Raw genomic sequence first — 57671 nt, 5'->3', positions numbered from 1 at the left:
GCGCTGCTGATAAAAACCGGTTGCATCGACAACGGCAAAAAAATATGGTGGGACGTACGCCTGCATCCCTTCTTCGACACCATCGAATACCGCATTTGCGACATGATGATGCGCGCCGACGAAACCATTGCCGTGGCGGCCATCATGCAGGCCCTGGTGGCCAAAATCTACAAGCTCAAGGCGCAGAACCTCAATTTCCGCATCTACCGCAGCGCCCTCATCAAGGAGAATAAGTGGCGCGCCGCGCGCTACGGCCTCGACGGCGACATGATTGATTTCGGTATTCAGGAGGAGGTGCCCACCCGCAAGCTTATTCTGGAGCTGCTGGATTTTATCGATGACGTGGTGGACGACCTTGGAAGCCGCCACGAAGTAGAATACGTGCTGAAAATGCTGGAAATGGGCACCGGCGCCGACCGCCAGCTCCAGGTGTTCCGCGAAACCGGCGACTTGCACAAAGTAGTCGACTACATTCTGGCCGAAACCACGTACGGACTGTAAGTGAAGTATCTTTGCCTTTGCAACGCCAGCCTTCCGGTTGGCGTTGTTTCTTTTTTAAGCCGAGCTTGGGCTTGGATTTTGTTGGGTTCTGGGCTTCCGAGCCCTTTTAGTTAAGATTTTATGGAGGCTATTCGCATTGCTATTCTGGACATGTACGATAATGCGCGCAACGAAGGCATGCGCTGCATTCGGCAGTTGCTGGCCCGGAGTTCTGCCGAAAACGGCATCCCGTTTCAGGTCGATACGTTCAACGTACGCGCCGAAAACGAGCTTCCCGGCCTGGAGTACGACATCTACGTTTCGACCGGCGGCCCCGGCAGCCCCCTCCCCTCCGATGAGCCCTGGGAGGCGCACTACTTCCGTTTTATTGACTCGTTTTTGGCTTATAACCAGGCCAATGAGCAGAAAAAACACCTATTGCTGATTTGCCATTCGTTTCAGCTGGTGAGCCGGCATTTGGGCATCGGGCACGTCAGCCGGCGCAAGTCTACCTCGTTTGGGGTGCTGCCGGTGCACCTCACCCCGGCGGGGCTGGCCGAGCCGGTATTGCAAGGCCTACCCGACCCTTTTTACATCGTGGACTCGCGCGACTACCAATTGGCCGACCTCAACCTGGCGCGCATCGAAGAGTTGGGCGCTGAAATCCTCTGCCTGGAAAAGGAGCGTCCGCATGTGCCCCTGGCGCGCGCCATCATGGCCATTCGGTTTACGCCGGAGGTATTTGGCTCCCAGTTTCACCCCGAGGCCGACGGCGAAGGCATGCTCCGCTACATGCTCACCGAGGAGCGTAAGCAGCAGGTAATCACCGCCTACGGCGAAGCCAAATACGAAGAGATGGTGCGCCTGCTGGCCAACCCCGACACCATTGAGCACACCGAATCCATCATTGTCCCTACTTTTTTGCGCCGTGCGCTGGCCCAGTTGGGCCAGCTTGCCACCGCCTAAGCGCCGCTGGCCGCTGCCGCCAGTCCCTGCCCATGATTCCTGAGCACCGCCAGCGCTACAATGCCGCCTTCAGCCCGGCCCGCTACCACGAAATGCTCGCCGATATTGAGCGCCAGCTGCCGGGGCAGCTGGATTTTCGGGTTGCCGAGACACCTGTTTTTGTGCCCGCCGTGTTGCGCGATAAACTCATTGCGGCCGGCAAAAACATTATCGAAGTAATTCAACGGCCCGATTTTGCGGCGCTAACAGAAGCAGCCATTCCCGCCCACCAGCGGGTGCCCGGCCCCGAAGGCCGGCCCGAGTTCTTAACGTTTGATTTTGCGGTGTGCCGCCACGCCAACGGCGAGTTGGAGCCACAGCTAATTGAGATGCAAGGGTTTCCCTCCCTCTACGCGTTCCAATCCTGGCTGCCGGGCGAGTTTAGTCGGTTTTTTCCAATTGCTGATTCCGTGACGCCATTTCTGGAAGTCTCAGGTTTTGAGGCCTACCAGGAGCAGATGCGGCAGCTTATTTTGGGCAAGGAAGCCGCTGAAAACGTAATTTTATTAGAGCTTTTTCCCGAGAAGCAAAAAACGCGTATTGATTTCGCTTTATCTAAAAAATTCTGGGGAATTGGAGCCGTTTGCCTGACGAAAATTCAGAAAAAAGGACGCGAATTATTCTATGAGAAAGACGGAAAACAAATTCAAATTAAACGCATTTATAATCGAATTATATTCGATGAATTAGCCCGTTATCCTGACTTAAAAACCGAATTTACCCTTACTGATGATGTGGACGTTACCTGGGTAGGCCACCCCAATTGGTTTTTCCGCATCAGCAAATACACCCTACCGCTCTTGCACGGGCCTTTTGTGCCGCCAAGCTATTATTTGCACGAATTAGCTGAATATCCCGAAAACCTGGAAAATTATGTTCTCAAACCGCTGTTTTCGTTTGCCGGAGCGGGGGTACGCCTGCACGTGACAGCCGCCGATTTGGACGCCTTGACGGACAAACACAATTATTTATTGCAGCGCAAAGTCACGTACGAACCCGTTGTGCAATCGCCCGACGGCTTGGTGAAATGCGAGATTCGCCTGCTCTACATTTGGCCGGCTGGCGAGGCACAGCCCAAACTACTAACGGGCCTGAGCCGCTTGAGCCGCGGCGAAATGATTGGGGTTGACTTCAACAAGGACAAAGATTGGGTGGGCGGCACATCGCCCCTGTTTGAGCGGTAAGCCTTGCAAGCCAGCAGCAACGCGGGCCGGTGCTTGCGCGTAAAGCCCGCTTCATTCCACTTCAGCTTGCCACCATGTCATCACTCTCCGAAAAAGGGCTCAAATTATCCAAAAACGCCTTGTTCAATGTATTCATTGGCCGGGCCACCAAACTGTTGGGCAAGCCCTTCAAAGTCGTTACCATTCTGAATGAAACGGCCGATAAGCTGACAGACAAGAAAAGCAAAGACAACAAATTCCGGCAGCTGTTTGATGTTGGCCTCACGCTGGTGCGGCTGGTGCGCAGCTACATCAGCGGCGAATACCGCAACATTGCCACCAGCACTATTATTTCGGGCTTGGCCGTGCTGCTTTATGTACTTTCGCCCATCGACTTAATTCCCGATTTCATTCCGGTGGTTGGCTTTCTCGACGATTTAAGTTTGGTCAGCTGGTTTGTGGACAAATTTCAGAGCGAAATCACCAAGTTTCGGGAGTGGGAAGAAACCGGCCGCGGCCTGCAAACCAGTTCTGCAGCCGGGCCGGATGTTCGGGCCATCCCCGCCCGTAGCGACGGCGCCCAGCCCAGCATTGCCGAATTGGGCCACTCGTAGCCGTTGCGCCATTTTCGATGTACCGGTCACCGGACCTTTGGTTTATTCGCAGCACCGCCACTTGCGACCACAAAAGCGGCTTCCGGTCGGAAAAAGTGTGTAATATCGCATAACGCGCACTTTTCCAATGCCGCATTCGGTTCATACTTCATCCGCCCAAGAAGGGGGCTCAGCAGGTAGCCAAATGAAAAAGTGCCGTTTAACTACTGGTAGTAATTTCTGTGACGAGAGCCGATTTCGGCCAACCGTCTGACTTTGTATAGTATGCCCACGTTTGTTGTTTCCATGCGTTTGCCCGATGCCTTTGATGAGGAATTTATTGCCCTCATTCCGAGGCACCGCGATTTTATTAATCGGTTGCTGAACGAGAAAATAGTTGAAGTTTATGCCATCAGCAGCGACCGGAGCCGGGGCTGGGTCACCATTAACGGCGACGATGAAGCCGCTGTGCAAGCCGTGCTGGAGCAATTTCCGCTCTACCGTTTCCTGCACGGAGTGGAAATTAACGAACTCTTTATTTTCGACAGCGCAGCTTCCCGCTTTCCGCATATCAGCCTGAACTAGTGCCGCATAGCGCACTCAGTCGGTTCCAATTGGCCCCTTACATGCCCATTTTTCCTACGCATTCCCGCATTTTATTTCCGTTGCTTTCTCCTTTGGCGGCCTTGGGGTTGTTAGGAGCAGTTCCGGCTGCACCGCCCACCACCGAGCAGCTTACTTCGCGCATGAGCGCCGCCATTGAGGGGCTCAAATACCTGCGTTGCACCGTGAAGGCGCAGGAACGCATTGAAGGCAGCATCCACCAAGCGCGCAGCATTATGAAGCTGACGTATAAGCCCTTACGTATCTACATTAAAAACACGAAAGGGGTGGAAGTGCTTTGGGTGGCCGGCCAAAATGGTGGCGACGCCTGGGTGTATCCCGCCAGTTTCCCCTACGTCACCCTGAGCCTCGACCCCAACGGCAAGCTCATGCGAAGCAACCAGCACCATACTGCGCTGCAGGCAGGATTTGGCACCATTTCCGACCTCCTGCGCAATACTCCTCTGCGCCAGGACAATTCTTACAGCCGTTCGTTCCGCTATGCGGGCGACACCACGCTGCTAGGCCACCCGAATTATGTGCTGCGCTCCGATTTTCCGCAATACCGTTACGTGAGCTATAAAGCCGGCAAAAACGAAACCATAGCTACAGTAGCAGAGCGGTTTGGCTGCGGTGAATTTCGCGTCATTGAACGCAATGGCCTGACCATCGGCGAAAAAATACCGGAAGGCAAAGTGTTGCAAGTGCCCAACAGCTACGGGCGCAAAACCATCCTCTGCATCGACCCCAAGACCTATTTACCAACGTTGGTGCAGGTAAACGACGAGAAGGGATTGTTCGAGAAATTCGAATTTTCAGACGTAATTCCTAATCAACCCATTCCGCTGGAGGAATTCAGCAAAGATTACAAAGAATACAAATTGTAATTGCGGGTAATTGGGTTGTTAAATTGACTCCCCATACGCCAAATAAAAGCCATTGGCAAAGCTCACCGGAATTTTGCTCCCGACGTACTGCATCACGTTCCGACGGGCTTGCTGCAACCTTCAAACAGCTTCCGAATCTGGACAAACCCAAGGTGCTGAGCTTACGTGCTTACCTCCTACCGTCAAGCGGGTTCCCACAATTCAATTTTGTTGCCTTCGGCGTCCATGATATGGACAAACTTTCCATAGTCGTAGCTCGCAATGCTATCCAGTATGGTTACTCCATTTTCTGTGAGCTTGGCCACAAGTCCTTCGATATTCTGAACGCGGTAGTTAATCATGAACTCCTTTTTGGAAGGGGCAAAGTAGTCGCTTTCTTTTTTAAAAGCACTCCATTGAAGTTGATTTAACCCGTCTGGTCGGTCAGCATTTCTGAATTCAAACGTTGCGCCCCATTCGTTGACTTCGAACCCTAAATTCTTAGCATACCATTCGTTGGTTTTATGCGGGTTGTCCGACAAAAAGAAAATGCCGCCAATTCCGGTCACCTTAGGGGTTGTTTCGTTAGGTGAAAGGATGTTTGTTAGGTCTTTTTTCTGCTCTTCCATTTTTTATTTATTGAATTGCAAGAAGTATCACAAAGAATACGCCGGAAAGCCACGCCACCTGTATTATCTGGGCCAGCGTTAGGCGCTGCTGCAACCAGGTATCCCAATCCTCAACCATGCACCTAGCGGCGCATGGTTTTCTCGATTTGGTCCCACATTTCGGGCGTCAGAATTTCCAGTTTATTGAATTCACCCGCGCCATTGAGCCACTCGCCGCCATCAATGGTTACGACCTCGCCGTTGACATACGCCGAGAAATCGGACACCAAGTAGGCAGCCAGATTGGCCAGTTCCTGGTACTGGCCCACGCGTTTGAGGGGCACACTGGCGGCGGGGTCGAGCTTGCTGGCCAGCGGCTCGGGGAAAAGGCGGCTCCAGGCGCCTTCCGTGGGAAACGGGCCGGGGGCAATGGCGTTGGAACGGATGCCGTACTTGGCCCATTCCACGGCCAGTGAGCGGGTCAGGGCCAGCACGCCGGCTTTGGCCGTGGCCGAGGGCACCACGAAAGCCGAGCCCACGGAGGCATACGTAGTCACGATGTTGAGGATGGTGCCGGGCTTTTTATCGGCAATCCAGCGCTTGCCCACGGCCAGGGTGCAGTTGTAGGAACCGCGCAGCACGATGTCCACTATCACATCAAACGCCTTGTGGCTCAGCCGCTCGGTGGGACTAATGAAGTTGCCGGCCGCATTGTTGAGCAGCACATCCACCCCACCAAACTCCTGAATGGTCCGCTCGAGCATGGCTTCTACTTCGTCGTATTTGCGCACGTCGCAGGCCATGGCGAGCACCTTGCCGCCGGTTTGCTGCCGCAATTCTTCCGCGGTTTTTTCCAGCACGTCCAGCTTGCGGCTGCTGATGGTGACGTTTGCCCCCAGTTGCAAAAAGTAGGTGGTCATGGCCCGGCCCAGGCCGGTGCCGCCGCCGGTCACAATAATGGTTTTGCCCGCCAGGGCGTTGTCGCGCAGCATGGGCTGGGTGTAGGGAGCAGTCATTCAATAAGGACGTAAAGGGTGGGAAATGCGGCGTACTCCGCGCCCCGAAGGTACTATGCTGCTGCTGCGAATGTTAGCCCAGCAAGACGCATTGGCTCGATTAATTATTTCAAGTAGTTAATATAGCGTTTCGCTTTTTCTTCGCACCTTCGCTACGAGAAGGCGAAAATTGCGCTGATTTAGTTTAAAAATGACAACTTCCATTTCCGGGGGCTCCTCAAGTGCGACATCGGGAGCGGAGCCCCCAACCGTATTAGTGTTGGGCTGCGGATGGTTGGGCATGGCTTTGGCCCGTTCGCTGGCCGCGGGCGGCCACCGGGTGTTGGGCACCACCACTTCACCCGAGAATTTCCCGGCCATGCAGGGTGCGGGCATCGAACCCGCCTTGCTGCGCTTGGGAGCCGACTTTGGCGCGGCGGGCGAAGCCCTGTTGCACCGCCTGCTCAGCGCGGCCGATGTATTGGTGCTGAACGTGCCGCCCCGCGCCGCCGCCGCCGGCGCCTACCCCAATTTGCTGCGGCCCGTGCACCGGGCGGTGGCCACGGCTGGCACTCGGCATGTATTGTTTGTGAGTTCCACCGGCGTGTACCCCGACGAGCCCCGCCTGATGCGCGAAACAGATGCCATAAGCACCCGCGATGCGGCCTCTGATGTGCTACGCGCCGAAGGCCACTTCGTGCCCCGTTACGGGCAGTGGAAGAGCACTGTGGTGCGGCTGGGCGGCCTCATCGGGCCTGAGCGCGCGCCCGGTCGTTTCCTGGCGGGCCGCAGCAACCTGACGCAGGGCAACGCGCCCGTGAACCTGGTGCACCTCACCGACGTGGTGGGCGTGCTGGGCTGCATTATCGAACAAGGCGCTTGGGGGCACACCTTCAACGTATGTGCAGCCCAGCATCCCCTGCGGCGCGATTTTTATCCGGCTGCGGCCCGCCACCTCCAGCTACAGGAACCGACTTTTAAGGAGGAAGATGGCGAGAGTGGCAAAACCATCGACAGCCGCCTGGTGCGCAGCATCCTGCCCTACCAGTTCAAGCACGACGACTTGCTGGCCGCGCTGGCATACTGCTAAGCAAGTACAGCGCTTGGCCGCGCCGTATCTTTGTTGGGTGAAAAATGATGCCGCCCAAGCCCCCGTGGTTGTGCTCGGCGGCGGGGCCGCCGGCTTTTTTGGGGCCATCGCCTGCGCCGAGGCTACCCCCCACATACCGGTCATCCTGTTGGAAAAAACCGGCAAGCTGCTGGCCAAAGTCCGGATTTCGGGCGGCGGGCGCTGCAACGTGACCCACGCCTGCGATACCCCCGCGCAACTGGTGGCGCACTACCCGCGCGGCAGCAAGCAGCTGAAAGCCGCTTTCCAGCAATTTGGCGTGCCCGACACCATTGCCTGGTTTGCCAAGCGAGGCGTGGCGCTGAAGACGGAGGCCGACGGCCGCATGTTCCCCGCCACCGACTCGAGCGAAACCATTGCCCGGGCCCTGGAAGACGCTGCCCGCCATGCCGGCATTCGCATCGTTACCAACGTCGGGGCCGATGCTATTCGGCCGCTTCCAGCGGGTGGTTTTGAGCTGAAGCTAAGTGGGGCCGGCAGCGCCCAGTTGGGTACTACCCTCCGCGTTTCGCGTCTGCTCATTGCCACCGGTGGCAGCCCCAAAAGCGCCAATTACGACTGGTTGCGGGCCCTGGGCCACCGCGTGGCCGAGCCGGTGCCATCGCTGTTCACGTTCAACGTGCCCAATTCACCCCTGAATGAGCTAATGGGCGTGAGCGTGCCCCATGCCCGCGTGACACTGGCCGGCGAAAAGCTGCAATACGAAGGGCCACTGCTGGTTACGCACTGGGGCGTGAGCGGGCCGGCCGTGCTCAAGCTCTCGGCCTGGGGGGCCCGGCGCCTGAGCGAGTTGGGCTACGTCGGCACGGCGCTTGTCAACTGGATTCCTGCTTATACCGACGAAACGCTGCGGCCCTGGCTGCAGCAGTTCCGCCAGGAAAACGGTAAAAAAACTGTGGCCAGCAATCCACAATTCGGCTTGCCCCAACGGCTGTGGCGCAATCTGACGGCGCAAGCCGGCATCGGCCCGGAAACCCGTTGGAGCGACCTCCCCGCAAAATCTCAGAACCTTTTGATGGAGCTACTGCTCCGCTTGCCATTGGCGGTGCGCGGAAAAACAACGTATAAAGACGAATTCGTGACCTGCGGCGGCATTGCCCTCGATGAAGTCGACCTAAAAACCATGCAGAGTCGCCGCGTTCCCGGTCTCTATTTTGCCGGCGAAGTGCTGGATATCGACGGAATTACCGGCGGCTTCAACTTCCAGGCCGCCTGGACCACCGGCTTTCTGGCTGGCAGAGCGATGGCCAGCCTAACCCCTGCGCTAGTGTAACCTTACGAACGGCCAGCCAGTAAAGAAGGGAGTAATTTTTCAACTCAAAACAATTCCCTTTTCCAATGGAAGCCAAAGCAACCCAAGCCCTGCTCAACGAATTGGTTGAAACCCTCAAAGACGGCCAAAAAGGCTACGCCGAGGCCATGACCGACGTCGAAGATGCAGACCTGAAAGATACCTTCAAGCATTTTGCGGCCCAGCGCTCGAGCTACCTCAACGAAATCGAGGACCAGATGTTCAAGCTGGACCTCAAGCCCGACACCGACGAAGGCGCCAAAGGCTCCATCACCGGTGCCGTGCACCGCGCCTGGATTGACCTGAAATCGGCCGTAACCGGCAAAGACCGTCACAGCATCCTCGCCGAGTGCGAGCGCGGCGAAGACTACGCCAAGAAAGCCTACCAAACTGCCCTGAAAGCCGAAGGCCTGCCCTCCGCCCTGAAAGCCGTTATCGAAAAACAATACCAAGGCGTTGTGGAAGGCCACGACAAAATCAAAGCCCTGCGCGATTCCTCTAAGTAAGGACCGCAGATTTTAACGGATTTGACGGATAAGAACGGGTTCTAGTAAGCTTATTTTTCCTTGTAACTGAATTCGCTGAATTAGAATAAAAAAGGCCCCTCGATTAATCGAGGGGCCTTTTTTATAGCATTAACTTTAATAAATAGCTTTGCTAATTATTACCAACAAACAATAACTATACAATCGCCAATTAACTAAAATGATGCACTGTGAATACCGGCCAGTTTATAACAAGCCGACCGAATCCGTTCTTATCCGTCAAATCCGTTAAAATCTGCGGTCCTTATTCGTCGAAGCTCTCGTTGCGGGGAGCACGGGGCCCGGGACGTGTGTCGTACTCGCGGGGCGTACCGTAGCTGGGCTTGTTGCCATAGCTGGGCTTATCCCCGTAGCTCGGCCGGTTGCCGTAGCCCGACTTGCCGGTGCCGCCTTCGCGGTTGCCGTAGCTGGGCTTGTTGCCGTAGCCGCTACCGCCGTCGCGGTTGCCTTTGTAGCCGCCGCCGTAGCCGCCTTCGCGACGCTCGCCGCCACCAAAGCTGCTACCGCCGCGGTTGCCACCTTTGTAGCCGCCGCCGAAGCCGCCCTCACGACGCTCGCCGCCGTTGAACGGACGACGCTCACGGTCGCCGCCGAAGCCGCCCGGGCCACCACCGCCCATGCGGTTGAAGCCTTCTTCCTTGGCCGCCGCGTCCTGCACCGGCGTTGCGATGCTGAAGCTTACCGGCGTGCCCTGGATGCTGGTGCGGCCCAGCTTGCTCACAATCTCATCGGCAAATTCCGACGGTACTTCCACGAAGCTGAACTTGTCGTAGAGGGCGATGTCGCCCACTTTAGCGCCGGTCAGGTTGCTCGATTCCGAAATCAAATCCACGATGTCGCGGGGATGAATCCGGTCTTTCTTGCCCATGGTCACGAAGAGGCGGGTGTAGCCGGGGCGAGCCTGGCCGGCTGCCTTGCTGGCGTCGAGGCTCTGCTGAGCACTCTTGTCCTCCTTCATGGTCATTTTCAGCAGCGCAGCGGCGATGTCGAGCGAAGTGATTTCCTCACCCTGGTCGAGCAGGCGCTGCACGCGGCCCACGTATTTCTCGAGGTTGCCTTTCTCGATAATTTCCTTAATCTGATTCAGGAACAGCGTGGTTTTCACTTCCGATACATCGGCAAACGACGGCACTTGCTCCAGTTTAATCTGGGCCTTGGTGAAGCGCATGATGTCGCGCAGCTTATAAATGTCGCGGCCGCTCACGAACGTGAAGGCTTTGCCCGACTTGCCAGCGCGGCCCGTGCGGCCGATGCGGTGCACGTAGTATTCTTCGTCGGCGGGCAGGTCGTAGTTTACGACGGCTTCCACATTATCCACGTCGATGCCGCGGGCGGCTACGTCGGTGGCCACCAAGACTTCCAGCGTCGATTTGCGGAATTTATCCAGCGTGTTCTGGCGCTGCTGCTGGCCCATGTCGCCGTGCAGGCCTTCGGCGAAGTAGCCTTTAGCTTGCAGGTCGGCCACGATTTCGTCTACCATGCGCTTGGTGTTGGCGAAAACGATGGTCGACTTCAGGTTGAACATGTCGAGCAAACGGGTCAGCACGTCCTTTTTCTGGGGGCCGCGCACCTCGTAGTAGCTCTGCTCGATGTTGGTCACCGTCATCGTCTGGTGGTTCACCTTCACAATCTGCGGCTCGCGCTGATATTTCTTGGTGAGCTCCATGATGGGCTTGCTCATCGTAGCCGAGAAGAACACCGTCTGGCGCTCCTTCGGCATTTTGCTCAGAATGAACTCGATGTCGTCGCGGAAGCCCATATCGAGCATCTCGTCGGCTTCATCGAGAATGATTTTGGTGGTGTTTTCCAGCTTCAGCGTACCGCGCTCGATGTGGTCCATCACACGGCCGGGGGTGCCGATAACAATCTGCACGCCGCGCTCCAGGGCGCGGAGCTGACGGTCGTAGGGGCTGCCGCCGTAGATGGGCACCACCATCAGGCCGCGCTTGTACTTGCCCAGTTTCTGGATTTCGCCCGATACCTGCACCGCGAGTTCGCGGGTGGGGCAGAGCACCAATACCTGCACGTCTTTGCTCTCGGTATCGATGTTGTCGATGGCGGGAATGGAGAAGGCAGCGGTTTTGCCGGTACCCGTCTGGGCCTGGCCGATAACGTCTTTGCCGGCGAGCAGCACGGGAATGGCAGCGGCCTGAATGGCCGAAGCTTCCTCGTAGCCCATCTCGGTGATAGCGCGTTGTACTTCCTCGGAGAGGTTCAGTTCGTCGAAACGAACTACAATTTTTTCAGCTTCCATGAGTGGAGTTGATAAGGGGGAAAAGAGACATAGCTCTGAAAACAGCCGTACTCAGCGACGTTTCCCCTCCTACTACCTTGTCACAATCAGGCGGGAAAAAACAACCAAAAAACTACGCGGCCAATGCGTTAGCGCCTCTCTCAGGCTTGCGCGGGCTTGGGCCGTCCTCAAATGCGGGTGCAAAGGTAGGATTTTTATTTTGAAAAAGCTAATGTTGGTTGAACATGATTCTGGAAGAACGTCATGCAGAGCGCAGCGAAGCATCTTTACAGCTTCGTTGCTTTAACCATCCCACGTATCCAAATCAATCGTTTTCCATTCCGGATTGAACGCTGTAACCAGCGCGTCTTTCTTGGCTCGTGACCATCCTTTCAGCACTTTCTCGCGGGCTATGGCCTGCCCTGCGTCAGGCAACTGCTCAAAATAGACCAGCAAATCAGCTTGATACCGGCCGGTGAATTTGTTAGCATCACCCCGACCGGTGCTATGCTCATACAGGCGGCGGGTGAGGTCGTTGGTTACGCCGATGTAGAGGACAGTACGGCTGGTGTTGGTGAGGATGTAGACGTACATGTTGGTTGTGGACTTCTTTGACCGGTCATGCAGAGCGTAGCGAAGCATCTTTACCGCACAACGCGACCGCAACGATTGGTTTACTATTGAGGTAAAGATGCTTCGCTACGCTCTGCATGACGTTCTAATTTCCTTCTGACCTCTCCAAACGGCACAAAAAAAAGCCCGCCAGAGGCGGGCTTTCTTAGAGTTGCAAAGCTGCGGCTGAATTAAACCAGCGATACTTTTACGGCGTTCGGGCCTTTTTTGCCCTGAGCTACTTCGTATTGAACTTTGTCGTTTTCGCGAATCGAGCTAACCTGGAGGTCGCTGATGTGAACGAAGATGTCTTCGCCAGTTTCGTCGTTTTTGATGAAACCAAAGCCTTTGGTGTCATTAAAGAATTTTACCGTTCCGGTGGGCATGGTGGTTGGTTGTGGAGTTTCCCTAAGCGTTTGGGCCACCGTGGCTTGGTTTCTTAGGTTGCGTCAAAGATAGGCAGAAATTCCAAATGACCAAGTCGATAGATATTTTTTTCGATGGACGTAGGCGAGGTTATGAGTCCGTTCGCATGTCATGCAGAGCGCAGCGAAGCATCTCGCTCGCGTCGTTGAACGATTGGGTTACTACCACACGCGAGATGCTTCGGCTGCGCTCAGCATGACGTTCTTTTGTGCCTGGCTTTCTTAATTATGCACAACGCCTCCCCCATGCCCGACACGCCCGCCCACGCTTTTTCGCACGATTTTCAAGTTCCGGCCAGCGCCATTGATGCGCTGGGCCACGCCAACAACGTGGAATACGTGCGCTGGGTGCAGGACGTGGCGGGGGCGCACTGGATGAGCATCTGCCCAGCCGAGCTGCGCGACCAGATTATCTGGGTGGTGCGCGAGCACCGGATTCGCTACCTGCAATCGGCCTTCGCGGGCGAGACGCTGCGGGCCAGCACCTGGGTGGGCGAAACCAGCGGGGCCACGTCGCTTCGCTACACCCGCCTCACCCGCGCCGCCGATGGCGTGCTGCTGTGCGAGGCAGAAACGACCTGGGTGCTGCTCGACCCCAAAAGCGGCCGGCCGGTACGGGTGACGGCGGAGATGGTGAGTTGGCTGACAAATGGCTTGGATTTACTCAACCCGATTGAGTAGCGAGATAAGCATTTTAAGCCTACTCTCTTCAAATCCATCCCTTGTTTCAACTGCACAAACCGTATTGCCATTTTGCGCAATTTCCAGGATGGTATACTTGCCGCCCAAAATATCTTTTACCTCCGAAAGACGCCCTTGCAACTCTGCCAACTGAAACGATTTTATCTCCGTCTTCAAAGAACCACCAAAATATATATCCACTCTTTTGGCTTGAATCTTAATCTTGGTAACACGACGTTTACCAATAACCCTAATAAACATCAGAATAAAGGTCACGATGTAACACGATAAAAGCGCTATGAAATAATCGTAAAATATAAATGTTAGAGCAAGAAAAACGGCACCAATCAAAAGCGCATATTTTGTCAGTAAACTCTTCTCTACATCATGACTTTGTATTGTTAGCATTACGCAGATAGCATTACGCAGATTTAAAGTTAGACAAAACCTTCTCGTCAAATATTCATGCCTCCCTCCTTCCGCATCTACTCCTCTTCGGCTGGCTCGGGGAAGACGTACCAATTAACGAAAGAATACCTGCTGCTGGCGCTGGGGGCCGACGACCCGGCGTATTTTAAGCGGGTGCTGGCCATTACGTTTACTAACGATGCGGCGGGGGAAATGAAGCACCGCATTGTGGATGCGCTGCGGAATTTTGCCTACCCGGCGGCGGGCAAACCGGATGCGCTGCTGGCCGATATTGCGGCCGAGCTGAAGCTGCCGGCGGCGGAGGTGCGGCGGCGGGCAGCGGAGACATTTCGGCTGGTACTGTACCACTACGCTGATTTTGGGGTGAGCACGATTGATTCGTTTGTACAGCGAATTGTGACGGCCTTTACCCGGGAACTGGGCTTGCCGGCCACGTTTGAGGTGGAGTTGGATACCGATGCGGTGCTGCAAAGCGCCGTGGCCGCGCTGCTGGACAAGGTGAACCGCGACCCAAATAGCAAATTGCTGTCGCAGACGTTGGCGGAATATGCGCTAGGTCAGGCTGACGAAGGCAAGAGCTGGAGCCGCCTGCCGGAGGAGCTGGCGGGCTTCGGGCGGGTGCTGTTTAATGAGACGGTGCAGGAGGCGGTGGCGCAACTCGACAAGTTGAGTTTGGCCGATTTCCGGCGGCTGGACAAGGAAATCAGGGCCCGGCGGGCGGAGATTGAGGCGGCGTTTGCGCAGACGCGCGAGGTGGCGCTGGCGGTGCTGGACGCGGCAGAAGCTACAGAAGCCGACTTTTTCCAGGGTAAGCGCGGCATTTTTGGCTACGTGCAGAAGGGCGTGGATTTGCTGGCGCCCGACGCGGGGCCGAACAGCTACGTGCGCGCCACGCTGGCCGACGACAAATGGTACAGCGGCAAAATAAAAACCGCCGCCGACCGGGAGCGCGTGGATGCGGTGAAGGAGCCGCTCAGCCAATTAGTAGCGACACTAGATAAATTGCGCGCCGATTATTTGCCGAATTATGTATTGCTGGCGGCGATGCAGCCCTATTTATTTCACGCTTCGTTGTTGAGTGAATTAAATAAGATTGTTGAGCAAATTAGCCGCGAGCGCAACGTGGTGTTGATATCGGAATTCAACCGAAGAATTGCTAGCATTGTGCTTACCGAACCGGTGCCGTTTTTATACGAGCGGCTGGGCGAGAAATACGAGCACATTCTAATTGACGAGTTTCAGGACACCTCGGTATTGCAGTGGAATAATTTGCTGCCGCTGGTGGAAAATACGCTGGCGAATGGGCACTCAAGTCTGGCGGTGGGCGATGCCAAGCAGGCCATTTACCGTTGGCGCGGGGGCGAGATGGAGCAGATTCTCAGGCTGCACCAGGGCAACACGGAGGCGCTGGCTGCCCGCGCCCGCGAGCCGGAAATGCGCGAGCTGCTGCGGGGGCGCTACGAGGCGTTTCGCGGAAAGCTGGAGCCACGGGCGTTGCAGGTGAACTACCGGTCGGCGCGGGAGATTATTGATTTTAACAACTCGTTTTTTGAGGCGGTGAGTGCCCGGCACGAGGCGCTGGGGCTGGTGACGGGGATTTATGACGCGCATTTTGGGCAGCAGGTGCCCGAATGGCAGCGGGCCGACCAGCAGGGGCACGTGGAGTTGTTGTTCACCCAAAAGGATGCGCCGGCGCTGATTTTCGACCCCACCACCGGCACATACACCGCAGAGCCCCTCCCCGGCCACGCGGCCGAGGCGCTGCTGGGCTACGACGAAAGCACCTGCTACCTCACGCTGCAATTAATTGAGCAAGCCCTGCGCGACGGCTACGAATTACAGGACATCTCGGTGCTGTGCCGCACGCGCTACGCCAGTAAAATCATCGCCAAGTTCCTGAAAGAGCGCGGCTACGCCATTATTTCGGCCGACTCGCTGGCGCTGGAATTTGCGGAGGTGGTGAACTTGCTGGTGAGCATTTTGCGGGTGTTGCACCAGCCGGCTGATACACTGGCGCGGGCCGAAGCCCTGCTGCTCGTGGACAAGGTGGTGCGCGGGCTGGCCCCCACGCCGGCGCGGGCGCGGCACATTGCAACGGTGGCGAATGCGGCGGGCGGCACGTCGTTTTTTGATGAGTTGCGGGCGCTGGGTTACGATGTGAACGAGGCCGAAACCGGCAACCTGGGCCTGTATGAGCTGGCCGAGCGGCTGCTGAATCTGTTCGGGCTGCTGGGGCGGAATGGGGAGAGCGAGTACCTGTTCCGCTTCCTCGATTTGACGCTGGAATACAGCCTGAAATTTGGCAACAACTTGGGCAACTTCCTCACGCACTGGGAGGAGCGCAAGGGACGCATCAGCATCAACGCGCCGGGCGGGCGGGCGGCCATCACCATCACCACGGTGCACAAGGCCAAGGGCTTGGCCTATGGCGTGGTGATTGTGCCCTTTGCCGACTGGAGCCTGGAACCGCACCGGGGTACGCTGCTGTGGGGGCATTTGGAAGCCGGCCAGAAGCCCATCGAGCTGATGCCCGACGTGGCGGTGGTGAGTCTGAGCAAGGGCATTCAGCAGACGGTATTGGGCGGGCAGTACGACGAGGAGCGCGAGAAAACCTTCCTCGAAGGGCTGAACACGCTCTACGTGGCCTTCACCCGGCCGCGCCACCGCCTCTACGTCATCAGCAAACGGCCGGAGGACAAGAAGACCACCAAAACCGATGAGCTGGAAGTTTCGGCACCCACCACAGCCGCCCGTACCGTGGCCGATTTGCTCCACGGCTACCTGCTGGGCCGCGGCGAATGGCAGGAAGAACAGGTGTCTTTTGTAATATCAAAAGGCACCCCAGCCGCTAAGAAACCTGACAACAAACAACTAACAACTAACAACTACGAGCTAACCAATCTCGCCGCCGCGCCCTGGGAGGAGCGCCTGAAGCTACGCCGCCACGCCACCACGCTCTTCGATTTTGACGAGCAAAAGGCCCAGGGCGAGTGGAACCGCAAGCTACACTTCGCCCTGCGCCGCCTGCTCACGGCCGCCGACGTGGGCCGGATAGCCAGCCAGCTCGTGGCCGAAGGGATATTGAGCGCCAAGGAGCGGCCCGCGCTGGTCGAGAGCCTCGAAACGCTGGTAAGCGACCCGCGCCTGGCCCCCTACTTCGCCCCGCACTTGAGCGTGGAAACGGAGCGCGAAATCCTGGTGGGCGGCGTGAAGCTGCGCGACTACAAGCCCGACCGCGTGGTGCTCGAACCTTCCCTCGAAGAACACCACCGTCTGGGTGGCCGCGTCACGCTGATGGATTTCCGTCTGCCCCCGCCGCAGGAGAAACACAAGCGCCTGCTGCGGAATTACGCCACGCTATTTGAGCAGCTGGGGTACGCGGAGGTGCGCGGGCTTATTTATTATTTCGGGACGGGAGAAGTGGTGGAGGTGTGAGAAGTTAATTAGATTGCACACATGAAAGTGTTTTTGGCTCTTGCTCTATTCATTTGCGCTTCCTTTTCTTCTTTCGCGCAGACTGCTGAATGTCCTGTTCCGGAGCATTTTAGAAATGTGGTCGCGTTAATGAACAAGCCTATTGCAGATGTCCTTATTGGTTTTTCTCAATCTTCGTTGAAGTATCAAGCAATATTTCGAGGTGACAGTGATAATCCAGAATGGATTTTTATCAACTTCTTTGACGAGAAACAACAAGTCTGTTTTGTGTTCATAAACGGCAAGTCACAACTGGCACTGCTAAGTGGAAATCCTTGCTCTTGCATTGGAGAGTTTGAATATTTGATGAAAAATTGGGTACGTCAAGGCAATCAAGCTCGGTATATCAATAAGGAAGATACTATTGAAGCAATTATAGATGCTGATGGGGATGGAGGATGTATGAGCCTCAAGATGCTAAAATAATTTTCCTAACCTCACATAGTACCCAGCTTTTGACCTCACCAACCCCCGCAACTTTTCTCCGCAACTGCTTGTATATTTGGCGCAGCAAGAAAAAATAAAGGGCCAAGCTACCGGCCCGGCCCCTTACCGAAACTACCGGATTAATTGTGAGATGAGCAGCAGGCCTAAGCCTTTTGCCACACCTTTCAAGAACTCCAACAAGAGCGGCGAACCGACCTTGTGCACTAGCTTCTTCGCGCTGTCCTAGGCAGCTTGAGTCGCTGCTTCATTGAATATGAAGTAAGGGTTTTGCTGTAAATCCGCTTCCTGAACCCTCGACTACTCCAATAGCCGGGGGTTCGCCTTTTTAGGGGCAACCGCTGGCCGGGGACTACCTACGCGTGGGGGCGAAGATGGGCGGACGGGCCACCCGGTCCGAAAAAATGCGCGGGCGCCCTTGTCACCTTGAGTTTGGAGTTGTCGAGCGGCTTGGGGATGCGCAATATGCTGCAAGCCGTGGCGTACGCGCTGAAGGCCAATTATCCGGATACGTTCGAGGCCAAATTGCGGAGCTGGGGCTTCCGGAAGGAGAGCTTTTGATGTAGCGCGAACTTTGTAGTTCGCGTCCCTGCGCCGGTACAACGTTTGTCGTTCCGGGACGCGAACTACAAAGTTCGCGCTACACCTTTGCCCCTATGCACACCCTTGCCCAACTGCGCGCCGGCCAGCTCCACGGCCTCAAACGTCTCGACTTGAGCGCCGGCCTCACCGAGTTTCCCCAGGAAATTTTTGCCCTCGCCGATTCGCTGGAAATCCTCAACCTGTCCGGCAACGCCCTTTCCGCTCTGCCCGACGACCTAGGCCGCTTGCACCAATTGCGCGTGCTGTTCTGCTCCGATAACCAGTTTACCGAAGTGCCAGCCGTGCTGGGCCAGTGTCCCCAATTGAGCATGGTGGGCTTCAAGGCCAACCAGATACGAACGCTGCCGGCGGCGGCCCTCACCCCTGCCCTGCGCTGGCTCATCCTCACCGATAACCAACTCGAAGAATTGCCCACTGAAATTGGCCAGTGCCCCGAGTTGCAGAAGCTGATGCTCGCCGGTAACCGCCTCACGGCCCTGCCCGCCACCCTGGCCCTGTGCACCAAGCTGGAGCTGCTGCGCATTGCCGCCAACCAACTCACCGCGCTGCCCGCGTGGCTGCTGGCCCTGCCGCGCCTCTCGTGGCTGGCCTATGCCGGCAACCCCTTCTCGGCCCCGGCCGAGGCCGCCGCGGAGAAGCTGCACATCATCGGCGTCATTGCCTGGGACAAGCTGACCATTGCCCAGCAATTGGGCGAAGGCGCGTCGGGCGTGATTTACCGCGCCCTGTGGCAGCAGCCCAATGTGGCCGATGAGGACGTGGCTGTGAAGCTCTTCAAAGGGGCCGTGACCAGCGACGGCCTGCCCCACTGCGAGATGCTGGCCACCATCAAGGCCGGCGCTCACCCCAACCTGATTGCCGTGCTGGGCCGCGTGAGCCAGCACCCCGCCGGGGCCGAGGGCCTGGTACTGGAGCTGATTGACGAGGCCTTCGGCAACCTGGCCGGCCCGCCCAGCCTGGCCACCTGCACCCGCGACGTGTACAAGCCCGGCACCACTTTCAGTCTCGAAACGGCCCTGAACATTGCCCAGGGCATTGCCGCCGCCGCCGGGCATTTGCACGCGCAGGGCATTATGCACGGCGATTTATACGCCCACAACATTTTGAACACCATTGAAGGCAACGCCCTGCTGGGCGATTTTGGAGCCGCCTGTTTCTTTGACGCGGAAGATGCGGAGCTGGCCACCGCCCTGCAGCGCCTGGAAATCCGGGCCTTCGGCTGCCTGCTGGAAGAGCTGCTGACGCACTGCGACGAGGCCGACAAAGCGCCGGCGCTCTGGGAATTGCAGCGCCGTTGCGTGCAGCCGGAGGTATCGGCGCGGCCCCTGTTTGCGGAGGTGAGCGCAGCGCTGGCACTGTAGCGCGAACTTTGTAATTCGCGTCCCGGAGCGACAATCGTTGCACCGGCGCGGGAACGCGAACTGCAAAGTTCGCGCTACGGTGCTACTCTGCCAGCCGCTGGTAGCGGATGCGGGGCTGCCGGCTAATTGTGTCTACGTAAAAGGCAAAGGTGCTTTCGGCGCTGCTCACTTCTACCCGCACCTCGGCCAGGCGCTTGGGCGGCGTGAAGCGGGGCATGGTAGCGAAGCGCATCTCAACGGGCACGCCCACGCCGCTCAGCGGGAGCAGGTAAAGCCCTCGCTTCTCATCAAGCAGGTAATGGGTGGCCGTGGCCCGCAGCTGAAAGCCGGGAATGGTATATCCCATCTCCTCGTAATAGCCGTGGTAGCGGAAGCGGCGCAGCACGCGCCCGGTCCGGATGTGCCGCACAAAGGCATTCGGGGCTTGTTGCTGTTGCGCCGTGGGCGTGCGGCCGTAGCCATCCATGCCGTCGGCAAAGCGGATGGGGTGGGCTTTGCCGGGCGCATACACCACCAGCAGCGTGGAATCGGTGAGGAAAGAGGCGCCCACCAGTTCCGCATCGGGGCGGGCGAAGCGCAGGGGCGGGCGGCCGGCCCGTAACAGCTCCGAACCGGTGAGCAGGGCCGTGCCGTCGGCCGAGAGAGCGGGCTCGCACTCGGCCCCCACGCCGGGGCCCCGGCCGTCGCTGAGGCGCAGCACGTTGCCCGCCATATCGAGCAGCAGCACCACCTGGGCGCCCACGTCGCTGTCGGGCACCATAAAATCGAGGGTAAAGGCCAGCGCCCCGAGCGGCCGGCTATACCCCAAAAACTGCGGCTGATAGGCTTCGCTTTCGGTCACAATGTCGGCTCCCGCTTTTTTGAAGAACGCGGCCTTGTGCAACTGGCGGCGAAACACCTGCCGGCCCGTGTTGTCGCGCAGCGTCAGGGTGTAGCGCCCTTCAAAGCCGTGCACCCGTTCGGCGTGGCCGGGGGTGTCCTCGTAGGTAGCGCTGAGGCGGCGGGTCGAATCCGTTTCGGCCTCCATCCGCAGGTGGTGGGGCTGGCCGTTGAGCAGCACCAGCGTATCGGTGGCCACCGGCGGCGCCCAGCCGGGAATGTCCGGCGGCTTGGGCTGGGGCTTGGCTTGCGCTGGGGCGGCGGGCAGCGGCAATGGCACCGGGGCTACCGACACGCTGGGCAGGGCCGGCGTGTCGGAGGCGGTGGAATGCATTTTTTGGTCGCAGCCCGCCAGCGTCACTCCCAGCAGCCCCGCTACAATCTTTTTGCGCATTACTTCGTGAGCCAGCCGTTGGCGTCGAACCAGTTGCGCAGGCGGTCGGTCCAGAGGTCTTTCGTGGTTTTGTTGTTGAGGCCAAAGCCGTGGCCGCCCTTGGGGTAGAGGTGCATTTCGGCCGGCACGCCGTGGCGCAGGCAAGCTTGGTAAAACACGATGCTGTTGTTCACAGGTACGGTTTTGTCGTCCTGGGCGTGCACCAGGAACGTGGGCGGCGTTTGGGCCGACACCTGCAATTCGTTGGAGTAAAGCCGGACCTGGTCGGCCGGTGGCGTTTTGCCCAGCAGGTTATCGCGCGAGCCGCCGTGCTTGAGGCTGTCGCTGAAGCTGATGACCGGATACAGCAGCACCAGAAACGCGGGCCGCACCGACACCGGCCCCGGATTTGCCCCCACCGGCTGCGCGAAATGCGTGCCCGCCGTGGCCGCCAGGTGCCCGCCCGCCGAGAAGCCCATGAGGCCAATGCGCTCAGGGTTCACGCTGTACTTGGCGGCCTGCTGGCGCACCAGGCGCAGGGCCTGTTGGGCATCGAGCAGCGGCGCGGTGGTTTTGTCGGTCTGGGTTTGGTCGTTGGGGAGGCGGTATTTCAACACGAAAGCCGTCACCCCCATCTCGTTCAGGCGCTTGGCCACATCGTAGCCCTCGCTGTCGATGGACAGGCGGGTATAGCCGCCGCCGGGGCAGATAATGACCGCCGTACCATTGGCCGTGCCCGGCGCCGGCAGAAAGGCCGTGAGTGTAGGCTGCACCACGTTTGATATGCGCACGCCGGCGGGTATCGTGACGCTGGTTTCCTGCACCGCGCTGGGCTGCGAATTGGGAATGGTGCCGGCGTAGAGCGGAAACAACTGCTGGCTGGGCTGGGCCAGCACGCCCCCCGACGCAAGAAGGGAAAGGCCGAGGAGGCCCCAAATCAGAGATGCTTTCATAAGTTGAGCAATTGTACGCAAAGGTACGAAAAGCGGTTGCCAGGTGGTAGTATCTAGAAATAATATGGCATTTTTTGATGAAAATTACGCAAAACGCAACCTAAATTGAACGATGTCGTAGCGGCTTTGGTAGTATGGTCATGCGCAAGACCACTCTGCTGGCCGCCGCCGCCCTGATGGGCGTCCCCGGCCTCACCCTGGCCCAAAACACGCCGGAAGAAAACAACCCCAACGTGGACGCTCCTTTCGTGCGAAACATTCGCGCCGACCGTCCGGGACAAACCATCACCGCCCAGGTTCTTCAGCCCGGCCGCATCCAGCTGGAAAGCGGCTTCCAGCGCCAAACCGGTGGCGTGGGACTGGCCCAACGCATCAGCGCCGCCACGCTGCGCATCGGCTTCTTCAACAGCATGGAGCTGCGCGTGACCCAGCCGTTCCTGCACAACGGCCCCTCCTACCTCACCGAAACCGGCCGCGTCGATTCCAGCGGCTGGGCCCCGGCCGTGGTGGGCGCCAAGTTCATGCTCTCGCCCAACTACAACACCCGCACCCAGGTCGCCATTCTGGTGGAGTCGGCGGTGCCGGGCACGGGCAGCCAGGGCCTGCGGGCTACTACTTGGGGCCCCGGCGGCCGCCTGCTGGTGAGCGAGCAAATTGGCCAGCGCTTTGGCCTGGAGGCCAACTTTGGCTTCAGCCAGCGCGGCATCACCTTGAAAGACACCGACAACGGCCAGTTCATGGGTTCGCTGGCCCTGAATGGCCCCATCACCAACATGGCCGGCTTCTTTGTGGAAGCCTACGGCGTCGGCAATTCATCCTTCAACACGGGCACCACAGCCGGGCTCTACGTCCGTCCTGTGCCTGCCGTGCGGCTCGATGTAACCGCTGGTAAGGTACTGGGTGGCTTGGCCGCTGGCACTTCCACGGTAGGCGCCGGCCTCACGTTGAAAATAGGGCGGTAAGCTGGCATCAGGTTTTTGAAGTAAGCCTGTTATACTGAGCACCGGCGCAGCATTTTGCCCGCTCCGTCTGTCATCCTGAGCAAAGCGAAGGACCTTCTTACCGTTGAACTATTGATTCAGCGGCGAGAAGGTCCTTCGCTTTGTTCAGGATGACACATTAAATTACTTGCGCGGTAGAGATGCTTCGACAGGCTCAGCATGACCTTTTTTTAACACTTTTCCTATGCACCTCCACAGCTGCTAACGCTGGTTGTCGTCGGTGAGCGGGGGGATGCGCGTGGGCGTTTGGCGGCCGGCTACGATGCCGGTAGCGCTTTGGGCAATGGCCTGAATGACGGCCGTCATGTTGGTCAGGTCCAGGGTTTCCACTTCGTCGTCGACGGAATGATAGAGGCCGTCCGTAGGAATCTGGTCGGTGCTGATGGTGTGGGCGGGCACGCCGAGGCGGGCCAGCGTGGCATTATCGGAGCGATAAAAGAGGTTTTGTTCGGGGTAAGGGTCGGGCTCAAAATGGAACTTGCTGCCCGCTAGGTTGGCTTGCAGCAGCTTGCCAAAGTCGGACTTATCGAAGCCGGTAATAAACGCCGTGTTGGGGCCAAACTTGGCTTCCTTACCAATCATTTCAATGTTGAACATGGCCACCACTTGCTGCGGGTCGAGCTGTTTGGAGAAATATTGGGAGCCCAGGCCGCCCACTTCCTCGGCCGCGAAGGCTACAAAAATCAGCGGGCGGGCGTTGTCGTTTTTCTTATTGAAGTACTCCGCCAAGGCCACCACGGCCGTGGTGCCGCTGGCGTCGTCGTCGGCCCCGTTGGCAACGGAGTCGCCCTGCGCTGTGGGCTTGAGGTAGCCCAAATGGTCGTAATGGCCTGCGAAAACCACACTTTCTTTGGCACGCTTCGGGTTGTGGCCGGGCAGCAGGCCCACCACGTTGCGCTGCTCCAGCGGCAGCACGGCAGCGGTGGCCCCGATGCGGTACGTGAATTTTTCGGGAACCGAGGCCAGCGCGATTACGGTGGCAAAGGGCTGGGGCGCCTCGCCGCTCATGGTTCCCTGTCGCAGGTAATTGGCTAACCCAGCAAACTCGCGTGCGTGCGTCGTGTCCACAATGACCAGCGTGTTGGCCGTTGGGTGCAGTAGCCGACCCAGCTTGGCCTTTTCGCCGGGCCCAACGCGCACGACTTCCACCGGCTTGGCATCTTCGCTGCTCCAGTTCAGGGTGCTTAGGCCAGAAGCCATCATTACCTGCTGCGGGCCGAGGGCCTGCCCGTTGAGGACGGCCGTGATGGGACCGGGCTGGCTTTTGTACACGGTAAATGGTTGCTCGAAGCTGGCCAGACCGGGCAGCGGCTTCAGGCCGATGCGCTTGAATTCGGCGGCCAAAAACTGCGCGGCTTTCAGTCCGCCGGGCTGCCCGGTGCCGCGGCCCTGCATATCGTCGGCGGCCAGGGTGCGCACCACCCGCGTCACGGTAGCGGCCGAAACGCTGGCGGCTTTGGCCGCAGGCTTCGCGGCTTTTTTCTGGGCCACGACGGGCCCGGCCACCAGCAGGGCGGCCAGCAGGAACAGGAGTTTCATGGCGGCTTAGCTTAAGGTCAGCACTAGGTCGTCGGCGGCTACACGGGTGCCTTCGGGCAGCACCACGTCGGCCACGGTCAGGTCTTGCGGGGCGGTGATGGTGGTTTCCATTTTCATGGCTTCGATGACGAACAGCGGCGTATTTTTGGGTGCCGCCTGGCCGGGTTTTACCAGCACTTTGCTCAGCATTCCTTGCAGCGGGGCGCCCAGCTGGCGGGGGTTGGCTTTGTCGACTTTGGCGTTGCTGATTTTGGTCACTTCCACCGACTGGTCGCGCACCTGCAGGTTGCGGGTCTGGCCGTTGAGGGTGAAGAAAATGGTGCGCATGCCTTCCTCATTGAGCGTGCCGACGGACTCCAGACGCACAATGACCGACTTGCCGCGCGCAATTTCGATGATGGTTTCCTCGCCCGGTTTCAGGCCGTAGAAGAACACCGACGTAGGCACCTTGCTCACGTTGCCAAACTGCATGCGGAAGGCCCAATATTCATCAAATACCTTCGGGTAGAGCAGCGAAGAAAGCAGGTCGGTGAACTTCGCACGGGGATATTTCTCCTGAAATTTCGGCCATTCCTGGTCAAAATCGATGGGCGCGAGGTGCTCGTTGGGCCGGTCGGTAAACGGCGTTTCGTTTTTCAGAATCAGCTTTTGCAGCTCGGCTGGCCAGCCGCCTTCGGGCTGGCCAATGTCGCCGCGGAACAGCTCGCGCACCGATTCGGGGAAGTTCAGGGTTTCGCCGCGCTCCATCACGTCCTGGGGCGTGAGGTTGTTGCTCACCATGAACAAGGCCATGTCGCCGACCACTTTTGAGCTGGGCGTTACCTTCACAATGTCACCGAACAGCATGTTCACGTCGGCAAAACGCTGCTTCACTTCCTCAAATTTGTCGAGCAGGCCCAGCGAGGCCGCCTGCGGGCGCAGGTTGGAGTACTGCCCGCCCGGAATCTCGTGCTGGAACACCTCCGAAGTGCCCGCTTTCAGGCCCGACTCAAACGGGTAGTACATCTCGCGCACAGCTTCCCAGTAGTTGCTGAACTCGTTGAGCGAATGCTGGTTGAACTCGCGGTGGCGCGGCGTGCCCCGGAACATTTCCACCACCGAGTTGAAGTTGGGCTGCGAGGTGAGGCCCGACAGCGACCCGATGGCCACGTCAATCACATTCACGCCAGCCTCCACGGCCTTCGCGTAGGTGGCGGCTTGCAGCGAGGACGTGTCGTGGGTGTGCAGGTGGATGGGCAGCTTCACAGCATCGCGCAGGCCCTGAATCAGCTCGGTGGCGGCGTAAGGCTTGAGCAGGCCCGCCATGTCTTTGATGCAGAGGATGTGGGCACCGGCATCTTCCAGCTGCTTGGCCAGCCGCAAGTAGTAGTCGAGGGTGTATTTGGTGCGGCTGGGGTCCAGAATGTCGCCGGTGTAGCAGATGCTGGCTTCGGCCAAGCGCGTGGTTTTGTTGCGCACGAACCCGATGCAGGCCTCCATGCCCTTCATCCAGTTCAGCGAGTCGAAAATGCGGAACACGTCGACGCCGGTTTCGGCGGCCTGCTGCACAAAACGCTCCGTGAGGTTATCCGGATAAGCCTTATAGCCCACGCCGTTGGCCCCACGAATGAGCATTTGCAACAAGATATTCGGGATGGCTTCGCGGAGCTTGGCCAGGCGCTCCCAGGGGTCTTCGTGCAGGAAGCGCAGGGCCACGTCGAACGTGGCGCCGCCCCAGACTTCGAGCGAGAAGGTTTGGGGGTGCTGCTGGGCGTAGGCACGGGCCACTTTCAGCATGTCCCAGGTGCGCATGCGGGTGGCCAGCAGGCTCTGGTGGGCATCGCGCAGGGTGGTGTCGGTGTAGTGAATGAGTGGGTCGTTGCGCAGCCATTCCGCGAATTTCTCAGGGCCCAGCTCGTCCAGTTTCTGCTTGGTGCCGGGCGCGGGGGCGTGGTGGTCGGAGTGCGGCAGGTGGGGGCGGCGCGGGGTGGCGCGCGGGTCGAGGAGGTGGCGCACATCGGGGCTGCCGTTCACCACCGTTTCGCCGATGAAGCCCAGCAGGCGCGTGGCCCGGTCCAGCCGCGGCTTGAACTCGAACAGCTCGGGGTGGTCCTTGATGAAGTCGACGGTGGCATCGCCGGCCCGGAATTCGGGGTTGGCCACGATGTTGTCGAGGAAGGGAATATTGGTTTTCACACCCCGAATGCGGAATTCGGCCAGCGCCCGACGCATTTTCTGGGCCGCGCCCAGCAGCGTGGGCGCGTGGGTGGACACCTTCACCAGCAGCGAATCGAAAAACGGCGACACCACCGCCCCCTGGTACACCGAGCCCTCGTCGAGCCGGATGCCAAAGCCGCCCGCCGAACGGTAGGCCAGAATGGTGCCGTAGTCGGGCTTGAAGTCGTTGGTGGGGTCTTCGGTGGTGATGCGGCACTGCATGGCAAAGCCCGCCCGCAACGGCACCACGTCGGGGCCCAGGCCGATTTCGGGGTCGCTGAGCTGAAAGCCGGCCGCGATGTAAATCTGGGTTTTGATGAGGTCGACGCCCGTAATCATCTCCGTCACGGTGTGCTCCACTTGGATGCGGGGGTTCACTTCGATGAAGTAAATCCGGTCCTGCTCGGGGTTTACCAGAAACTCCACGGTGCCCACGTTGTCGTAGCCCACGGCCCGGCCAATGCGCAGGGCGTATTCGTACAAGAGGTGGCGCTGGTGGTCGGCCAGGTTCATGGCCGGGGCCACTTCCACTACTTTCTGGAAGCGGCGCTGCACCGAGCAGTCGCGCTCGTAGAGGTGCACCAGGTTGCCGTGGTGGTCGCCCACCAACTGCACCTCAATGTGCTTGGGCCGCTCCACAAACTTCTCCAAAAAAACAGTGTCGTCGCCGAAGGCATTCAGCGCCTCGTTGCGGGCCTCAAAAAAGCCCTTTTCCAACTGCTCATCGTCGCGGATGACGCGCATGCCGCGCCCGCCGCCGCCGCTGGCCGCTTTGAGCATCACGGGGTAGCCGATGCGGTTGGCCTCGGTTTTGGCGGTTTCAAAGTCGACCAGGTCGGCCGTGCTGCTTTCAATTTGGGGTACCTGGCACTGCTGGGCCACTTCCTTGGCGCGCACCTTGTCGCCGAGGGCTTCCATCACCTCGGGGCGGGGGCCCACGAAAATGATGCCCTCCTCGGCGCAGCGGCGCGAGAGCGTGGCGTTTTCGCTTAGGAAGCCGTAGCCGGGGTGAATGGCGTTGGCGCCGTTTTCCTTGGCGATGCGCAGCAGGCCTTCGATGTCGAGGTAGGGCTTGAGGGGCTCGTCGTCGCGGCCAATCTGGTAGGCCTCGTCGGCCTTGTAGCGGTGCAGCGAATACCGGTCCTCGAAGGTGTACACGGCCACCGTGGGAATGTTGAGCTCGGTGGCGGCGCGCATCACGCGGATGGCAATTTCGCCGCGGTTGGCGACCAGGAGTTTGGTGATGTTCATAGAAAACGGTGAGCGAATGGCGGGATGGGGCGAAAGTAGGCAAAAAGCTGCCAGTAAGGCATAAAAAAGGGCGAGCCACTGGCCCACCCCTTTTTTCACTTATATAACCTCGGCAGCGGCCCTACTCCACCGCCATGCGCCGGGCCGGCGCCGAGCAGCAGGTAGCAGCCGGCGGGCAGCCCGCGCAGGTCGAGGGTGGCCTCGGGGCCGGCCGGGGCGGGGTAGCGCCGCACGACGCGGCCCAGCGCGTCGGTCAGCGTCAGCGGGGCGGTGCCGGGGTGGCCCCCTGGCGGGCCGGGTTAGGATAGAGAGACGCCGGTTCGCGGAGGTCGGCGGGGGCCGTGGTCGTCAGGGTCGGGTCGGTCAGCGAGGCCAGGAAGCCGAGGGGTTTGTAGGGGTTCGGGTACGGGTTGGTGAGGCTAATGGTGCCGAAGTTGGTCGTGGGGCTATAAAAAGCCCCGGCCACGAACACACTGGTCCCGCTTATGGCCAGCGCGTAGGCTGCGTCGGAACTTGTGCCGCCGGCCCGTTGCGCCCAGGCGAAGCTGCCCATGCTGCCCACGTCGGTAAGTTTGGCCACGTACACGTCAGCCGAGCCCGCAGTGGACAGGACGGTGGGGCCGAAACCCGCCGTGGGACTGGTGAACTCCCCGGCCACGTACACGCTCGCACCGCTCACGGCCAGCGCCTGAGCATAGTCGTTGCCCGTGCCGCCGGCCCGCTGCGCCCACACGAAGCTGCCCGCGTCGGTGAGCTTGGCCACAAACACGTCATTCGTGCCATTCACGTTCGCGTTGGCCAGCACGGTGGGACCGAAACTCGCCGTAGGGCTGGTGAAATTCCCGGCCACGTACAAGCTCGTGCCGCTCACGGCCAGCCTAGAGGCCCCATCGGAGCCCGTGCCGCCGGCCCGCTGCGCCCACACGAACTGGTTGCTGGCAGGATTGAACTTGGCTACGAACACGTCATTTTCTCCAAGGCTTGTGAGCGTGGTACTGCCCAGCACCACCGTATTTGTGAAACGACCAGTTAGGTACACGTTGCCCGCCGCATCGACGGCCGTTGCCGTCACTTCCGAGGCATTGCTGGTTGCTACCGCCGTCGCCACCGCCACGGCCCGCGCCGACTGCCAGGCCGGGGCCTGCGCCGCCGCCGGCAGGCGCAGGGCTAGTAAGAGCAGGGCCAGCAGGCCCACGGGGTAGAAAGAGGAAAAAGATTTCATCAGGAAAAGGAAAAAGGTGTTGTTAAATATAGCGGCCCTACCCCACCGCCGGCCGCCCGGTGCGGGCGGTAGCTATAGCTAGCCCGGCCGCACCGGCATCTACTCCGTGCGCCACCCTTCCGGCCTGGCGCCTCTCTCCCGTGTGCTGCGTACCACCAAAAAAGGCCGCCCCGGTTTGGGGCGGCCTTTTTTGGTGGGTGGCATGGATGGGGCCGAGGGCCTCCTACTGCTTCTTATCCCTACTGCTTTTTGTTGTACATGACGCCCAGGAAATAGAACCGGTCGGGGTACAGGGTCGTTTTGGGGTCGTCGTAGGGGAAGGCTATGCCCTGGGTCGCCTGGCCTTGGCCATCGGTGAGGGTGAGGGTGTAGCCGGTGAGTTGCCAGCGCCCGCCGCCGCGGCTGCTGGCGCCGCCCGATACGTAGGTATCCTTGGTGGTGCTGCTCACCGAGCCGGCCCCGGATTGCGAGTACGTCCCGTCGGCCCGCAATTCAATAGTGCTCGACGAGGAGGCCCCCGAAATGGAGTTGCCGCCTTCGTAGCGGCCCACCAATGCGCCGGCGTTGGCAAACGACTTCACGGGCACAAAAATGCCGGCGTTCCAAGAGAACGAAGTGCTATTGGGCGTGAAGTCGGCCGCGTCCTTTTTGCCATCCGACCAGGCAATGGAGAGCTTGCCGCCGGACAGGCTGAACGTCCCTTTCTGCTCGGCACCGGCGGCCAACACGGCCGGGGCAAAGCCGCCGGTGGGGTTGTGGTACACGCGGCCGTCGGGCGAGAAATACCACACGGCCTTTTCCAGCGAACCACTCGAAATCCAAAACCGCGTCATGAAGTACAGCCCGGTGAGTTTGCCCCCGGTCCAGGAAGCGGGCGCCGGGTTGGTGAGTGGGCCCAGGGCCGCGGCGCGCACCGCTGGGGCGGCGGCCCGGCGCGTGGCCGCCACGGCTGGTGCTGCCGGCGCATACGCCCGAACGGGGGTAGCCGCTAGGCCGGCAGTGGCCGGGACTTCGCCGCGGTTGCGGGCCGCTAGTTGCACCATGCCGGCAAAGCGGGCGTCGGCGCGCACGGCGGCCAGGTCGGGGTCAGTGCGGAGCGAGTTGGGGTCGTTGAAGCCCCGGGCGGTGGCCTGGCTCAGGGCGGCAATGGCTTTGTCGTTGTTGCCGGCTTTGCTTTCGATGCACGCCAGATTGTAGCGGTGCACGGGGTTTTGCGGGTCCCATTCGATGGCTTTTTGGCACAACAACCGCGCTTCGTTGAGGCGGCCGGCGTTTACGTGCGCAATCATAACGGGGTAAAACGCATCGATGGCCGTGCGGTAGGCCTTGGTTTCTTCGGCCGATTGGGCCCAGGTGGTGAGGCCGAGGCAAAGCAAGGCGCCAAGCAGCACCACTCGAAAAATGGATACGGATAGTAGGGCTCTGTTCATGGCGGTGGGAATGTTGAGCAATGGAAGTATGGCAAATGATTTACTTTAAATATATAAAAAATTATATTATAATCGTCTTTTATTCTCCTGGAGCAACTTCTACCGGCGAAACCTTCGCTCAACCGTGGGGTTGTGCTTCGACTATTACATCAGTCGCTTTGCATGGACTTTACCAATAAAAATATTTTGCTTATCGGTGCCTCGTCGGGCATCGGCCTGGCTACGGCCCAGTTGTTGCGCACGCTGCACGTCAACCTGTTTACCGCCTCGCGGCACCTCTCGCCGGAGCTGGAGGCACTGGGGACCACGCACATTGCTTACGACGCCACCCAGCCGGTGAACACGGCCTTCGATGGCCTGCCCGACGTGCTGCACGGCGTGGCCTACTTCCCCGGCAGCATCAAGCTGCGCCCATTTGAGCGCATTCCCACCGAGGATTTCCAGGCCGATTTCGACCTGAATGTGCTGGGCGCGGTGCGCGTGGTGCAGGCCACCATCAAGCGCCTGAAGAAGGCGGAGGGCGCGGCTTCCATCGTTCTGTTCAGCACCGTGGCGGCCGATACGGGCATGAGCTTTCACACCAGCATTGCCACCGCCAAGGCCGCCGTGGAGGGCCTCACCCGCGCCCTGGCTGCCGAATACGCCGCCAGCGGCGTGCGCGTGAACTGCATCGCGCCTTCGCTCACCAACACACCGCTGGCCGCCGCCCTGCTCAGCTCGCCCGAGAAGGTGGAAGCCGGCGCCAAGCGCCACCCCTTGCAGCGCATCGGCCAGCCCGAAGACTTGGCCTACACCGCGTCGTTTCTACTCTCCGACCACAGCTCGTTCGTGACCGGCCAGGTGCTGGCCGTGGACGGCGGCATGGGGAAATTGAAGTAAGGTTTTTAGTTGTCAGTTGCTCGTTGTCAGTTGTTAGGCCGAATGGCTATCAACTGACAACGAGCAACTGACAACGAGCAACTGACAACTAAAAAAGCATGAAAATCTGCCTCTTCTGGCACCGGCGCGACTTGCGCATTCACGACAATCTGGGTCTGGCGGCGGCACTGGCCAGCGGCCTGCCGGTGCTGCCTCTGTTCATTTACGACCAGGAAATTCTGGACCAGCTGCCGGATAAAGCCGATGCCCGGCTCACTTTCATTTACGACGAGGTAGAGAAGCTGGCCCAGGAAACCGAGGCGGCCGGCGGCACCTTCCTGGCCCGCTACGGCAAGCCGCTGGAGGTGCTGGAGCAGCTGACGCAGGACTTCGAGGTAGCGGCCGTGCACACCAACGAAGACTACGAGCCCTACGCCACCGAGCGCGACACGGCCGTGGCCAAGATGTTGGAGAAGCATGGGGTAGAATTCCACGCCTACAAGGACCAGGTCGTTTTCGCCAAAGACGAAATCATGACCAAATCGGGCACCGTGCCCAAGGTGTTTGGGGCTTACCTAAAGGCCTACACGGCGAAGCTGACGGATGAGTTGCTGGAGCCCTGCGATTCCGGAAAGCCGTTCACGAAGGCGCATCTGCACCACGTTTCCGAAGAAAACGCCGGGCCGCGCCCAACCCTGAAAAGCATGGGGTTTGAACGCAAGGAACAATATTTTCCGCCGGTGAAATTGCCCGCCGCAAGCGTGGTGCGCCACTACCACAAAACCCGCGACACGCCCGCCAACGAACACGGCAGCACCCGCGAGTCGCTGAACCTGCGCTTCGGCACCCTGAGCGTGCGCGAGGTGATGCGCCAGGCCAAGGCACTAAACCCGAAGCTGCTGGCCGAAATTATCTGGCGCGACTTCTTTATGATGCTGCTCTGGCACTTCCCCCACACCGCTACCGAGAGCTACGACCCCAAGATGCGGCACATCCCCTACCGCAACAACGAGGACGAGTTTCGGGCCTGGTGCGAGGGCCGCACCGGCTACCCACTGGTGGACGCCGGCATGCGCCAGCTCAACGCCACCGGCTATATGCCCAACCGCGTGCGCATGACCGTGGCGGGCTTTCTGGTGAAGCACCTGTTCATCGACTGGCGCTGGGGCGAACGGTATTTTGCCGACAAGCTCCTCGACTACGACCTAGCCAACAACGTGGGCAACTGGCAATGGATGGCCGGCACCGGCGCCATTGCCGCCCCCTGGTTTCGGGTGTACAGCCCCGAGAGCCAGCAGGCGCAGGTTGACCCCGAAATGAAATACATCCGGCGCTGGGTGCCGGAGGTGGGCACGGCGAAGTACCCCAAGCCCATTGTGGAGCACAAGTTTGCCCGGGAGCGGGCCGTGGAAGCTATTCGGGCAGCGCGGACGGCGGCTGGACAGTAGCGCAAACTTTGTAGTTCGCGTACCCACGCTATTCTGACGATTGACGTTCAGGCAGTAGCGCGAACTACAAAGTTCGCGCTACTGCCTGAACCGTACCCCTGCCGTGCCGGTTATACTGCCATGGAAAAGGACCGCATCAAACAAGCCTATCTCGACTTCGTGCTCAACGAAGGCCACCCGCCGCAATCGGTGTTCAAGCTCACCCAGCAGTTGGGCATCGCGGAGCCGGAATTCTACCAGCACTACCCGAATTTCGATGCCATCGACCGCGAAATCTGGGCCGATTTTGGCCGGCAGGCGTGCGAAACCGCCGCCGGCGAACCGGTGTGGGAAGGCTACGGCAGCCGCGAAAAGCTGCTGGCCTTTTATTTTACCCTGCTCGAAATCCTGAAAAACAACCGTTCCTATGCGCTGATGAGCCTGCGCCGCTCGCTGCACCGGGTGCCGGCCCTGTCGCCCCGCGTGCTCGATGATTTCCGGCAGGATTTTGAGGTGTTTGTGAGCGACTTGCTCAGCGAAGGCCGGGCCAGCGGCGAAATCGCCAACCGGCCGCTGGTGCAGGACGGCTACCCGCGCTTCTTCTGGCAACAAGTGCTGTTTGTGCTGGTTTTTTTTGCCAAAGACGATTCCCTCAACTTCGAGCGCACCGACGCCGCCGTGGAGAAGGCTGTGACGCTTAGCTTCGATTTGGTGGGCCGCAATACGATTGATTCGGCCGTGGATTTTGTGCGGTTTCTGGTGCGGCGCTAACGGCTGTTATGGCGGTCATGCCGAGCGTAGCCGAGGCATCTCGCGTGCGCAACTCTTTCGATTGAATTATTTCAGCACGCGAGATGCCTCGGCTGCGCTCGGCATGACGTTTAATTTTTATAACCGGCAGCCTACTGCTATGTCCGACGAATCCCAAAACTCCCTGCCCACCACTAAGGTGGCCCGTGCTGCCCGTTTTGCCAAAACCGGCCTCAACGTGGGCGCCAACTACATCAAACACTACGCCAAGAAGGCCGTGGGGGCCGAGTCGACCACTGCCGACCTGCACGCCGCCAATGCCGCCGAACTCTACGGCACGCTGAGCGAGCTGAAGGGCTCCGTGCTGAAAGTGGCTCAGATGCTGGCCATGGAGAAAAACATGCTGCCCACGGCCTACGCCGAGCAGTTTGCCCAAGCCCAGTATTCGACGCCGCCCCTCTCCGGCCCGCTGGTGGTGAAGGCCTTCCGGGATGCGTTTGGCAAGTCGCCTTATCAGTTGTTCGACGAGTTTGAGCCGGAAGCGCGGCAGGCGGCCAGCATCGGGCAGGTGCATTTTGCGCGCAAAGAGGGCAAAGCCTTGGCCGTCAAGGTGCAATACCCCGGTGTGGCCGACAGCATCAAGTCTGATATTCGGCTGGTGAAGCCCATTGCCCTGCGCGTGATGGGTCTGAACGAGGCCCAGGTCCGCCCCTACCTGGAAGAAGTAGAAACCCGCCTGCTGGAAGAAACCGACTACAAGCTGGAGTTGCGGCGTGGACAGGAAATCGCAACTCAGTGCCAGGGAATTAACCACTTGGAATTCCCCGGTTACTACCCGGCGTATTCCACCGCCCGCATTCTCACCATGGATTGGCTCAGCGGGCAGCACCTGAAGGAGTTTTTGGCCACTAATCCCAGCCAGGCCGTGCGCAACCAGCTGGGCCAGGCGCTGTGGGACTTTTACCAGTTCCAGTTCAACACCCTGCACCGCCTGCACGCCGACCCGCACCCCGGCAATTTCTTGATGCGAACCGAAAACGGTGGTACCCTCGGCGTGCTCGATTTTGGCTGCGTGAAAGAAGTGCCGCGGGACGTGTACCGTCTCTTCACCGCCCTGCTGGCCCCCGAAACCATCGCCGACGAAGCCCGCCTGACGGCCTTGCTCACGCAGGCCAATGTGCTCCGCCCCACCGATGCGCCGGCTATGCAGGCCCTCTACCTGCGCACCATGCAGGTGTCGTTGGAACTGGTGGGCCGTCCCTTTCGTCAGGCCACGTTCGACTTCGGCGACCCCGCTTACATGGCGGCCCTCTACGCCCTCGGCGACGACCTGATGGCCGACCCCGAATTGCGCAAGCAGCGCGAGCCGCGGGGCTCCGAGCACTTTATTTACCTCAACCGGACCTACGTGGGCCTGTTTGCGCTGCTTACCGAGTTGGGGGCAAGCATCAACACCGGAATACCCGCCGGGGGCGCGGGCTAACTGCTTCATTGCTATAGCTCCTTCGGTTGACGTGGAGGCAAACGGCCGTTGCCTGCCAAAGCTATTTTCCAGAATTGCTAAAAACTTTGCTACATGAGCCGGGAAGTTTTGCCAGGTTGGCTGTTGCGTAGGCTCATTCGTTTCAATTCTTTATAACTCCCATGACCAAATCCCTTACGCTCGGCGCCCTCCTGCTCGGCCTCACGTTTTCAGCCTCGGCCCAGAAAATGGCCAGCTGCTGCGCCCGCCCGGCCGGCAACCTGTCGGCATCCGCCACCGAAGCTTTTGCGATGCTGGCCACCGACAAGGATTTCTCGGGTGGCCACGATGCGCCCCTGCCCTACCACTACGAAGGCATGGGCAAGGAAATCGAGTTCAAAACCCCCGACGGCAAGCCCGGCCACGGCTTCGAAATCAAGAGCGCCAAACCCAGCAACAAGTACCTGTTCGTGATACACGAGTGGTGGGGCCTGAACGACTACATCAAGAAGGAAGCCGGCACCTTCGCCCAGGAGTTGCCCGATGTCAACGTAATTGCCGTGGACCTCTACGACGGCAAAGTGGCCACCACGCCCGAAGACGCTGGCAAATTCATGGGCGAGGTGAAAACCGAGCGCGCCGTGGCCATCCTCAAAGGCGTGGAAATGTACGCCGGCCCCAAGGCGCAGTTTGCCAGCATCGGCTGGTGCTTTGGTGGCGGTTGGAGCTTGCAGGAGGCGCTGCTCGGCGGCAAGCAGACCGTGGGCTGCGTGATGTACTACGGCATGCCCGAGAAGGACGTGGCCAAGCTCAAAACCCTGAACAGCGACGTACTGGGCATTTTTGCCAGCCAAGACAAGTGGATTAATCCCGAAGTGGTGGGCCAGTTTAAGAAGGACATGGCCGCCGCCGGCAAAAGCCTCACCGTGGAGAGCTACGACGCCGACCACGCCTTTGCCAACCCCTCCAACCCCAAATACAAAAAGGAAGACGCCGCCAAAGCCCACGCCCAGGCACTGGCCTACCTGCGCGGCCGGTTCAAATCGAAAGCATAGCGGGCAGTTGCCGCTGTCGCAGCTTTTTCAATGTCTGTCATCCTGAGCGCAGCGAAGGACCTTCTCACCGAAAAACAATTTGCAGCAATTCAATCGGAGCAACCATGAGAAGGTCCTTCGCAAGCTCAGGATGACAGCCGTTTAGAAAAGCCTTCCCACATGGGAAGGCTTTTTTTCTTGCTAATTTGTCGGCTCTTCACTGCTCTTGCCTTTCCCAAAAATCCCACCGCATGGCCTCCCTCACGGCACTCCTCTCCGAATACGGAGAAAGCCACCAAAACCCCACCAACAAGCTGGTGCACTGGGTGTGCGTACCGCTGATAATGTTCTCGCTTATTGGGTTGCTCTGGTCGGTTCCGGTGCCGGCGGCCATTGCGCACATCAGCTCTTGGCTGAACTGGGGCACGTTGGCAATGGCATTGGCCCTGCTCTATTACGTGCGACTGAGCGGCCGGCTGGCCCTGGGCATGGTGCTGGTGTGGGTGGCCATGGCCGCTGCCCTGCACGTGGTAGCCAATGCGGCAGCCCTCCCGCTCTGGGCCATTTGCCTCGTTATTTTCGCCCTGGCCTGGGTGGGCCAGTTCTGGGGCCACAAAGTAGAAGGCAAAAAGCCCAGCTTCCTCAAAGACCTTCAGTTTCTGCTGATTGGGCCGCTGTGGCTGCTCCATTTCGTCTACCGCCGCCTGGGCTGGGGGTATTAACGCCTGCGGCTTAATGAAGAATGAAGAATGAGGAATGAAGAGTGAGGAATTAGCAGTCAAAGCCAAAATTCCTCATTCCTCATTCCTCATTCTCCGTTAAGCGCAGCGTCCCGCCAGGATGCCGGCCAGTTCATCAACGCAGTCGCTGAGCTGCTGCCAGGCGGGCAGCACGAAGTACTGGTTCTGGTAGCGCGTGCCGGTAACGGGGGTGCGCAGCACGGTGGCCAGGTCAAACGCCGGCCGGGGGGTGTGCTCGTTTACGCAGTGGTGGATTTCGCCCGCCGACGACAACAGCCCCGCGCCGTAGAGCATGGGCTTGCCCTCGTGCTGCACCAGGCCGAATTCGGCCGTAAAAAAATACAGCGCCCACAGCTGTTCCCGGGTAGCCGAGCCCACCGGCTGCGCCCGATACGCCTGCCCCAGTGCGTGCAGAAAATCGGCCAGGCCTTCGTCGAGCAGCATGGGTACGTGCCCGAACAGGTCGTGGAACAGGTCGGGCTCAGGGCTGAAATCGAAGCTGTGCATGGGCCGGATGCGCGTCACGATGGGAAACTTGCGCTCGGCCAGCAACTCAAAAAACGCGGCGGGCTCGAAGGGCCGCCCCACCGGCGCCAGTTGCCATCCGGTGTGTTCCCGCACCGTGGCGCTCAGTTCGCCGATGTCGGGAACTACGTCGCGCCGCAAGCCCAACCGCGCCAGCCCCTGGTTGAAAACGGGCGCGGCGCGCCGGTGCAAGAGGGCCGTCTGGCGGTCAAACAGAATTTTCCAGACCAGTTGGTCCTGGGTGGCGGTAGCGGGGATGGTGCGTTTGGTGAACATAGCGGTTTTGGCGAAAAAAAAGCCCGACTTCCTGGTGGAATCGGGCTTTTGAAGGTTTCTAGAGAAGTTCGGGCTTCATGCCGTGTACTCCGTTAGCGCCAATCGCAGCCCCTGCTCGCCCTGTTTGGGGGAGGTCAGCAGGTTTTTAATGCAATTGACGAATTGGTGGCGCATGAGTGAGACGAATTTAAGAACTGAATTCAGGAATACAAGCAAATGGCAAGATTAATTTTTTGTTTATTCCAATTGCCCTCGCAGCTCGTACACGCGCCGCAGGTTGCGAATCAGCCGCGCCGACTCGTCGAAATCCAGCGTTTGGGCGCCGTCGGAAGCGGCCTTTTCGGGCGTCTCGTGGGTTTCGTACACAATGCCGTCGGCCCCGGCCATTACTCCGGCCAGGGCCATGGCCGGCACGTATTCCCGAATGCCAATGCCGTGCGAAGGGTCGACGATGACCGGCAGGTGGCTTTTGGCTTTCAAAATCGGTACAGCATTCAAATCCAGGGTGTTGCGGCTGGCCGTTTCGAACGTGCGGATGCCGCGCTCGCACAGAATCAGCTTTTCGTTGCCCCCCGAAAACACGTACTCCGCTGAGGACAGCAGCTCCTCGATGGAGCCCGAAATGCCGCGCTTGAGCAGCACCGGCTTATCGACGCCGCCCAAGGCATCCAGCAGGTTGAAATTCTGGGTGTTGCGGGCGCCTACCTGGAACACGTCCACGTAGTCGTGCATTTCTTCCACCTGCGACACCTGCATTACTTCGGTCACGATTTTGAGGCCGTGCGCCCGCGCCATGCGGTGAAACTCTTTGAGGCCGTCCATGCCCAGGCCCCGAAACGCGTAGGGCGACGAGCGGGGCTTGAACACGCCGCCGCGCATCAGCCGCACGCCGTTTTCGACCAGATGCGTCATCACCTTTTCCATCTGCGCCTCGCTCTCGATGCTGCACGGCCCGGCGCAAATGGCGAGCTGCCCCTCGCCTATCGTCACGCCATCGCCGAGGTCGAGCACGGTGGGCTTCACGCGCCATTTGCGGCTCACCAGCTTGTAGTCGTCGCTCACGCGGTGCACGTCGCACACGCCCGGCAGCTGGCCAATGGTGCGCAAGTCAACATCCTGCTTGCCAATGGCGACCAGGTAGTGCGCGTGTTGGGTCGTGACTTCGGTGGCCTTGTAGCCGTGCTGCCGGAGGTGCTCCGATATGGCGGGCACGGAAGCCGAATTTTCTAGTTGAATTATCACGTAATGGGTAGGTTAAATAAAAACGTCATGCTTCGACTGCGCTCAGCATGACGTCCTTCTGTTAAAAACTACGACTTGATACCCCGCACGAACCGCGCGGCGGCCGCGGGCGCATCGTCCACCTCTTGGAGAGCTTGGATGAGCGCCGAACCGATGATGGCACCATCAGCATACTGACAAGCGCGGTCAAAACCGGCTTTATTGGCAATACCGAAACCGATGAGGCGCGGATTTTTCAGGTTCAGGTCTGCCACTCGCTCAAAGTACTGTTGCTGGGCGTCGGCATCGGGCCGGGTGGTGCCGCCGGTGGTGCCGGGTCCCGACACGAGGTAAAGGAAGGCATCGGACAGGGCATCGAGCCGCCGGATTCGCGCTTCGGAAGTTTGCGGCGTGATGAGAAACACCGCTTTCAGGCCATGCTGCTGAAAAAGGGCGTGGTAGGTTTCCTCGTACTCATCGAGCGGTAAATCGGGCAGAATCAGTCCATCGACGCCCACTTCGGCAGCGCGTTTCAGGAAAGCTTCCACGCCGAACTGCAGCACGGGGTTGAGGTAGCCCATGAGCAGCACCGGCGCATCGGGCACGGCCGTTCTAAGGTTTTGGAGCTGTTCGAACAGCACGGGCAGGTTCATGCCATTGGCCAGGGCCACCGTGCTGCTCCCCTGAATAACCGGGCCATCGGCCAGCGGGTCGGAAAAGGGCATGCCGATTTCGAGGATGTCGGCCCCGGACTCGACCAATGCTTTGGCCAGCGGAATGGTGTCGTGCAGGCTGGGATAGCCGGCGGTGAAGTAGGTGTTGAGCAGGTTCTTTTTGCTCCGGAAGGCGTGGGTTATTCTGTTCATCTAGCGCAAGGTTTCGCTAAGTATATTTTTGAACGACAACGCTTTGCGAAACTTAAGTTTTAAACTTCGCGAAACCTTGCGCTAAATGAGTTTGTCCATATTCTTGAGGTACGTCTCCAAATCCTTGTCGCCGCGGCCCGACAAATTCACCACCACCACGTCATCGGGCCCGGCGCCCAGCTGGCCCAGCGCAGCCAGCGCGTGCGCCGTTTCCAGGGCCGGAATAATGCCTTCCAGGCGGCTCAGCTCGCTCACGGCGGCCAGCGCTTCGTCGTCGGTAATGGACATGAACTCGGCCCGGCCCACGGCGCCCAAGTGCGCGTGCAGCGGCCCAATGCCGGGATAGTCCAGCCCGGCGCTCAGCGAATACGGCTCCGTAATCTGGCCGTGCTCGTCCTGCATGAGCAGCGTGCGGCTGCCGTGGATGATGCCCGGCTTGCCCAGCACCGACGTGGCCGCGGAGTGCCCCGAATAAATGCCGTGCCCGGCTGCTTCCACCGCTACCAGGCGCACGGCCGGCTCGTCGAGAAAATGGTAGAACGCGCCGGCCGCATTGGAGCCGCCGCCCACGCAGGCCACCACAAAAGCGGGCAGCTCGGAGCCGGTTTTTTCCAATAATTGGGCGCGCATTTCCTCGCTGATAACGGCTTGCAGCCGCGCCACCAAATCGGGGTACGGGTGCGGGCCAACTACGGAGCCAATGATGTAATGCGTATCTACGGGGTTGGCAATCCAGTCGCGGATGGCCTCGTTGGTGGCATCTTTCAGGGTTTGGCTGCCGCTGGTGACGCGGCGCACCTCGGCCCCGAGCAGGCGCATGCGAGCCACGTTGGGCGCCTGGCGCTCAATGTCCGTTGCGCCCATGTACACCACGCAGGGCAGGCCCATGAGGGCGCATACCGTGGCCGTGGCCACGCCGTGCTGGCCGGCGCCGGTTTCGGCAATGATGCGCTGCTTGCCCAGGCGCTTGGCCAGCAGAATCTGGCCCACGGTGTTGTTGATTTTGTGGGCGCCGGTGTGGCACAGGTCCTCCCGCTTCAGAAACACGCGGGTGCCGTATTTCTCGGATAGCCGGCGCGCTTCAAACAGCGGCGTGGGCCGGCCCACGTAGTCGCGCAGCAATAGCTGCAATTCGGCCTGGTAGGCGGGGTCGGCCAGAATTTCGAGGTACTGCGTGCGCAGCTCTTCCACGTTGGGGTACAGCATTTCGGGCACGAAAGCGCCGCCGTATTCGCCGTAGTAGCCGCGAGCCGTGGGTTGTTGGAAGGAAGTCGTCATGCGAGCAGCAAGGAAAGAGGGGGGGGAATTAAGCCGTCCGGCGGGCTGATTTGCCGGCCCGGCGCGGGCGTAAGGAAGCAAACGCTTTGGCCAGCTGCGTAAAATCTTTGAGGCCGGGGGCCGTTTCAAAGCGGCTGTTGAAATCGACACCGATGAGGCCGGGCAGCCGCAGCGCAGTCAGGGCGTCAATGTTTTCGGGCCCCAGGCCGCCGGCCAGCAGGTACGGCGTTTCGAGCTCGTAGTCGCGCAATACTTCCCAATCGAAGGCCGTGCCGTTGCCGCCCGGCGCAGGCCCAAAGGTGTCGAAGACAAAGTAGTCGCACACGCCTTCATACGGCAGCAGCGCGCTCAAATCCAGCCCATGGTTTACGGAAAACATCTTGATAACCAACACACCCGCCCGCTGCAGCTCGGCGCATTGCGCCGGTGTTTCCTGCCCGTGCAGCTGGGCCCCGTCCAGGCCATAGCTGGCGAGCGTGGCCAGAATATGCTCAGTGGACTCATTGACGAAGACCCCGATTTTGCGCACGTTGTCGGGCAGGGCGCGCAGCAGCTCCGTGGGCAGCGTGCCCACGACGTACCGCGGCGAGGGCGGGTAAAAAACAAAGCCCAGAAAATCGGGCTGCAGTTCGGCCACGGCCGCGATGTTGCCAGGCTCGCGCATGCCGCAGACTTTGATGAGCAGTGGTTTTTCGTTCAGTATGGTTTCCATCGTGTTGCTGTGTTTACTCTCCAACCGCCACCCCCCGGTGGTATGTTCTGAGCTCCTGCACCAAAGCGGCGCAGGCGCGTTCCGGCCGGGCGTGGCGCATGAAGGCCTCGCCCAGCAGAAAGCCCCGGTAGCCCACCTCGCGCAGCTGGCCGATGGCGCGGGCAGTGGAAATGCCACTTTCCGACACCTTCACGAAGGCCTCGGGAATGGCTTCCGCCAGGGCCAGCGAGGTGTCCAGACTCAGGCTAAAGTCGTGCAGGTTGCGGTTATTAACGCCGATTAAGTCCACCGCGTCGACATTGGCCGCACGGGCCAGCTCCTCGGCGTCGTGCACTTCGAGCAGCACCTCCAGGCCCAGCGAGCGGGCCAGGCGGCCCAGCGTGTTGATTTCGGCGGGCGTGAGCACGGCCGCAATAAGCAGCACAGCGTCGGCGCCAATGCTTTTGGCTTCGAGAATCTGGTACTCGTTTACCACAAAATCTTTGCGCAGAATGGGGCAGAAATTGAACCGCCGGGCGGTGGTCAGGTCTTCGTTTTTGCCGCCAAAAAACTCGGCATCGGTGAGGACCGACAGCGCCGCCGCCCCGGCCTGCATGTAGCCCAGCGTGGTGCGTTCTACCGGCGCATACTGGTTTATCCAGCCCTTAGAAGGCGACTTGCGCTTGAACTCGGCAATGAGGCCGCTGCCCTCTTCGCGCAGCAGGTACTTGCGCAGCGACAGTGGCACGGAGTTGAAATACAAGCTGGTTTCGAGCAGCTTGGTCGGCACCAATTCGCGGCGGCGAGCTACTTCCCGGCGCTTGTGGGCAACAATGGTATCGAGAATGGTAGGCATTTTTTAATGAGGAATGAGGAGTGAAGAATGAGGAATCATTGGTTGATGAACGGAAAGTGGAACCGTACTAAATGCCAATTCTTCATTCCTCATTCTTCAATCTTAATTGATGGAAAGCATGGTTTCAAACGCCCTTTTGGCAGCGCCCGAATCCAGTGATTCGCGGCAGTGGGCCAGCGCCTCGTCCCAGCCCAGGCCGGGGCGGGCACATTGCAACGCAAGGGCCGCGTTGGCCGTCGCAACGTTGCGCTGGGCAGCGGTGCCCTCGCCCAGTAGCACCCGGCGAAAAAGCTCAGCGGCAGCGGCCACGGTGCTCCCACCGGTCAAATCTGCGGCTGTGCAGGCGGGCAGGCCCAGCGTTTCGGCGCTCAGCATTCGCTCGCCTTCGAACGAGGAAACCACTTTGGCCGGGCCGGTGAGGGCCAGCTCATCGTAGCCATCGAGGGCGTGCACCACGGCGTAGCGGGCGCCGGTGGGCTGCATCAGGTAGTGATACACGCGCTGCAGCTCCAGGCTAAACACGCCCAGCAGCTGCGCAGCCGGCCGGGCGGGGTTCACCAGCGGACCGAGGATGTTGAAGAACGTGCGCAGCCCCAGCTCGCGGCGCACCGGACCGGCATGCCGCATGGCCGGATGAAAGGCCGGCGCGTGCAAAAAGCAAATGCCGGCGCGGTCAAGCTGCCGCCGGAGCTGGTCGGAGCTAGCTTCGAAATAGTAGCCGAAATGCGCCAGCACATTGGACGCGCCCGACACCGACGACACCCCAAAGTTGCCGTGCTTGGCCACCTTCTCCCCCGCCCCGGCCACGATGAAACAGGCCAGCGTGGAGATGTTAAGCGTGTTTTTGCCATCGCCGCCCGTGCCTACGATGTCGAGCACCGCGTGGGTGCCCAGCTCCGGGTCGCGGCTCAAATCGAGCAGCGCCTGCCGGAAGCCGGCCAGTTCGGCCACCGTGATGGGCCGCATGCGGTACACGGCCAGAAATGCCGCTGTTTCGGCCGGGTTGGCGCCGCCTTCGCCCAGTTGCCGCATGGCGGCATGGGCTTCGGCGTGGGTAAGCGGCTGCTGGTCAAAAAGCTTGGTGAGAATCTGTTTCAAAGTGGTTTTTATTTTCAGAACGTCATGCTGAGCGTAGTCGAAGCATCTCGCTCGCATCGTTCAACGGTTTGATTACAATGGCACGCGAGATGCTTCAACTACGCTCAGCATGACGGCCTTTTTACAGTGTTCTCATGCCAGCCAGTTGGCTAGCATGTGGGCGCCGTGCTCGGTCAGGATACTTTCGGGGTGAAACTGCACGCCGCGCACATCGTACTCGCGGTGCCGGAAAGCCAGTACTTCGCCGTTGGCGTCGCGGGCCGTCACCTCCAGCACGGCCGGAACCGACTCGGGGCGCACGGCCCAGGAATGGTAGCGTCCTACTTGAAACTTACGGGGTAAGCCCGCAAAAAGCCGCTCATCGGGCACCGTCACTTCGGCTTCGTTGGCCACGCCGTGCAGCACGGCCGGAAGGTTATACAGCTCGGCACCAAAGCTTTCAGCCAGCCCTTGGTGGCCCAGGCACACCCCCAGAATGCGCTTCGTGGCCGCATATTGTTGGATGATGGCCGGCATCAGCCCGGCTTCGGTGGGCAGGCCCGGGCCGGGCGACAGCAATATGGCATCGTAGGCATCCACGGCTTCGAGGGGCAGCTGGTCGTTGCGCGTCACGGTCAGGTTGGGTCCGTGCCCCAGCTCGCGCAAAAGTTGTACGAGGTTGTAGGTGAAGGAGTCGTAGTTATCGAGAACGAGGATTTTCATGCGTATTGAACGTGATAAGGAACGTCATGCTGAGCGCAGTCGAAGCATCTCTACTGCGCCAGCAAGTGATTTAGTATTGAGGTAGAGATGCTTCGACTGCGCTCAGCATGACAATTACCGCACCTCTGCCGCAGCGCGCAAAGCTGCCCGCAAGGCCCCCAGCTTGTGGTGCACCTCCTGCAGCTCCGACTGCACCTCCGAGGCCGCCACCACGCCCGCGCCGGCCTGGAAATAAAGTTGGTTGCCGGTGCTCAAAAACGAGCGAATCATGATGGCGTGGTTGAAGCTGCCATCGAAGCCGAAGTGGCCCAGGCAGCCGCCGTAATAGCCGCGGGCGGTGGGCTCTAGCCCGTCAATCAGCTGAATGGCGCGGTGCTTGGGCGCACCCGACAGCGTGCCGGCCGGGAATGTATCGGCAACTACTTGTAGGGTGTCGGTGCCTTCGGCCAGCTCGGCCGTCACCTTGCTCACGAGGTGGATGACGTGCGAGTAAAACTGGATTTCGCGCAGCGTGCGCACCTGCACCTTGGTGCCGTGCCGGGCCAGGTCGTTGCGGGCCAGGTCGACCAGCATTACATGCTCGGCATTTTCCTTGGGGTCGGCGGCCAGGCGCTGGGCGGCGGCGGCATCGGCCGCGTCGTCGCCGGTGCGGCGGTAGGTGCCGGCTATCGGGAACAGGCTGGCTTCGCGGCCTTGCACCAGCACCTGCGCCTCGGGCGAGGAACCGAAAATTTTGTAGTCGCCGTAGTCGAAATAGAACAAATAGGGCGAGGGGTTGATGGAGCGCAAGGCCCGGTACACGTTGAACTCATCGCCGGAAAAGCCCTGCTGAAACCGCCGCGACAGCACAATCTGGAACACGTCGCCGAGCCGGCAGTGGGCCTGGCCCTTGGCCAGCCGCTCCAGGAACTCTTCATCGGTTTGGTTGCTCCGCTCCTCGCCCACCGTGGCAAAGCCGAACGTGGGCACGCTGGGGTGGCGCACCAGGTTTTCGAGGCGGTCCAGCCCGTCGGTTGCGGCCGGGGCTTCGCCGGCCACGCCGTGCTCGAACAAGTGCAACTCCTGCCGGAAATGGTTGAACGCAATGACGTAGCGGTACACGCCGTAGCGAATGAGCGGGATGTCGCCGGCCGGCACTTTAGCCGTTGCCAGGGTCACGTCCTCGAAGCCTTGCACGGCCTCGTAGCCCATGTAGCCAAACAAGCCGGTGCTGATGAACGGGAACTTGGCTGCTGCCTGGTCGGGCTCGAACGCGGCGGCGAAGCCGCGCAGCCGGGCCAAGGCCTCGCGCGGCTGGCCCAGGGTTTCGCGGGTTTCGGGGTGGCCGGGCAGGGTTTGCCGCAGCTCCCCGCCGCGCCGCAGCTCAAACGTGCCCAGCGGCTCGCACACCAGGTAGCTGAAGGCGTTTTGCTGGCCGTGGTAGTCGGCGCTTTCCAGCAGCAGGCAGTTGGGGTAGTGGTCGCGCAGCCGCAGGTACAGGCCTACGGGCGTCACGGTATCGGCAAGCAGGCGGCGGGTGCGGGTAGTCAGGTGGATTGGCACAGGGCAACAAGTTGGGGAAGCGCGGCAACGGTTTGGCCGGCGTTGGGGGTGAAACGAAAAAAGCCCGGCGTGGGCCGGGCTTTTTGTGGTTTAAAGCAAAATCAGGCGTGATTTTACCAAGCGCACAGGCAGGCCGGTCCGAGGTTTCGGAACTGCCACCACCAAGCCTGGGAAGTACGATTGAAAGTCATCATTAGAATGCGTTTGCTGGAAGCGCGCTGCAAAGATAGAACAATATTTTTGTCATTTCAGCAATTTCCATTCGTCTTGCATACGATTAAGCTAAAAATAGGTTGGCAGATTGGCTATAATGGCAATTGCATTTATATCGCAACCCGCTCGCTGCTTTTGCTTAGAAGCCGTTTGAGCTAACCAAAACGGTCATGCTGAGCGCAGTCGAAGCATGACCGGCTGGATGGTTTTCGACTAACTCAAACCGCTTCTTAACGGCTGGGGCCCTTGGTTTTCAAAGTCGAACGAAACAAAAACTGATAGGCTGCCGGAAACTCGCGCTGCCAGAACCATTCTTTGTGCTCGCCGGTGGCCGGCGCATGAAAAGCTAGGTTGGCCGCCGGCACGCCCTCAGCCCGCAGCTCGTCGCGCCACTGCGCCATCAGCGGCAACATGGTTTCCGATTCCTTGGGTCCGCACACAAAGTAAAAGCGGGCCGTGCGGGCGGCCGGGTGCCTTTTGGCAAAGGCCTTCAGCGAATCGTTACACACCCAGAACGCCGGGGAGAACACCCCTATTTCGCCAAACACTTTCGGGTATTTCAGCGCCGCGTACACCGAAATCAGCCCGCCCAAGCTGGAACCGGCAATGCCCGTGTGAGCAGCATCGGGCAGCGTGCGGTAATGCGCATCCACGTATGTTTTCAGGGTATTAGCCAGGAAATCGACGTACTCGCTGCCTTGGCCGCCCTGGTGGAGCTGGTCTTGCAGCGCCGCGCTCCGCCAAGGGATGTACTCATCGGAGCGGAATTGTTCGCCGTTGTCGACGGCCACCACAATGGTGCCGGTGGGGTCGAGCCCGGCGATGTGCAAGCGGTCGAGGGTTTCGTCCACGCCCCACTCCCCGCTAAAGCTGGTGGCCGCATCAAACACGTTCTGGCCGTCGTGCATGTAGAGCACCGGGTAGCGCTGCTTCGGCTTACGGGCATAGTCGGCGGGCAGGTACACCCACACCCTGCGCCGCCGGCCGAGCTGGGGCATGACAAACGCTTCGCTCAGCACCCGCACCTGCGGCGAGGCCGTGTGGGCTTTGGGAGCCGGGCGGGTTCCGCGCTGGTCGTCCCAGGCCAGCACTTGGTGCTTGATTTCGCGCGCCGTGCTCAGGTCCGCTTTCCGGTTGGCGATGCCTTGGTTGTGCGCGTCGATTTCAACGGTGGCCCAACTGCCACGCGTAAACTTGTACTCGACCGGCCCCAGGCCGGGCGGCAGGCGGAGGCGGTACGTGCCGTCGACGCTTCTTTGCAACGCATACGCGGGGGCGTGCGGATTCCAGTTGTTGAAAGAACCGGCCACAAACAGCGAGTCCCCGACGGGCGTAGTGGCCGGCACCTGGGTCAGCGTCAGCACGGTTTGTGCGCGCGCCGCATGCAGTGCCAGGGCCCAGGCGCTGGCCACCAGTGCTGTTTTCAGCAGTAAGGTCTGCTTGTTCATCGAATGGTTTCGCCGCTGCCCGCGCCGCGTTCGGCGGCGTCCATTTTGCGCAGCGTGTACACGGCCCGCACGGAGTCGATGCCTGGTAGACCATTGGCCTGGAAATCCAGAAAGGAGCCTTTTTTCTGCGAGCCCTTCACGAAGTGCCGGTATTCTTCTGCCGACTCGCGCACCACGTACAGCAGGCCCGAAGATGGCAGTTTTAGCCGGGAATAGAAGCTGCGGCCGTCGCCGGCGGGGCGGCGGTTGTCCTCGGCTACCGCGCTGGTGCCCAGCAAGCGAAACTTGTTCATGTCACTGCCCGGCAAGGGCATGTTGCCCAGCCCGTCCACAAAGACTTCGCGCCGGGACATCAGGTGCTCCAAATCCAGGGTTTTGAGCAGGCCCAGGTTTTCTTCGGCCATGATGAGCTGTTGCACGGCCCGGCCCGGCGCCGGCTCCTCGTAGTACACCAGCACGGGCTTCTTCAGCTTAATCTTGCCTACCACCACCGGCGGCGGCGCATCTTCTCCACCAGCGCCCTGCGTGACAATGGGCGTGTAGACCGGGGCCGCCTTGGGAGCCCCCCGCACGCCGGGTGCTGCCTTGCTCTTGCCTTTGGGCACCGGCTTGCGCGTGCCCGGCCGGGACTGGGCCACCGCACTGGCCAGGGTAGTGGCCAGCAACAACGCAAGGAGTAGAATACGCTTTTTCATATCTAAGGAAAAGCCAAAAGTAACAAGGGGAGTGTGCCCTCGCAAAACGGCAGCTGCCCAAGGCAGCCCACACCAATACTATAATTGTATGGAAGCCCTACACTTCGGCACAGCCCTTAGAAGCTGTTGAATTAACCAACACGGTCATGCTGAGCGCAGTCGACGCATCTATCCCGGGGGACTGATTCATTTACTGCTGCGGTAGAGATGCTTCGACAAGCTCAGCAGGACGTGTTGGATGGCTTTTGACTAACTCAAACAGCCCTTAAGCGGGGTGGAAGCTGACGCAAATTTCTGGCCCGTGCGCTGGCGGGACGGAAGATAAGTAAAAGGCATAGAAAATTGTCCAATACGACTCGCCGCAGTCCGGTTTTCAAAGTACTTATTTGGCAATTGCAGCGGGCAGGAATATAGGCAATGCCCGCTTGATTAGGAAATCGAGCCGAAAAGACGCCCGAAAACCATGAGTGAGGATTTCCTAACCAAAAAAAATTACACGCTGATTCGCAAACGTTTGCACAAAATTCACCTCCGAAACAGCGCTATATTTTACGGCCACATATCGCTAGTTATCAACAATATAGGTGTGCAAAAAAAATATTTTTATTCGTGTAAAAAAACCCAAAAAAACAATGAACTTACCACGCCCCTATTGGTTGCTTATCCAAGCGGTCCAAAAGCTGAAAAACGCGGTTCTACAGCGTCCCTGAGCCCATTTTTCGGTAACTTGCAGCCCCAAAGTTTTAAAAATCCCACCATTCCCATTTTTTCACTTCGTTTCCCATGAAACACTCCTATCTAGCGAAACTCTTGTTTCTGCTATTGTTCGCGGCGTTTGGCTTCCCTTCAGGAGCCTTTGCGCAGACCGGTACCATCAGTGGCCGGGTAACCGATTCCAAGAACGAAGGCATTCCCGGTGCAACGGTGCTCGTGGAAGGCACTTCGTTGGGCAGCTCTTCGAACGTGGACGGCACTTATAGCGTTCAGGGCGTGCCGGCCGGCCCGCACACCCTGGTTATCTCGTTTGTCGGCTACAATTCGGTGCGGCGGCCGGTGACGGTCGTAGCCGGCCAAAACACCGAAGTATCGGCTGGCCTCACCGAAAACGCCACCCAATTGGCGGAAGCCGTGGTAGTAGGCTACGGCACCCAACGCCGCCAGGACATTACCGGGGCCGTGGCTACGGTCGATACCAAGCAATTTGTGCAGGGCCAGGTCACCAACCCTGAACAGTTGATTCAGGGCAAAGTAGCGGGCGTAAGCATCACCGCTGCCGGCGGCGCGCCAGGAACAAATACCACTATTCGTATTCGGGGTAATACGTCCTTGACGGCCAACAGCGACCCGCTGTACGTGATTGACGGAGTACCGGTAGACAAGGATGGCATCGCAGGCGCCTCGAACCCGCTCTCGCTGATTAACCCCAGCGACATCGAAACCTTCACGGTGCTCAAAGACGCCTCGGCTACGGCCATCTACGGCAACCGGGCTTCGGGCGGCGTTATCCTCATTACCACTAAAAAGGGTTTGCAAGGCGAAAAGCTGCGCGTGGAGTTGAACTCGCAGTCCGGCGTTTCGACGGTGGCGCGCAAGTACGAAACGCTGAGCGCCGACCAGTTCCGCAGCCTGATTCAGGCCAACGGTTCGCCCTCTCAGGCGGCTACACTGGGCACGGCCAACACCGATTGGCAGAAGGAGATTTTCCGCACTGCTCGCACGTTCGATAATACCGTAAGCGTGATTGGCAGCGTGGCAAAGAAAGTCCCTTTCCGCGTGTCCTATGGCAACCTCTACCAGGAAGGCATTGTCATCACCAACCTGCTAAAGCGCAACTCGGGCTCGGTGAGCTTAAGCCCTACCCTGCTCGACAATCACCTGCGCATCGACGTGAATGCCAAAGGCAGCGTCGTCGACAACCGGTTTGTGGACTACGGCTACGTGGCCAATGCGGCACTATACGACCCCACCCAGCCGGTAACCTCCACGGAAAGCCGCTTCGCGCGCTACGGCGGCTACTACCAATTCACCAATTCGGTGGGCCAGCCGCTGGGCAATGCGCCCTCCAACCCGGTTGCCGCCATCAACAACTCGAACAACACCAGCCAAGTGAAGCGCCTCATTGGCAATGTGCAGCTTGACTATAAAGTCCACGGCATTGACGGCCTGCGCGCCAACCTCAACCTGGGCCTTGACGTGTCGCGCGGGCGCGGCAGCAACATTATTCAGCCCACCGACTTCGGCAACTACAACACGGCCGCGGCGGCAGCTACCAATCCCGGCCTGAACGGTGCCTATAGCCAATACGCCCAGGACAAAGACATGAAGCTTCTGGAAGCTTATCTAGCCTACGGTAAGCAGGTAGGTGGCACCAAGTTCGATGTGCAGGGTGGCTACGCCTATCAGACTTTCGTGTCGCAGGGCCCAAACTACCTGACCTACCGCTACGACCGCACCACCAAAATCAATAAGGCTGATACCCTGACGGTGCCGGGCTATTACGGCAAGCTTGTGATACTGTCCTACTTTGGGCGTGCCACAATGAACGTGAAGGATAAGTACTTGCTGACGGCAACGATTCGGAATGACCGGACTTCGCGCTTTGCGAAGGACCAACGGAGCGGTTATTTCCCGGCGTTGGGCCTTGCCTGGCGCGTTAAAAACGAGGACTTCCTGAAAGAAAGCACGCTGTTTTCGGAGTTGAAAATCCGCTTGGGCGCCGGCCGCACCGGCCAGCAGGAAATCGGCGGCTATTACGATACCCAGCCCCGCTACGTCATCAGCGGCTCTTCTACCACCTATCCGCTTGGCACGGCCGCGGCCACCACGGTTCCTACCTACAGCCCGCAGGGCTATAACGCCTTGCTGCACTGGGAAAATACCAATACCTACAACGCCGGCCTGGACCTGGGTTTCTTCGATAACCGCCTGACCGCTACAGTGGATGTATATCAGCGCCTCGCCACCGACCTGCTCGCCAGCGTCTATCAATCGGCCGGCTCCAACCTCACGAATATTCTCAACAAAAATATCGGCACCATGCGCAACCGTGGCATCGAGTTGGGAATCAACTACGGCATTCTGCGCAGCGAAGGCCTTACCTGGGACGTGAACGTGAACGGTGCTTACAACGTCAACAAAATCACCGACCTTGGCCAGCAACAGGAAGGGTTTAAAGGCTATAAGGTTGGTGGTATTGGCGGCGGCACCGGCAACACCATTCAGATTAATGCTATCGGCCAACCCATCAATTCCTTCTTTGTGGCCCAGCAGGTGTACGGAACCGATGGCCGCCCCGTGGAAGGCCTGTACGTGGACAAAAACGGCGACGGCGTTATCAACGACTTCGACTACAACTTTTACAAGCAGCCGGCTCCCCTCGTGACGCTGGGCTTCAGCTCGAACCTGACGTATAAAAAATTGGCATTTGCCTTCACCCTGCGCAGCAACCTGGGCAACTACGTGTACAACGCCAACGCCGCGAACTTTGGCACTTATGCCAACGCCCAAGGCTCCACGCTTTTCGTAAGTAACCTGAGCCCCGACGTGTTGAACACCGGCTTCACCCGCCAGCAGCTGTTTTCCGACTACTACATTCAGAACGCCTCGTTCCTGCGCTGCGAGAACGTTTCGTTGGGCTACAACGTGGGCAAAGTGCTCGGCGCTTCGTCGCTTCGCGTAACGGCCAACGTGCAGAACGCCTTCCTGGTAACCAAGTACAAAGGGGTTGAGCCGGAAGTATTTAGTGGCATCGATACGAACTTTTACCCGCGTGCCCGCACTTTCACTCTTGGCATCGCTCTCGGCATTTAATTCCCACCACTCATGAAACAAGTATTATACCGGGGGCTCACGGCCCTCACGCTGAGCACGGCCCTGGTTGGCCTCAGCACGTCTTGCACCAAGGACCTGGACCAGACGCCGAAGTACGAACTTACCCCTGACAAGGTGTACGTGGGCTTGACCGGCTACAAGCAGGTGCTGGCCAAGCTCTACGGGGGCTTTGCGCTCACCGGCCCCTCGGGGCCCGGCTCGGGCGATATTTCAGGCATTGACGCTGGTACTTCGGATTATATTCGCCAGTGGTGGAGCGCCCAGGAGTTGACGACCGACGAAGCGGTGATTGCTTGGAACGACCCCGGCGTGCAGGAGTGGCACAAGATGAACTGGGACGCCAGCGACCCGCTCACCCGGGGCTTCTACAGCCGCCTTTACTACGAAATTGCTACCTGCAACGAGTTCCTGCGCGAAGCCACCGACGATAAGCTCAGCAGCCGCTTGTCGGGCGGTGAGATGGAGCAGGGCAAACTGTTCCGGGCCGAAGCACGCTTCCTGCGCGCCGTGGCTTACTACCACGTCATCGACTTGTTCGGCAACGGGCCTTTCGTCACGGAGAAAGACCCCGTGGGCGGCCCCCTGCCGGTTTACAACACCCGTCAGCAACTCTACAACTTCGTAGAAAGCGAATTGCTGGCCCTGACTGCTGATTTGGCCCCGGCCCGCACCAACGAGTACGGCCGCGTCGACCAGGCTGCCGCCCACGGCTTCCTGGCCCGCCTCTACCTGAATGCCGGCGTGTATACCGGCACCCCGCAATATGCCAAAGCGGCAACCGAAGCAAAGGCTGTGATTGACGCAGGCTACTCGCTCAACACGGCCGCCGCGGCGCCGGTGTCCTCCGCTTACGGCCGCCTGTTTCTGGCCGATAACAATCTGGCTCCGGTCAAAAATGAAATCATCTGGCCCGTGATTTTTGACGTCAACAGTGTGCAGAGCTACGGCGGGACCACTTTCCTGGTGAACGGTTCCACCAGTGGGGCTGATGCCATCTGGCAACGCCTGGTGGGCCAAACCACGGGCTGGGGCGGCCTGCGCACCACCAGTGCGCTCTTCGATAAATTCTTCCTGGCCGGTGGCGACACGGCCCGCGACCGTCGCGGCCGTTTCTACACCCGTGGCCAGACGTTGGCCATCACCGACCTGAGCCAATTTACGCAAGGCCTGGGCGTGCTCAAGTTCCGCAACGTCAACTCGGCCGGTGCGGCGCAGGGTGCTTCGCTGAATTTCTCCAGTATAGATTTCCCGATGCTGCGATTGGCCGACATGATGCTGGTATACGCTGAGGCTGCTACCCGTGGCAGCGGCGACCGCACCACCGCTCTCGGCTACGTAAACCAGATTCGCCGCCGGGCCTTTGGCTTGCCCATTGCCACCCCCAGCGCCGTGGCCGACATCACCGATACCCAGATGACGACCGATTTTATCCTGGACGAGCGCGCCCGTGAACTGCATTGGGAAGGCTCCCGCCGCACGGACCTCATCCGCTACGGCAAGTTTACCGAATCCACTTACCTGTGGCCTTGGAAGGGCGGTGTTGCCGGTGGCCAGGGCGTAAATGCCAAGTACAAGTTGTTCCCGCTTCCGGCCTCTGACCTCACGGCCAACCCGAATCTGAAACAAAACGACGGGTACTAATTATGGTAAGCAGATGCTGAGCCGATGCGCATCGGCTCAGCATCTTGTTTTTCTCTACTGCGCAAGGGCCTGACTTTTAACGACCATTACCGAGCACGCTTGCTGACACTTTTGGTACGCCCATCGTGTTGTTGCTCAAAGTACATTCAGCCCTTTTACTCACCATTTTACTCAAAATCCCATCATGAAAAATTTGCTTACTCCAGCCTTAGCCTTAGCGTTTGCCATGACAACGCTGGCTTCGTGCAATAAGGACGAGGATAAGGTGACCGTGAGCCCGTCTAATACGCTGTCGCTCACGGGTTCCACCAATTCGGTTGTCCTCACGCAGCTAAACGACGCCCAAACGGCCATTACCTACTCCTGGAATGCTATTCAGCAGTCGCTGAGCGGCACCGAGTTTACCAAGACTCCGGCGGTTACCTACCAGTTGCAGTTTGCTAAAGCCGCCGATGGATTTGGCTATCCTGCCGTGATTGATGCGGGCACAAATACAACGAAAGCAATTACGGTGTATGATTTGAACAACGCGCTGAATGCAATTGGGGTGAATACCGCAACGGCTGGCCCGGTTTACGCCCGCGTAGTAGCTGTCACTGGTTCCGATACCCACACGTTCGCATCGGCGCCCGTAACGCTTACCGCCAAGGCGTATCCTGCTTGCATTGCCCCCAACACCGATACCTGGGCCTTGGTGGGCCCCGCCGGAAAGGGCTGGCCCAGTGGCACGACCGACTCCGAAGCAGGCCTCCCCATGACCTGGAACTGTGCCCTGAGTGCGTATACGGTGCGTGCCAACCTGAACGCCGGGGACTTTAAATTCCGCAAGGATAAAGCTTGGACTATCAACTTAGGTGGTTCCGGCAATTTGACCCAAGGCGCGCCACTGACGCTCAACGGTGCTAACCTGACCATTGCCACTGCCGGTATTTATACTGTAAAACTGGTAGTAAACGGCAGCGGTACGGGCGTTAGTGGTGGTACGGTTACTGTTACCCCCTAGTTTGCTCCATACAGACTTGGTGCACGTAGGACGGTAAAGCAAAAGGAGCCGCTGGAATACCAGCGGCTCCTTTTGCTTTACCGTCCTACGTGCGGGTTCAGAGCGCACAATTAAACCTTGTTGTTAGAGCCGTTTCGAAGTCAGTGTACGTGCGGTCAGTAGCGCGGACTTTGCAGTTCGCGTGCCAGAACGAGCTAGCGGCGCGGGGACGCGAACGACAACGTTCGCGCTACTCTACACCAACCCCGACACCGCGCTAAGTTAATATTGGTCGCATGCCCTTGCTGCGAGTACGGGCCAGGGCCTCAAAGCAGGCCCCATTGACAGCGTCAGGATATAAACGGTGCCGTGGCCCGTTCACTTTTTTGGTTACTACCTCGCCTTGCCTTCAAACAAGGTAAGGTAACCAAACTAAAAAGCTATTTGAGTTAGCTAAAAATTCAATGAAATGGTCATGCAGAGCGCAGTGAAGCATGACCGTTCTTATTAATTCAAACAGCCTCTAAGCCGTAGACCACTGCCCGAACCACCCAAATATCTGCCCATAAAAAAGCCCCGCCGCACATGCGACGGGGCTTTTTTGTGCGTTAGTGTATGCCTTATAGCAGCACCACCTTGCGGGTCGAAACCTTGTCGCCTACCTGCACACGCACCATGTAGGTGCCAGCGGCTACATCGGCGGTGCTTACGGTGGTGTTTTGCACACCGGCAGCTTGCTGGCCATTGGCCAATACGCGCACTTCACGGCCCAGCAGGTCGGTGAGCACCACATTGACATGGTCGGCGTGGGTACCTACGTTGTAAGCCACGGTGGCGGCACCGGCAGCAGGGTTGGGGAACACGGACATGGCCACAGCAGCTTCATCAGCCGCTTTGGCCGACAGCACACCCGAAGCACCCGGCGCGAAGCCCACGGACTGCAGGCCAGGAACGATGCCGAAGTCTACGTCGTTGGGCGTACCGTTGTCGGCACCGCCCAGGTTGGGGCTTGGGAAGGCTGCGGGCAAAGTAGTGGTGGCCGCTTTGGGAATGAATTCACCGGAAGCATACCCCCCGTTGCCGTTGTTGTAAATAGCGAAAATGCGGAAGGCACCGCCGTTGGCCGTAGCGCCCAAAGCAGCACGGTCCAACTCAATCTCCCAGCCGTAGGAACCCACGCCGCCGTAAGTAGCCGTGTTGTACAGGGTGGCGTTGCCGGGGTTGGTACCAATTTGGCCGGTGGTGGTGTTGCGGTAGGCCATGCGAGCCGAGTTGAGGGCTGCATAAGGCGCTACCGTAACGGTAGAAGCCAGCGTCAGGGCCGTACCATCGCCCAGCACAGGACCGGCGGTGGTCGTCAGCTGGCGGCTTTGCACGGCCGTAGCAGAGGTAAATACCGCGCCTTCGGCCTTGTACGGCTGGGGGGCGGTGCCCACCGGGCTGCCATCGGCACGCAGGGCCAGCGCCAGGTCAACGCTTTGGTCGAGCTTGATGCGGGTAATTTTTTCGAAGGAGGTACCCGCAGCCCCAGCGGGCAGGAAGGTGGCAGCGGGAGCACCCGTCACACCGGGCAGGTCCAGGTAAATCTGGAACGAGTTGCCGCTGTTTTCCATCGTACCGCCCAGAAAAATATAGATTTTCGAAGCAGTGTTGGCCACGTAGAGGCCCAGCAAACCGTTGTTGCCGAATGGGCGGCCGGTGTTCTGGTTAGGTGTCGAGGTAAGCGAAGTAAATGTGAAGTTGTCGCTTTTGCCGAGCAGCACATAATTGCCGGCGGTGAGCTCAGCGGCGGTGAGCTGGCCATCGACCGTTACCTGGGCCTGGGCGGTGAGGGCGCCCGCTGCCAATGCGCCAGCGGTAACTAGGGTAAAGACTTTTTTCATGGGAATGAAATGAGAAAAATGGTGAGAATTGTTGTAATGGGAAACGCTTTTATAGACAATTGCAGCAAGAGTGAGGACTCACTTGTGGTACGTAGCAAAAGTAGCTATGGATGCACGATTTCGCGCATTTCAAGGAGAAAAATAGTCGGCAAGCGCACAAAAAAACACGGCAAACGTTTGTGCAAACCCGACCAACGGATGGGTTTACGGGTAAGTTGCTACTTTCGTCTTCCTATAGTCACTCCCCCCAACTTGTATGATACTAATTGCCGACGGCGGCTCTACCAAATGCAGCTGGTGCCAGCTCGATGACGCCCACAACCGCGTTTATTTTAATACCGAAGGGTACAACCCCGATTTCATGGATACGGCGGCCATTGCGGCCTCCCTCACCCAGAACCTGCCCGACACGCTGCCCCGCGAACAGGTGCGCGATGTGTATTTCTACGGCGCGGGCGTGTCGTCGGCGCAAAAGGCGGAGGTGATTGCCGGGGCCCTGCGCCAGTTGTTTCCCAACACGAAGGCCCACGTGACCGAAGACCTGCTGGCGGCGGCGCGGGCCCTGCTGGGCCGCAAGCCGGGCTTTGCGGCCATTCTGGGCACGGGCACCAATTCCTGCATCTACGACGGCGAAAAAATCACCTACAACGTGGATTCGCTGGGGTATTTCCTGGGCGATGAAGGGTCGGGCTCGTACTTCGGCAAGCGCCTGCTGCGCGACTACTTGCGCGACCTGCTCCCCGACGGCCTGCAGGACGCCTTCCGCGAAACTTACGGGCTGGGCTCGCGCAACGAGATTCTGGACCGGCTCTACAACCAGCCGCTGCCCAACCGCTTCCTGGCCAACTTCGCCAAGTTTGCTTACGACCACAACAACGTGAGCTACTGCCGCGACATTGTGGTGGAAGGCTTCGAAACCTTCTTCCAAAACCTGGTGCTGCACTACCCGCGCTTCCAGGAGTACTCGTTCAACTGCGTGGGCTCGGTGGGCTACAATTTCCGCGACGTGCTGACCCAGGTGGCAAAAGGCCACGGCATGGAAGTCGGCAAAATTATTCGCTCCCCTATTGATGACCTGGTGACTTACCACGAGGAAGGCAACTGATTTACTCAATTCAGGATTAGAAATAAAAAAGGCCCGTCTGAATCATCAGACGGGCCTTTTTTATTTCTATGTCTCGTCCGGTTATATGTTGACACTTTTCCCAAAGTTGTCATGCAAGAGCCCGAAGAAAAACGAGTTAGACGCAGCCAGCGCGATTACAGCC

General features: G+C 59.4%; 48 protein-coding genes and 1 pseudogene (1 of these 49 running past the window's edge). 24 read left to right on the top strand and 25 right to left on the bottom strand.

The window, feature by feature from the left end:
* The 6 genes and pseudogenes from JKL48_RS08010 to JKL48_RS07985 all read left to right on the top strand — a co-directional run.
* Positions 1–501: the 3' portion of a carboxylate-amine ligase gene (locus JKL48_RS08010; RefSeq protein ID WP_201981124.1), read on the top strand. 603 nt of this gene lie to the left of the window's left edge; only the last 501 of its 1104 coding nucleotides appear in the window; its start codon lies beyond the left edge, outside the window; it ends in the stop codon at positions 499–501.
* 120 nt (positions 502–621) lie between these two features.
* Complete coding sequence (locus tag JKL48_RS08005) at positions 622–1446, top strand: type 1 glutamine amidotransferase (protein ID WP_201981122.1); 825 nt, start codon at positions 622–624, stop codon at positions 1444–1446.
* 32 nt (positions 1447–1478) lie between these two features.
* Positions 1479–2669: a hypothetical protein gene (locus JKL48_RS08000; RefSeq protein WP_201981120.1), complete on the top strand. Its 1191-nt coding sequence runs from the start codon at positions 1479–1481 to the stop codon at positions 2667–2669.
* A 74-nt stretch (positions 2670–2743) separates the two neighbouring features.
* Positions 2744–3097: pseudogene (locus tag JKL48_RS23725) on the top strand (YkvA family protein); the annotation flags it as partial.
* A gap of 429 nt (positions 3098–3526) precedes the next feature.
* Positions 3527–3826 (top strand): hypothetical protein, encoded by a 300-nt coding sequence (locus tag JKL48_RS07990; RefSeq protein WP_201981118.1) that lies wholly within the window; start codon positions 3527–3529, stop codon positions 3824–3826.
* 41 nt (positions 3827–3867) lie between these two features.
* Positions 3868–4731 (top strand): DUF1571 domain-containing protein, encoded by an 864-nt coding sequence (locus tag JKL48_RS07985; protein WP_201981117.1) that lies wholly within the window; start codon positions 3868–3870, stop codon positions 4729–4731.
* Between the two features lie 182 nt (positions 4732–4913).
* Here the strand turns inward: JKL48_RS07985 and JKL48_RS07980 are convergent, their stop codons facing one another.
* Positions 4914–5339, bottom strand: coding sequence for a VOC family protein (locus JKL48_RS07980; RefSeq protein ID WP_201981115.1), 426 nt, complete (start codon positions 5337–5339; stop codon positions 4914–4916).
* A gap of 122 nt (positions 5340–5461) precedes the next feature.
* On the bottom strand, positions 5462–6334 hold the full coding sequence (locus JKL48_RS07975) for an SDR family oxidoreductase (protein ID WP_236668673.1): 873 nt from the start codon (positions 6332–6334) through the stop codon (positions 5462–5464).
* A gap of 280 nt (positions 6335–6614) precedes the next feature.
* On the opposite strand from JKL48_RS07975, the gene JKL48_RS07970 reads away from it, so the two are divergent.
* The 3 genes from JKL48_RS07970 to JKL48_RS07960 all read left to right on the top strand — a co-directional run bounded on the left by JKL48_RS07970 (position 6615) and on the right by JKL48_RS07960 (position 9239).
* On the top strand, positions 6615–7403 hold the full coding sequence (locus tag JKL48_RS07970; protein WP_201981114.1) for a Rossmann-fold NAD(P)-binding domain-containing protein: 789 nt from the start codon (positions 6615–6617) through the stop codon (positions 7401–7403).
* 37 nt (positions 7404–7440) lie between these two features.
* Positions 7441–8715, top strand: coding sequence for a BaiN/RdsA family NAD(P)/FAD-dependent oxidoreductase (locus JKL48_RS07965; protein WP_317191906.1), 1275 nt, complete (start codon positions 7441–7443; stop codon positions 8713–8715).
* Between the two features lie 65 nt (positions 8716–8780).
* The gene (locus JKL48_RS07960; protein ID WP_201981107.1) at positions 8781–9239 is read left to right on the top strand and encodes a PA2169 family four-helix-bundle protein; all 459 of its coding nucleotides are present in this window, start codon (positions 8781–8783) and stop codon (positions 9237–9239) included.
* A 283-nt stretch (positions 9240–9522) separates the two neighbouring features.
* On the opposite strand, the gene JKL48_RS07955 is transcribed toward JKL48_RS07960, so the two are convergent.
* The 3 genes from JKL48_RS07955 to JKL48_RS07945 form a co-directional block, all read right to left on the bottom strand.
* Positions 9523–11532: a DEAD/DEAH box helicase gene (locus JKL48_RS07955; protein WP_201981092.1), complete on the bottom strand. Its 2010-nt coding sequence runs from the start codon at positions 11530–11532 to the stop codon at positions 9523–9525.
* Between the two features lie 282 nt (positions 11533–11814).
* The gene (locus JKL48_RS07950) at positions 11815–12105 is read right to left on the bottom strand and encodes a GIY-YIG nuclease family protein (protein ID WP_236668672.1); all 291 of its coding nucleotides are present in this window, start codon (positions 12103–12105) and stop codon (positions 11815–11817) included.
* Between the two features lie 209 nt (positions 12106–12314).
* A complete protein-coding gene (locus JKL48_RS07945) occupies positions 12315–12509 on the bottom strand; it encodes a cold-shock protein (protein WP_068239330.1) in 195 nt (64 codons plus the stop codon).
* 267 nt (positions 12510–12776) lie between these two features.
* Here JKL48_RS07945 and JKL48_RS07940 point away from each other — a divergent pair, with 267 nt between their 5' ends.
* Positions 12777–13229 carry an acyl-CoA thioesterase gene (locus JKL48_RS07940; RefSeq protein WP_236668671.1) on the top strand — a complete coding sequence of 151 codons (453 nt, stop codon included), beginning with the start codon at positions 12777–12779 and terminating at the stop codon, positions 13227–13229.
* On the opposite strand, the gene JKL48_RS07935 is transcribed toward JKL48_RS07940, so the two are convergent.
* Positions 13209–13505, bottom strand: a complete 297-nt coding sequence (locus tag JKL48_RS07935; protein WP_201981074.1) for a hypothetical protein — start codon at positions 13503–13505, stop codon at positions 13209–13211. The two genes, JKL48_RS07940 and JKL48_RS07935, sit on opposite strands and share 21 nt — an antisense overlap.
* Before the next feature lie 189 nt (positions 13506–13694).
* Here JKL48_RS07935 and JKL48_RS07930 point away from each other — a divergent pair, with 189 nt between their 5' ends.
* From JKL48_RS07930 to JKL48_RS07920, 3 genes are all read left to right on the top strand, one after another.
* Positions 13695–17093, top strand: coding sequence for a UvrD-helicase domain-containing protein (locus JKL48_RS07930; protein ID WP_201981070.1), 3399 nt, complete (start codon positions 13695–13697; stop codon positions 17091–17093).
* 21 nt (positions 17094–17114) lie between these two features.
* Positions 17115–17558 (top strand): hypothetical protein, encoded by a 444-nt coding sequence (locus tag JKL48_RS07925; protein ID WP_201981064.1) that lies wholly within the window; start codon positions 17115–17117, stop codon positions 17556–17558.
* A 674-nt stretch (positions 17559–18232) separates the two neighbouring features.
* Complete coding sequence (locus JKL48_RS07920; RefSeq protein ID WP_201981053.1) at positions 18233–19540, top strand: leucine-rich repeat-containing protein kinase family protein; 1308 nt, start codon at positions 18233–18235, stop codon at positions 19538–19540.
* Positions 19541–19622: 82 nt separating this feature from the next.
* On the opposite strand, the gene JKL48_RS07915 is transcribed toward JKL48_RS07920, so the two are convergent.
* A complete protein-coding gene (locus JKL48_RS07915; RefSeq protein ID WP_201981050.1) occupies positions 19623–20813 on the bottom strand; it encodes a hypothetical protein in 1191 nt (396 codons plus the stop codon).
* Entirely contained in the window at positions 20813–21745 is a 933-nt protein-coding gene (locus JKL48_RS07910) for an alpha/beta hydrolase (protein WP_201981047.1), read from the bottom strand. Before JKL48_RS07910 ends, JKL48_RS07915 begins: the two co-directional genes overlap by 1 nt.
* Before the next feature lie 140 nt (positions 21746–21885).
* On the opposite strand from JKL48_RS07910, the gene JKL48_RS07905 reads away from it, so the two are divergent.
* The gene (locus JKL48_RS07905; RefSeq protein ID WP_201981044.1) at positions 21886–22707 is read left to right on the top strand and encodes a transporter; all 822 of its coding nucleotides are present in this window, start codon (positions 21886–21888) and stop codon (positions 22705–22707) included.
* A gap of 240 nt (positions 22708–22947) precedes the next feature.
* Here the strand turns inward: JKL48_RS07905 and JKL48_RS07900 are convergent, their stop codons facing one another.
* From JKL48_RS07900 to JKL48_RS07880, 5 genes are all read right to left on the bottom strand, one after another.
* Positions 22948–24285 carry a M20/M25/M40 family metallo-hydrolase gene (locus JKL48_RS07900; RefSeq protein WP_201981041.1) on the bottom strand — a complete coding sequence of 446 codons (1338 nt, stop codon included), beginning with the start codon at positions 24283–24285 and terminating at the stop codon, positions 22948–22950.
* A gap of 6 nt (positions 24286–24291) precedes the next feature.
* Entirely contained in the window at positions 24292–27732 is a 3441-nt protein-coding gene (locus JKL48_RS07895) for a pyruvate carboxylase (RefSeq protein ID WP_201981026.1), read from the bottom strand.
* 95 nt (positions 27733–27827) lie between these two features.
* On the bottom strand, positions 27828–27965 hold the full coding sequence (locus tag JKL48_RS07890) for a hypothetical protein (protein WP_201981019.1): 138 nt from the start codon (positions 27963–27965) through the stop codon (positions 27828–27830).
* 26 nt (positions 27966–27991) lie between these two features.
* Positions 27992–28954, bottom strand: coding sequence for a hypothetical protein (locus JKL48_RS07885; RefSeq protein ID WP_201981016.1), 963 nt, complete (start codon positions 28952–28954; stop codon positions 27992–27994).
* A 239-nt stretch (positions 28955–29193) separates the two neighbouring features.
* On the bottom strand, positions 29194–30384 hold the full coding sequence (locus JKL48_RS07880) for a tetratricopeptide repeat protein (RefSeq protein ID WP_201981014.1): 1191 nt from the start codon (positions 30382–30384) through the stop codon (positions 29194–29196).
* Positions 30385–30546: 162 nt separating this feature from the next.
* On the opposite strand from JKL48_RS07880, the gene JKL48_RS07875 reads away from it, so the two are divergent.
* The 6 genes from JKL48_RS07875 (at position 30547) to JKL48_RS07850 (ending at position 36637) form a co-directional block, all read left to right on the top strand.
* Positions 30547–31263, top strand: coding sequence for an SDR family NAD(P)-dependent oxidoreductase (locus tag JKL48_RS07875; RefSeq protein ID WP_201981013.1), 717 nt, complete (start codon positions 30547–30549; stop codon positions 31261–31263).
* A gap of 98 nt (positions 31264–31361) precedes the next feature.
* Positions 31362–32690, top strand: coding sequence for a cryptochrome/photolyase family protein (locus tag JKL48_RS07870; protein ID WP_201981011.1), 1329 nt, complete (start codon positions 31362–31364; stop codon positions 32688–32690).
* A 120-nt stretch (positions 32691–32810) separates the two neighbouring features.
* Positions 32811–33440 carry a TetR/AcrR family transcriptional regulator gene (locus JKL48_RS07865; protein ID WP_201981009.1) on the top strand — a complete coding sequence of 210 codons (630 nt, stop codon included), beginning with the start codon at positions 32811–32813 and terminating at the stop codon, positions 33438–33440.
* A gap of 139 nt (positions 33441–33579) precedes the next feature.
* Positions 33580–34902, top strand: a complete 1323-nt coding sequence (locus JKL48_RS07860) for an ABC1 kinase family protein (RefSeq protein ID WP_201981007.1) — start codon at positions 33580–33582, stop codon at positions 34900–34902.
* Positions 34903–35063: 161 nt separating this feature from the next.
* Positions 35064–35936 (top strand): dienelactone hydrolase family protein, encoded by an 873-nt coding sequence (locus JKL48_RS07855; protein WP_201981005.1) that lies wholly within the window; start codon positions 35064–35066, stop codon positions 35934–35936.
* A gap of 230 nt (positions 35937–36166) precedes the next feature.
* A complete protein-coding gene (locus tag JKL48_RS07850; protein WP_201981003.1) occupies positions 36167–36637 on the top strand; it encodes an Mpo1 family 2-hydroxy fatty acid dioxygenase in 471 nt (156 codons plus the stop codon).
* 96 nt (positions 36638–36733) lie between these two features.
* Here the strand turns inward: JKL48_RS07850 and JKL48_RS07845 are convergent, their stop codons facing one another.
* From JKL48_RS07845 to JKL48_RS07795, 11 genes are all read right to left on the bottom strand, one after another.
* Complete coding sequence (locus JKL48_RS07845; protein ID WP_201981002.1) at positions 36734–37456, bottom strand: phenylalanine-4-hydroxylase; 723 nt, start codon at positions 37454–37456, stop codon at positions 36734–36736.
* Between the two features lie 237 nt (positions 37457–37693).
* On the bottom strand, positions 37694–38698 hold the full coding sequence (gene aroF / locus JKL48_RS07840) for a 3-deoxy-7-phosphoheptulonate synthase (protein ID WP_201980997.1): 1005 nt from the start codon (positions 38696–38698) through the stop codon (positions 37694–37696).
* Positions 38699–38766: 68 nt separating this feature from the next.
* On the bottom strand, positions 38767–39543 hold the full coding sequence (gene trpA, locus JKL48_RS07835) for a tryptophan synthase subunit alpha (protein ID WP_201980993.1): 777 nt from the start codon (positions 39541–39543) through the stop codon (positions 38767–38769).
* An 81-nt stretch (positions 39544–39624) separates the two neighbouring features.
* Positions 39625–40821 carry a tryptophan synthase subunit beta gene (gene trpB / locus JKL48_RS07830; RefSeq protein ID WP_201980989.1) on the bottom strand — a complete coding sequence of 399 codons (1197 nt, stop codon included), beginning with the start codon at positions 40819–40821 and terminating at the stop codon, positions 39625–39627.
* A 28-nt stretch (positions 40822–40849) separates the two neighbouring features.
* On the bottom strand, positions 40850–41533 hold the full coding sequence (locus JKL48_RS07825) for a phosphoribosylanthranilate isomerase (protein WP_201980986.1): 684 nt from the start codon (positions 41531–41533) through the stop codon (positions 40850–40852).
* A gap of 13 nt (positions 41534–41546) precedes the next feature.
* Positions 41547–42368 carry an indole-3-glycerol phosphate synthase TrpC gene (gene trpC, locus JKL48_RS07820; protein ID WP_201980983.1) on the bottom strand — a complete coding sequence of 274 codons (822 nt, stop codon included), beginning with the start codon at positions 42366–42368 and terminating at the stop codon, positions 41547–41549.
* 102 nt (positions 42369–42470) lie between these two features.
* Complete coding sequence (trpD, locus tag JKL48_RS07815; protein ID WP_236668670.1) at positions 42471–43466, bottom strand: anthranilate phosphoribosyltransferase; 996 nt, start codon at positions 43464–43466, stop codon at positions 42471–42473.
* A 132-nt stretch (positions 43467–43598) separates the two neighbouring features.
* Positions 43599–44168, bottom strand: coding sequence for an anthranilate synthase component II (locus JKL48_RS07810; RefSeq protein WP_201980975.1), 570 nt, complete (start codon positions 44166–44168; stop codon positions 43599–43601).
* A 114-nt stretch (positions 44169–44282) separates the two neighbouring features.
* Positions 44283–45710, bottom strand: coding sequence for an anthranilate synthase component I family protein (locus JKL48_RS07805; protein ID WP_201980971.1), 1428 nt, complete (start codon positions 45708–45710; stop codon positions 44283–44285).
* Positions 45711–46153: 443 nt separating this feature from the next.
* Positions 46154–47371 carry an alpha/beta hydrolase-fold protein gene (locus JKL48_RS07800; RefSeq protein WP_201980969.1) on the bottom strand — a complete coding sequence of 406 codons (1218 nt, stop codon included), beginning with the start codon at positions 47369–47371 and terminating at the stop codon, positions 46154–46156.
* Entirely contained in the window at positions 47368–48066 is a 699-nt protein-coding gene (locus JKL48_RS07795) for a hypothetical protein (protein WP_201980966.1), read from the bottom strand. The genes JKL48_RS07800 and JKL48_RS07795 overlap by 4 nt, the downstream gene beginning before the upstream one ends.
* A gap of 783 nt (positions 48067–48849) precedes the next feature.
* Between JKL48_RS07795 and JKL48_RS07790 the strand changes: the two genes are divergently transcribed.
* The 3 genes from JKL48_RS07790 (at position 48850) to JKL48_RS07780 (ending at position 54541) form a co-directional block, all read left to right on the top strand.
* Positions 48850–51876, top strand: a complete 3027-nt coding sequence (locus JKL48_RS07790) for a SusC/RagA family TonB-linked outer membrane protein (protein WP_201980964.1) — start codon at positions 48850–48852, stop codon at positions 51874–51876.
* A 12-nt stretch (positions 51877–51888) separates the two neighbouring features.
* Positions 51889–53538, top strand: a complete 1650-nt coding sequence (locus tag JKL48_RS07785) for a RagB/SusD family nutrient uptake outer membrane protein (protein WP_201980959.1) — start codon at positions 51889–51891, stop codon at positions 53536–53538.
* A gap of 184 nt (positions 53539–53722) precedes the next feature.
* Positions 53723–54541 carry a SusE domain-containing protein gene (locus JKL48_RS07780; RefSeq protein ID WP_201980954.1) on the top strand — a complete coding sequence of 273 codons (819 nt, stop codon included), beginning with the start codon at positions 53723–53725 and terminating at the stop codon, positions 54539–54541.
* A gap of 599 nt (positions 54542–55140) precedes the next feature.
* Here the strand turns inward: JKL48_RS07780 and JKL48_RS07775 are convergent.
* Positions 55141–56403 carry a T9SS type A sorting domain-containing protein gene (locus tag JKL48_RS07775; protein WP_201980950.1) on the bottom strand — a complete coding sequence of 421 codons (1263 nt, stop codon included), beginning with the start codon at positions 56401–56403 and terminating at the stop codon, positions 55141–55143.
* A gap of 256 nt (positions 56404–56659) precedes the next feature.
* Between JKL48_RS07775 and JKL48_RS07770 the strand changes: the two genes are divergently transcribed.
* On the top strand, positions 56660–57508 hold the full coding sequence (locus tag JKL48_RS07770) for an N-acetylglucosamine kinase (protein WP_201980948.1): 849 nt from the start codon (positions 56660–56662) through the stop codon (positions 57506–57508).
* Positions 57509–57671 lie beyond the last annotated feature (163 nt).

Source organism: Hymenobacter rubidus, from assembly GCF_016734815.1.
GTDB lineage: Bacteria > Bacteroidota > Bacteroidia > Cytophagales > Hymenobacteraceae > Hymenobacter > Hymenobacter rubidus.
This window is presented reverse-complemented; position numbering and strand designations above follow the sequence as displayed.

Bases quoted from the DNA above. Each gene is read 5' to 3' on its own strand.
- JKL48_RS08005 (WP_201981122.1), top strand. From the start codon at position 622: ATGGAGGCTATTCGCATTGCTATTCTGGACATGTACGATAATGCGCGC.
- JKL48_RS08000 (WP_201981120.1), top strand. From the start codon at position 1,479: ATGATTCCTGAGCACCGCCAGCGCTACAATGCCGCCTTCAGCCCGGCC.
- JKL48_RS07990 (WP_201981118.1), top strand. From the start codon at position 3,527: ATGCCCACGTTTGTTGTTTCCATGCGTTTGCCCGATGCCTTTGATGAG.
- JKL48_RS07985 (WP_201981117.1), top strand. From the start codon at position 3,868: ATGCCCATTTTTCCTACGCATTCCCGCATTTTATTTCCGTTGCTTTCT.
- JKL48_RS07980 (WP_201981115.1), bottom strand. From the start codon at position 5,339: ATGGAAGAGCAGAAAAAAGACCTAACAAACATCCTTTCACCTAACGAA.
- JKL48_RS07975 (WP_236668673.1), bottom strand. From the start codon at position 6,334: ATGACTGCTCCCTACACCCAGCCCATGCTGCGCGACAACGCCCTGGCG.
- JKL48_RS07970 (WP_201981114.1), top strand. From the start codon at position 6,615: ATGGCTTTGGCCCGTTCGCTGGCCGCGGGCGGCCACCGGGTGTTGGGC.
- JKL48_RS07960 (WP_201981107.1), top strand. From the start codon at position 8,781: ATGGAAGCCAAAGCAACCCAAGCCCTGCTCAACGAATTGGTTGAAACC.
- JKL48_RS07955 (WP_201981092.1), bottom strand. From the start codon at position 11,532: ATGGAAGCTGAAAAAATTGTAGTTCGTTTCGACGAACTGAACCTCTCC.
- JKL48_RS07950 (WP_236668672.1), bottom strand. From the start codon at position 12,105: ATGTACGTCTACATCCTCACCAACACCAGCCGTACTGTCCTCTACATC.
- JKL48_RS07945 (WP_068239330.1), bottom strand. From the start codon at position 12,509: ATGCCCACCGGAACGGTAAAATTCTTTAATGACACCAAAGGCTTTGGT.
- JKL48_RS07940 (WP_236668671.1), top strand. From the start codon at position 12,777: ATGCACAACGCCTCCCCCATGCCCGACACGCCCGCCCACGCTTTTTCG.
- JKL48_RS07930 (WP_201981070.1), top strand. From the start codon at position 13,695: ATGCCTCCCTCCTTCCGCATCTACTCCTCTTCGGCTGGCTCGGGGAAG.
- JKL48_RS07925 (WP_201981064.1), top strand. From the start codon at position 17,115: ATGAAAGTGTTTTTGGCTCTTGCTCTATTCATTTGCGCTTCCTTTTCT.
- JKL48_RS07920 (WP_201981053.1), top strand. From the start codon at position 18,233: ATGCACACCCTTGCCCAACTGCGCGCCGGCCAGCTCCACGGCCTCAAA.
- JKL48_RS07915 (WP_201981050.1), bottom strand. From the start codon at position 20,813: ATGCGCAAAAAGATTGTAGCGGGGCTGCTGGGAGTGACGCTGGCGGGC.
- JKL48_RS07910 (WP_201981047.1), bottom strand. From the start codon at position 21,745: ATGAAAGCATCTCTGATTTGGGGCCTCCTCGGCCTTTCCCTTCTTGCG.
- JKL48_RS07905 (WP_201981044.1), top strand. From the start codon at position 21,886: ATGCGCAAGACCACTCTGCTGGCCGCCGCCGCCCTGATGGGCGTCCCC.
- JKL48_RS07900 (WP_201981041.1), bottom strand. From the start codon at position 24,285: ATGAAACTCCTGTTCCTGCTGGCCGCCCTGCTGGTGGCCGGGCCCGTC.
- JKL48_RS07895 (WP_201981026.1), bottom strand. From the start codon at position 27,732: ATGAACATCACCAAACTCCTGGTCGCCAACCGCGGCGAAATTGCCATC.
- JKL48_RS07885 (WP_201981016.1), bottom strand. From the start codon at position 28,954: ATGAAATCTTTTTCCTCTTTCTACCCCGTGGGCCTGCTGGCCCTGCTC.
- JKL48_RS07880 (WP_201981014.1), bottom strand. From the start codon at position 30,384: ATGAACAGAGCCCTACTATCCGTATCCATTTTTCGAGTGGTGCTGCTT.
- JKL48_RS07875 (WP_201981013.1), top strand. From the start codon at position 30,547: ATGGACTTTACCAATAAAAATATTTTGCTTATCGGTGCCTCGTCGGGC.
- JKL48_RS07870 (WP_201981011.1), top strand. From the start codon at position 31,362: ATGAAAATCTGCCTCTTCTGGCACCGGCGCGACTTGCGCATTCACGAC.
- JKL48_RS07865 (WP_201981009.1), top strand. From the start codon at position 32,811: ATGGAAAAGGACCGCATCAAACAAGCCTATCTCGACTTCGTGCTCAAC.
- JKL48_RS07860 (WP_201981007.1), top strand. From the start codon at position 33,580: ATGTCCGACGAATCCCAAAACTCCCTGCCCACCACTAAGGTGGCCCGT.
- JKL48_RS07855 (WP_201981005.1), top strand. From the start codon at position 35,064: ATGACCAAATCCCTTACGCTCGGCGCCCTCCTGCTCGGCCTCACGTTT.
- JKL48_RS07850 (WP_201981003.1), top strand. From the start codon at position 36,167: ATGGCCTCCCTCACGGCACTCCTCTCCGAATACGGAGAAAGCCACCAA.
- JKL48_RS07845 (WP_201981002.1), bottom strand. From the start codon at position 37,456: ATGTTCACCAAACGCACCATCCCCGCTACCGCCACCCAGGACCAACTG.
- trpA (WP_201980993.1), bottom strand. From the start codon at position 39,543: ATGAACAGAATAACCCACGCCTTCCGGAGCAAAAAGAACCTGCTCAAC.
- trpB (WP_201980989.1), bottom strand. From the start codon at position 40,821: ATGACGACTTCCTTCCAACAACCCACGGCTCGCGGCTACTACGGCGAA.
- JKL48_RS07825 (WP_201980986.1), bottom strand. From the start codon at position 41,533: ATGGAAACCATACTGAACGAAAAACCACTGCTCATCAAAGTCTGCGGC.
- trpC (WP_201980983.1), bottom strand. From the start codon at position 42,368: ATGCCTACCATTCTCGATACCATTGTTGCCCACAAGCGCCGGGAAGTA.
- JKL48_RS07810 (WP_201980975.1), bottom strand. From the start codon at position 44,168: ATGAAAATCCTCGTTCTCGATAACTACGACTCCTTCACCTACAACCTC.
- JKL48_RS07800 (WP_201980969.1), bottom strand. From the start codon at position 47,371: ATGAACAAGCAGACCTTACTGCTGAAAACAGCACTGGTGGCCAGCGCC.
- JKL48_RS07795 (WP_201980966.1), bottom strand. From the start codon at position 48,066: ATGAAAAAGCGTATTCTACTCCTTGCGTTGTTGCTGGCCACTACCCTG.
- JKL48_RS07790 (WP_201980964.1), top strand. From the start codon at position 48,850: ATGAAACACTCCTATCTAGCGAAACTCTTGTTTCTGCTATTGTTCGCG.
- JKL48_RS07785 (WP_201980959.1), top strand. From the start codon at position 51,889: ATGAAACAAGTATTATACCGGGGGCTCACGGCCCTCACGCTGAGCACG.
- JKL48_RS07780 (WP_201980954.1), top strand. From the start codon at position 53,723: ATGAAAAATTTGCTTACTCCAGCCTTAGCCTTAGCGTTTGCCATGACA.
- JKL48_RS07775 (WP_201980950.1), bottom strand. From the start codon at position 56,403: ATGAAAAAAGTCTTTACCCTAGTTACCGCTGGCGCATTGGCAGCGGGC.
- JKL48_RS07770 (WP_201980948.1), top strand. From the start codon at position 56,660: ATGATACTAATTGCCGACGGCGGCTCTACCAAATGCAGCTGGTGCCAG.